52 protein-coding genes (1 of these 52 cut by a window edge) are annotated in these 57,671 nt (G+C 55.5%); 28 read left to right on the top strand and 24 right to left on the bottom strand.

From position 1 onward, the window contains the following. Nucleotides 1-20: 20 nt before the first annotated feature. The 4 genes from J2X72_RS19975 to speB form a co-directional block, all read right to left on the bottom strand. Nucleotides 21-671, bottom strand: a complete 651-nt coding sequence (locus tag J2X72_RS19975) for an amino acid ABC transporter permease (protein WP_210003503.1) — start codon at nucleotides 669-671, stop codon at nucleotides 21-23. After that, nucleotides 668-1,336 (bottom strand): amino acid ABC transporter permease, encoded by a 669-nt coding sequence (locus tag J2X72_RS19970; protein WP_310074826.1) that lies wholly within the window; start codon nucleotides 1,334-1,336, stop codon nucleotides 668-670. Before J2X72_RS19970 ends, J2X72_RS19975 begins: the two co-directional genes overlap by 4 nt. Before the next feature lie 3 nt (nucleotides 1,337-1,339). Then, nucleotides 1,340-2,137: a transporter substrate-binding domain-containing protein gene (locus J2X72_RS19965; protein ID WP_210003501.1), complete on the bottom strand. Its 798-nt coding sequence runs from the start codon at nucleotides 2,135-2,137 to the stop codon at nucleotides 1,340-1,342. 81 nt (nucleotides 2,138-2,218) lie between these two features. Beyond that, a complete protein-coding gene (gene speB, locus J2X72_RS19960) occupies nucleotides 2,219-3,280 on the bottom strand; it encodes an agmatinase (protein ID WP_310074824.1) in 1,062 nt (353 codons plus the stop codon). Between the two features lie 211 nt (nucleotides 3,281-3,491). Here speB and J2X72_RS19955 point away from each other — a divergent pair, with 211 nt between their 5' ends. Both J2X72_RS19955 and J2X72_RS19950 read left to right on the top strand, forming a co-directional pair. After that, nucleotides 3,492-4,541 (top strand): LysR substrate-binding domain-containing protein, encoded by a 1,050-nt coding sequence (locus J2X72_RS19955; protein ID WP_310074822.1) that lies wholly within the window; start codon nucleotides 3,492-3,494, stop codon nucleotides 4,539-4,541. A 10-nt stretch (nucleotides 4,542-4,551) separates the two neighbouring features. Next, a complete protein-coding gene (locus tag J2X72_RS19950) occupies nucleotides 4,552-5,727 on the top strand; it encodes an aminotransferase (protein ID WP_310074820.1) in 1,176 nt (391 codons plus the stop codon). Nucleotides 5,728-5,730: 3 nt separating this feature from the next. Here the strand turns inward: J2X72_RS19950 and ggt are convergent, their stop codons facing one another. Further along, nucleotides 5,731-7,461 (bottom strand): gamma-glutamyltransferase, encoded by a 1,731-nt coding sequence (gene ggt / locus J2X72_RS19945; protein ID WP_310074817.1) that lies wholly within the window; start codon nucleotides 7,459-7,461, stop codon nucleotides 5,731-5,733. A gap of 101 nt (nucleotides 7,462-7,562) precedes the next feature. After that, nucleotides 7,563-8,285, bottom strand: a complete 723-nt coding sequence (locus tag J2X72_RS19940; RefSeq protein WP_310074816.1) for a glutathione S-transferase — start codon at nucleotides 8,283-8,285, stop codon at nucleotides 7,563-7,565. Between the two features lie 236 nt (nucleotides 8,286-8,521). Between J2X72_RS19940 and J2X72_RS19935 the strand changes: the two genes are divergently transcribed. The 5 genes from J2X72_RS19935 (at nucleotide 8,522) to J2X72_RS19915 (ending at nucleotide 13,807) form a co-directional block, all read left to right on the top strand. After that, on the top strand, nucleotides 8,522-9,859 hold the full coding sequence (locus J2X72_RS19935; protein ID WP_310074815.1) for an extracellular solute-binding protein: 1,338 nt from the start codon (nucleotides 8,522-8,524) through the stop codon (nucleotides 9,857-9,859). A gap of 81 nt (nucleotides 9,860-9,940) precedes the next feature. Beyond that, nucleotides 9,941-10,837: a sugar ABC transporter permease gene (locus J2X72_RS19930; protein WP_310074814.1), complete on the top strand. Its 897-nt coding sequence runs from the start codon at nucleotides 9,941-9,943 to the stop codon at nucleotides 10,835-10,837. A 9-nt stretch (nucleotides 10,838-10,846) separates the two neighbouring features. Beyond that, complete coding sequence (locus J2X72_RS19925; protein ID WP_310074813.1) at nucleotides 10,847-11,734, top strand: ABC transporter permease subunit; 888 nt, start codon at nucleotides 10,847-10,849, stop codon at nucleotides 11,732-11,734. 10 nt (nucleotides 11,735-11,744) lie between these two features. Then, nucleotides 11,745-12,866 (top strand): sn-glycerol-3-phosphate import ATP-binding protein UgpC, encoded by a 1,122-nt coding sequence (locus J2X72_RS19920; RefSeq protein ID WP_310074812.1) that lies wholly within the window; start codon nucleotides 11,745-11,747, stop codon nucleotides 12,864-12,866. 20 nt (nucleotides 12,867-12,886) lie between these two features. Beyond that, complete coding sequence (locus tag J2X72_RS19915) at nucleotides 12,887-13,807, top strand: sugar phosphate isomerase/epimerase (RefSeq protein WP_310074811.1); 921 nt, start codon at nucleotides 12,887-12,889, stop codon at nucleotides 13,805-13,807. A 40-nt stretch (nucleotides 13,808-13,847) separates the two neighbouring features. On the opposite strand, the gene J2X72_RS19910 is transcribed toward J2X72_RS19915, so the two are convergent. From J2X72_RS19910 to J2X72_RS19875, 8 genes are all read right to left on the bottom strand, one after another. Next, nucleotides 13,848-14,834, bottom strand: a complete 987-nt coding sequence (locus tag J2X72_RS19910; protein ID WP_310074810.1) for an aldo/keto reductase — start codon at nucleotides 14,832-14,834, stop codon at nucleotides 13,848-13,850. 24 nt (nucleotides 14,835-14,858) lie between these two features. Beyond that, on the bottom strand, nucleotides 14,859-17,180 hold the full coding sequence (locus J2X72_RS19905; protein ID WP_310074809.1) for a Tex family protein: 2,322 nt from the start codon (nucleotides 17,178-17,180) through the stop codon (nucleotides 14,859-14,861). A 79-nt stretch (nucleotides 17,181-17,259) separates the two neighbouring features. Next, nucleotides 17,260-18,402 (bottom strand): Gfo/Idh/MocA family oxidoreductase, encoded by a 1,143-nt coding sequence (locus tag J2X72_RS19900; RefSeq protein ID WP_310074807.1) that lies wholly within the window; start codon nucleotides 18,400-18,402, stop codon nucleotides 17,260-17,262. 11 nt (nucleotides 18,403-18,413) lie between these two features. After that, nucleotides 18,414-19,160: a sugar phosphate isomerase/epimerase gene (locus J2X72_RS19895; protein ID WP_310074805.1), complete on the bottom strand. Its 747-nt coding sequence runs from the start codon at nucleotides 19,158-19,160 to the stop codon at nucleotides 18,414-18,416. A 27-nt stretch (nucleotides 19,161-19,187) separates the two neighbouring features. Continuing rightward, complete coding sequence (locus J2X72_RS19890) at nucleotides 19,188-20,285, bottom strand: ABC transporter ATP-binding protein (RefSeq protein WP_310074802.1); 1,098 nt, start codon at nucleotides 20,283-20,285, stop codon at nucleotides 19,188-19,190. Next, nucleotides 20,282-21,181 carry a carbohydrate ABC transporter permease gene (locus J2X72_RS19885; RefSeq protein WP_310074800.1) on the bottom strand — a complete coding sequence of 300 codons (900 nt, stop codon included), beginning with the start codon at nucleotides 21,179-21,181 and terminating at the stop codon, nucleotides 20,282-20,284. The genes J2X72_RS19890 and J2X72_RS19885 overlap by 4 nt, the downstream gene beginning before the upstream one ends. Next, a complete protein-coding gene (locus J2X72_RS19880; protein WP_310074798.1) occupies nucleotides 21,178-22,086 on the bottom strand; it encodes a sugar ABC transporter permease in 909 nt (302 codons plus the stop codon). Before J2X72_RS19880 ends, J2X72_RS19885 begins: the two co-directional genes overlap by 4 nt. A gap of 71 nt (nucleotides 22,087-22,157) precedes the next feature. Further along, on the bottom strand, nucleotides 22,158-23,402 hold the full coding sequence (locus tag J2X72_RS19875; RefSeq protein WP_310074796.1) for an ABC transporter substrate-binding protein: 1,245 nt from the start codon (nucleotides 23,400-23,402) through the stop codon (nucleotides 22,158-22,160). Between the two features lie 287 nt (nucleotides 23,403-23,689). Between J2X72_RS19875 and J2X72_RS19870 the strand changes: the two genes are divergently transcribed. Continuing rightward, on the top strand, nucleotides 23,690-24,748 hold the full coding sequence (locus J2X72_RS19870) for a LacI family transcriptional regulator (RefSeq protein ID WP_310074794.1): 1,059 nt from the start codon (nucleotides 23,690-23,692) through the stop codon (nucleotides 24,746-24,748). Nucleotides 24,749-24,763: 15 nt separating this feature from the next. Here J2X72_RS19870 and J2X72_RS19865 read toward each other — a convergent pair whose 3' ends face one another. Beyond that, complete coding sequence (locus J2X72_RS19865; protein ID WP_310074791.1) at nucleotides 24,764-25,516, bottom strand: PCC domain-containing protein; 753 nt, start codon at nucleotides 25,514-25,516, stop codon at nucleotides 24,764-24,766. 244 nt (nucleotides 25,517-25,760) lie between these two features. Here J2X72_RS19865 and J2X72_RS19860 point away from each other — a divergent pair, with 244 nt between their 5' ends. Together J2X72_RS19860 and J2X72_RS19855 are read left to right on the top strand one after the other, a co-directional pair. Then, the gene (locus tag J2X72_RS19860; RefSeq protein ID WP_310074789.1) at nucleotides 25,761-26,603 is read left to right on the top strand and encodes an IclR family transcriptional regulator; all 843 of its coding nucleotides are present in this window, start codon (nucleotides 25,761-25,763) and stop codon (nucleotides 26,601-26,603) included. Then, on the top strand, nucleotides 26,600-28,219 hold the full coding sequence (locus J2X72_RS19855) for an acyl-CoA synthetase (RefSeq protein ID WP_310074786.1): 1,620 nt from the start codon (nucleotides 26,600-26,602) through the stop codon (nucleotides 28,217-28,219). Before J2X72_RS19860 ends, J2X72_RS19855 begins: the two co-directional genes overlap by 4 nt. 367 nt (nucleotides 28,220-28,586) lie before the next feature. Here the strand turns inward: J2X72_RS19855 and J2X72_RS19850 are convergent, their stop codons facing one another. Beyond that, nucleotides 28,587-31,088, bottom strand: coding sequence for a DNA translocase FtsK (locus J2X72_RS19850; RefSeq protein WP_310074784.1), 2,502 nt, complete (start codon nucleotides 31,086-31,088; stop codon nucleotides 28,587-28,589). A gap of 922 nt (nucleotides 31,089-32,010) precedes the next feature. Here J2X72_RS19850 and repA point away from each other — a divergent pair. From repA to J2X72_RS19830, 4 genes are all read left to right on the top strand, one after another. Further along, nucleotides 32,011-33,243 (top strand): plasmid partitioning protein RepA, encoded by a 1,233-nt coding sequence (gene repA / locus J2X72_RS19845; protein WP_310074993.1) that lies wholly within the window; start codon nucleotides 32,011-32,013, stop codon nucleotides 33,241-33,243. 10 nt (nucleotides 33,244-33,253) lie between these two features. Beyond that, nucleotides 33,254-34,324 carry a plasmid partitioning protein RepB gene (gene repB, locus J2X72_RS19840; RefSeq protein ID WP_310074782.1) on the top strand — a complete coding sequence of 357 codons (1,071 nt, stop codon included), beginning with the start codon at nucleotides 33,254-33,256 and terminating at the stop codon, nucleotides 34,322-34,324. Between the two features lie 248 nt (nucleotides 34,325-34,572). Then, nucleotides 34,573-35,886, top strand: coding sequence for a plasmid replication protein RepC (gene repC / locus J2X72_RS19835; protein ID WP_310074780.1), 1,314 nt, complete (start codon nucleotides 34,573-34,575; stop codon nucleotides 35,884-35,886). Between the two features lie 316 nt (nucleotides 35,887-36,202). Beyond that, complete coding sequence (locus tag J2X72_RS19830; RefSeq protein WP_310074778.1) at nucleotides 36,203-38,707, top strand: EAL domain-containing protein; 2,505 nt, start codon at nucleotides 36,203-36,205, stop codon at nucleotides 38,705-38,707. A gap of 27 nt (nucleotides 38,708-38,734) precedes the next feature. On the opposite strand, the gene J2X72_RS19825 is transcribed toward J2X72_RS19830, so the two are convergent. Continuing rightward, on the bottom strand, nucleotides 38,735-39,793 hold the full coding sequence (locus J2X72_RS19825) for a D-TA family PLP-dependent enzyme (RefSeq protein ID WP_310074775.1): 1,059 nt from the start codon (nucleotides 39,791-39,793) through the stop codon (nucleotides 38,735-38,737). Nucleotide 39,794: 1 nt separating this feature from the next. Then, nucleotides 39,795-40,580 carry an SDR family oxidoreductase gene (locus tag J2X72_RS19820; RefSeq protein ID WP_310074773.1) on the bottom strand — a complete coding sequence of 262 codons (786 nt, stop codon included), beginning with the start codon at nucleotides 40,578-40,580 and terminating at the stop codon, nucleotides 39,795-39,797. A 208-nt stretch (nucleotides 40,581-40,788) separates the two neighbouring features. On the opposite strand from J2X72_RS19820, the gene J2X72_RS19815 reads away from it, so the two are divergent. From J2X72_RS19815 to J2X72_RS19755, 13 genes are all read left to right on the top strand, one after another. Beyond that, nucleotides 40,789-41,154 (top strand): RidA family protein, encoded by a 366-nt coding sequence (locus J2X72_RS19815; protein WP_310074771.1) that lies wholly within the window; start codon nucleotides 40,789-40,791, stop codon nucleotides 41,152-41,154. A 10-nt stretch (nucleotides 41,155-41,164) separates the two neighbouring features. After that, nucleotides 41,165-42,634 (top strand): M81 family metallopeptidase, encoded by a 1,470-nt coding sequence (locus J2X72_RS19810; protein ID WP_310074770.1) that lies wholly within the window; start codon nucleotides 41,165-41,167, stop codon nucleotides 42,632-42,634. 356 nt (nucleotides 42,635-42,990) lie between these two features. Further along, complete coding sequence (locus tag J2X72_RS19805; protein ID WP_310074769.1) at nucleotides 42,991-43,584, top strand: TetR family transcriptional regulator C-terminal domain-containing protein; 594 nt, start codon at nucleotides 42,991-42,993, stop codon at nucleotides 43,582-43,584. Between the two features lie 11 nt (nucleotides 43,585-43,595). Then, the gene (locus J2X72_RS19800; protein ID WP_310074767.1) at nucleotides 43,596-43,850 is read left to right on the top strand and encodes a DUF1127 domain-containing protein; all 255 of its coding nucleotides are present in this window, start codon (nucleotides 43,596-43,598) and stop codon (nucleotides 43,848-43,850) included. A gap of 182 nt (nucleotides 43,851-44,032) precedes the next feature. Then, on the top strand, nucleotides 44,033-44,821 hold the full coding sequence (locus tag J2X72_RS19795; protein WP_405044746.1) for a FadR/GntR family transcriptional regulator: 789 nt from the start codon (nucleotides 44,033-44,035) through the stop codon (nucleotides 44,819-44,821). Next, nucleotides 44,818-46,005: a PLP-dependent transferase gene (locus J2X72_RS19790; protein WP_310074765.1), complete on the top strand. Its 1,188-nt coding sequence runs from the start codon at nucleotides 44,818-44,820 to the stop codon at nucleotides 46,003-46,005. The genes J2X72_RS19795 and J2X72_RS19790 overlap by 4 nt, the downstream gene beginning before the upstream one ends. Before the next feature lie 34 nt (nucleotides 46,006-46,039). Further along, entirely contained in the window at nucleotides 46,040-47,311 is a 1,272-nt protein-coding gene (locus J2X72_RS19785; RefSeq protein ID WP_210003596.1) for a sugar ABC transporter substrate-binding protein, read from the top strand. A gap of 110 nt (nucleotides 47,312-47,421) precedes the next feature. Further along, nucleotides 47,422-48,351 (top strand): sugar ABC transporter permease, encoded by a 930-nt coding sequence (locus tag J2X72_RS19780; protein ID WP_310074763.1) that lies wholly within the window; start codon nucleotides 47,422-47,424, stop codon nucleotides 48,349-48,351. Continuing rightward, the gene (locus J2X72_RS19775; protein ID WP_210003463.1) at nucleotides 48,348-49,196 is read left to right on the top strand and encodes a carbohydrate ABC transporter permease; all 849 of its coding nucleotides are present in this window, start codon (nucleotides 48,348-48,350) and stop codon (nucleotides 49,194-49,196) included. Before J2X72_RS19780 ends, J2X72_RS19775 begins: the two co-directional genes overlap by 4 nt. Nucleotides 49,197-49,203: 7 nt before the next feature. Continuing rightward, a complete protein-coding gene (locus J2X72_RS19770) occupies nucleotides 49,204-50,271 on the top strand; it encodes an ABC transporter ATP-binding protein (protein WP_210003462.1) in 1,068 nt (355 codons plus the stop codon). A gap of 178 nt (nucleotides 50,272-50,449) precedes the next feature. Beyond that, nucleotides 50,450-51,220 (top strand): amino acid ABC transporter substrate-binding protein, encoded by a 771-nt coding sequence (locus J2X72_RS19765; protein WP_310074761.1) that lies wholly within the window; start codon nucleotides 50,450-50,452, stop codon nucleotides 51,218-51,220. 81 nt (nucleotides 51,221-51,301) lie between these two features. Next, on the top strand, nucleotides 51,302-51,982 hold the full coding sequence (locus J2X72_RS19760; RefSeq protein WP_210003460.1) for an amino acid ABC transporter permease: 681 nt from the start codon (nucleotides 51,302-51,304) through the stop codon (nucleotides 51,980-51,982). Continuing rightward, entirely contained in the window at nucleotides 51,982-52,752 is a 771-nt protein-coding gene (locus J2X72_RS19755) for an amino acid ABC transporter ATP-binding protein (protein ID WP_310074988.1), read from the top strand. The genes J2X72_RS19760 and J2X72_RS19755 overlap by 1 nt, the downstream gene beginning before the upstream one ends. A 48-nt stretch (nucleotides 52,753-52,800) precedes the next feature. Here the strand turns inward: J2X72_RS19755 and J2X72_RS19750 are convergent, their stop codons facing one another. The 5 genes from J2X72_RS19750 to J2X72_RS19730 all read right to left on the bottom strand — a co-directional run bounded on the left by J2X72_RS19750 (nucleotide 52,801) and on the right by J2X72_RS19730 (nucleotide 56,894). Further along, entirely contained in the window at nucleotides 52,801-54,336 is a 1,536-nt protein-coding gene (locus J2X72_RS19750; protein WP_310074759.1) for a hypothetical protein, read from the bottom strand. Next, nucleotides 54,305-54,760, bottom strand: coding sequence for a GtrA family protein (locus J2X72_RS19745; protein ID WP_310074757.1), 456 nt, complete (start codon nucleotides 54,758-54,760; stop codon nucleotides 54,305-54,307). The genes J2X72_RS19750 and J2X72_RS19745 overlap by 32 nt, the downstream gene beginning before the upstream one ends. Further along, nucleotides 54,732-55,433, bottom strand: coding sequence for a class I SAM-dependent methyltransferase (locus J2X72_RS19740; RefSeq protein ID WP_310074755.1), 702 nt, complete (start codon nucleotides 55,431-55,433; stop codon nucleotides 54,732-54,734). The genes J2X72_RS19745 and J2X72_RS19740 overlap by 29 nt, the downstream gene beginning before the upstream one ends. Then, nucleotides 55,420-56,454 (bottom strand): glycosyltransferase, encoded by a 1,035-nt coding sequence (locus J2X72_RS19735; protein WP_310074753.1) that lies wholly within the window; start codon nucleotides 56,452-56,454, stop codon nucleotides 55,420-55,422. The genes J2X72_RS19740 and J2X72_RS19735 overlap by 14 nt, the downstream gene beginning before the upstream one ends. Nucleotides 56,455-56,714: 260 nt before the next feature. Then, complete coding sequence (locus J2X72_RS19730) at nucleotides 56,715-56,894, bottom strand: Flp family type IVb pilin (RefSeq protein WP_112531618.1); 180 nt, start codon at nucleotides 56,892-56,894, stop codon at nucleotides 56,715-56,717. A 384-nt stretch (nucleotides 56,895-57,278) separates the two neighbouring features. On the opposite strand from J2X72_RS19730, the gene J2X72_RS19725 reads away from it, so the two are divergent. Further along, nucleotides 57,279-57,434 (top strand): Flp family type IVb pilin, encoded by a 156-nt coding sequence (locus tag J2X72_RS19725; RefSeq protein ID WP_310074750.1) that lies wholly within the window; start codon nucleotides 57,279-57,281, stop codon nucleotides 57,432-57,434. Nucleotide 57,435: 1 nt separating this feature from the next. On the opposite strand, the gene J2X72_RS19720 is transcribed toward J2X72_RS19725, so the two are convergent. Next, nucleotides 57,436-57,671 carry the final stretch of a class II aldolase/adducin family protein gene (locus tag J2X72_RS19720; protein ID WP_310074748.1) on the bottom strand. The gene runs 448 nt beyond the window's last position, so only the last 236 of its 684 coding nucleotides appear in the window; its start codon lies off the right edge, out of view; it ends in the stop codon at nucleotides 57,436-57,438.

The raw sequence follows: 57,671 nt of genomic DNA, 5'->3' as shown, positions 1-57,671 counted from the left end.
GTCTAATATCCGATGACTGTTCAATGCTGACGGGCGGTCCGGAGCTCCAATATCTTTGTATAGCGCGTCAGCGGGTAGCACAGAACAAAATAGATGAGCGCGACCAGCCCATAGACCGTAAAGGGCTCGAATGTTGCATTGTTGATGGCGTTCGAGGTTCGAACCAACTCCTCAAAACCAATGATCGACGTTAGCGCCGTGCTCTTGATCAACTGCACCAGAAAGCCGACCGTCGGTGCCCGTGTAATCGCGAACGCTTGCGGCAGGATGATGAGCCGCAGCTGCGCTATGTAGTGCAAGCCGAGGCTGCTGCCCGCATCCCACTGTCCGTTCGGCAATGATTGCACACCGCCTCGCCAGATCTCGGCAAGGTAGGCGCTTGCGCAGAGCGTCAGCCCTAGAACTGCAGCCGTCCATGCTTCAATACGAAAGCCCAGCAATGGCAAGCCGAAGAACAGGAGGAAGAGCTGCATCAGCAGAGGCGTGCCCTGAAAGAGGCCGATGTAGTATTCCGCCGCTTGCCGGAGCCAGCGCCGCTTGGAAATTCGCATGAGGAGGATCGCCACGCCTGCCATGGCACCGCCCGCGAAGGCGACGATGGAGAGCAAGACCGTCCAGCGGGCGGCCAGCAGCAGATTGCGTACGATGTCCCAGAATGTGAACTCGATCATGCCATGCCTCCGGCTATCCCACGCCGTCCCGCTGCAAACAACAGTCTGCGCAGTCCAATGCTCATTCCGAGATAGACAATAGTCACTACAAAATAGGTCTCGAAGGCGCGGAAGGTTCGTGCCTGCAGCATGTCCGCCTCGTAGGTGAGTTCGCGCACTGCGATCTGCGAAACTACCGACGACTCCAGCATCATGATGATGATTTGACTGGTCAGCGCAGGGAAAATGACTTTCAGCGCCTGCGGCAGGACGATCTTGACGAAAACGAGCCACGCCGGCAATCCCAACGCCTCCGCCGCTTCCCTCTGACCTTGCGGCACGGCATCGAGCCCAGCGCCGACGATCTCGGTGGTATAGGCAGTCATATTCAACGTCATCGCCAGCATGGCGGCAACGACGGGATCAAGGCGAATACCGAACCGCGGAAGCCCGAAGAAGATGAAGAAGAGCTGCACCAGAAATGGCGTATTGCGGATGAGCTCGACATAAGCCGCGATGGCCTTGCGCAAGATGGGGTAGCGGCTGCGCTTGGCTGCAGCCCCGAATATGCTCAGGATGACGCCAGCGACCGTGGTGACAGCGATCAAGAAGATCGTCATCGCCGCGCCGCTGGCGATCATGCCGATCGCGCCATTCAGCCAGCCAAAGTCGAGCGCGTAGCCCACAGATCAATCCTTGAGGTTTTCAGGATTGAGCGGTGTCTTCAACCAGGCTTCCGAGCTCTTGTTAAGGCTGCCATCGCTCAGCATCTTGGCCACCGTGTCGTTGATCGCCTGCTTGAGGCGATCCTCTTTCTTGTTAAGGGCAATGTGTGACGGCGATGTCAGCAGCTGGAATTTCTGCTCGGGAGCCAGAGCTTCCTGGCGGGCCAGAACCTGAGCACCGACGTCATTGCCAACTACCATCAATTGAGTTTGGCCGGAAATGAAAGCCTGGATCACTGAGTTATAGTTATCGAAGCGCTTCACGTCGGCAGAAGCCGGAACGACCTCGGTGAGCGAAGTGTCTTCCAAGGTGCCACGATTGACGGCAATGCTCTTGCCGGCAAGGTCATCCTTACCCTTCACTTCAAGGGCCTTCGGGCCAATGACTGCGATGTAATAGGGTGCATAGGCGGCTGCGAAATCGATGACCTGTTCGCGCTCCTTGCTGTAACCGACACTCATCAGAAGATCGACGCGATGTTCCGTGAGATAAGGAATGCGGTTCTGACCAGTAACCGAAACCGGATTGAGCTTTACTTTCAACGCATCGGCTAGTGCCTGGGCCACATCCATATCATAGCCTTTGAGCGTCATGTCGGCGCTGGCGGATGAGAAAGGCGGGAAGTCGGCAAAGACCCCGACATTGAGGACGCCCGCCTTGGTGATGTCATCGATCGCATCGGCATTGGCCACTCCTGCGCTCGCGCCGCTGATCAACAGCAGGGCGGCAAAGGATGATCGCAGAGTCTTGTAGATTGTCATTTTATTCCCCTTCATTGTTATTGTAATTGATGAAGACAATTCGGCTTACGCCTTTATCGCCTCATCACGGTTCCGGATGCCTCAGCGTTTGCCCTGAACGAACGGGCTGAATACCATCAGGCTGAGGATTTCGAACAGCACCTGAGCACCCGCGTGGGCTGTATTCGTCGTCGCATCATACTGCGGTGCGACTTCCACCACGTCACCGCCCACGAGATTGATACCCTTGAGGCCGCGGATGAGCTCGAGTACTTCGCGCGTCGTCAGGCCGCCGACTTCCGGAGTACCCGTGCCCGGCGCAAAGCTCGGGTCGAGGCTGTCCACATCGAAGGAAAGGTAGGTAGGACCGTCGCCGACAATTTTTCTCGCCTTTTCGATAATGGCGGGTATGCCCAGACCGGTTACTTCCTCCGCATGAATGACGGTCATTCCGGATTCGTAGGAGAATTCCCAGAGATATTCTGCTGATCCGCGAATGCCGATCTGGATTGTACGGCTCGGATCGAGCACGCCGTCGAGGACCGCATTGCGGAAGGGACCGCCATGATGGAATTTAGTCTGATCGAAGGCGCCTCCCGTATCGCAATGCGCATCGATATGGATCATGCCCACCGGGCGCTTCTTGCCGACAGCCTTCATGATAGGATGGGTAATCGAATGATCGCCGCCTACCGAAAGCGGTACAACGCCGGCATCGACGATCTGGTTGATACGACGTTCGATGTCATCATGGCTCTGCTCGAGCCTGTAACGGCTCGCAAAAGGCACGTCGCCAATATCCGCAACGCGCAGGTCAAACACCGGCGCGCATTCAAGTACATGATTGTACGGGCCTATACGCTCGATGGTCCGGAGCGCTCGAGGGCCGAAGCGTGAGCCAGTGCGATTGGTTACGCCGAGGTCCATCGGCACGCCAACCATGGCGACCTGGAGATTTCCGAAATCAGGATTGCTGGAATCGACCGGCATGTGAGGGGCGGCCAGAAAGGTCGGCATGCCAGAATAAGGTGCAAGGCGTGTACCGCTTTTTGAAAAGATCTTGTCTGCGACCTTGCGGAATGTCGGATCAAACAACTCGCCACCATGGCTCTCACCATATTTCGCGCGCAGTTCGTTCAGCTTTTTCTCATCCCAAGATGCCATGACACATATCCCAATACAGTAAGTGCGCGGGGATAAACGGATTCGGCGTGTGTTGCAGGTAGATATCCGTGGTTGGCAGTTCCCCGGGCATTTTGCCTCGTTGGGCGTATTATCATTGCAAAAGACACAGAAAAGCAATTGACATTGTTATAGCTTATTGTGTGAATAATTCTCACATGACTTTTTGGCAATTGACAGCTAGTGGAATTCCATGACGCAAGGTCGCCTCCCCCCGATGAACCCGCTGCGCGCTTTTGAAGCGACGGCACGACATGGCTCCGTGACTGCCGCAGCGCGAGAACTCAATGTTACACACGGCGCAATCAGCCATCAGATTAAGGCGCTGGAGGCCACTCTTGATGTCCAGCTGTTCGAACGTGGCGCCCAACGTCTCAAGCTCACGCCGCAAGGAGCTCTCCTCTTGCCGACGGTATCAAAAGCATTCGAGGATATCGCTGCCACAACTGCGCTGATCAAGCGCCCGACGACAAGCGGCGAACTCACGGTGACGTGCGTGCCGGCGCTGCTTTCACTGTGGCTGATTCCTCGGATGAACCAGTTTACCGAGCAGTATCCAGATATCAGACTGACGCTGATTGCTTCGAATGAGTCGGATCATCTGCACTCTTCGGATGTTGACGTTTGCGTGCTTTATGGTCACGGCAATTGGGCCGACTGTTGGATAAGGCTTTGGACGACACTGAAGCTGTTTCCTGTCGCAAGTCCGACGCTACTCAATATGCGGCCTCTGCGTTCCGTCCGCGATCTGCGCAATCACGTGCTCCTGCATGGCGATGATGGACGGGAGTGGAACACCTGGCTGGCGGCAGCCGACGCAACGGAGCATGCCCGTGGGGCGCAGCATTTCATGAGTGATGCGCGCCTTTCGACGGAAGCGGCAGTTTACAGCCAAGGCGTCGCGCTGGGCGATACAATTACCGCCAGCCATCTCATTGCCAAAGGTGAACTGATCGTCCCATTTGACCTGACCGTGCCGGCAAACAACGCTTTCTACGTCGCCTGCCGCAATGAGGTGCGGAACGCACCCATCGTCAAGGTTTTTATCGACTGGCTGTTTGCCTCGCTGGAGGCAGATACGATCACCGAACCGCAAACGTCAGCGCGCCGTATCATCCGCCCGCGCAATGGAAAGGTCAGTGCGCAAGAACGTCTGGCCACCCCTCCATCCATCCCGACGACACGCCCTAAACGGCTGGATCGCGCCGCCCTGAAACGCCGCGCAAAATTCGATATTCGATAGGACAATTCCGATGACTGTTGCTTTGCTCAACCCGCTTGTCACCCGCTTGTCGCCTCCGCCCATACCGGCTGTCCAGGCATGGGGCAAATCCTATGATGGCAGTCTTGGCCCGTTGATCGACCTGTCTCAGGCCGTCCCCGGCTATCCACCGCATCCGGATATGCTGCGCTGGCTGGGCGAAGCCGCCTCATCGCTGGCCTACACCAATTATGGTGCGATCGAGGGTGAAACAGCTTTGCGCGAGGCCTACGCCGCACATGTGTCCGAGCTCTACGGCGCAGAGATTGCCGCTGGCAACATCCACATCACATCTGGCTGCAATCAGGCGTTTATATGCGCAGTGATGGCCGTTGCCGCTGCGGGTGATACGGTGCTGATGAGTGATCCGTTCTATTTCAATCATGAGACGACGTTGTCGATGTTGGGGATCAAAACCGGCTTCGTAGAGTGCGAATCTGCCAATGGTTTCGTTCCCGCGGTGGAGGCCATTGAACGTATGCTGACACCTGGCGTTCGGGCCATTGCCCTCGTGACACCTAACAATCCGACGGGTGCGGTTTATCCGCCAGCACAGTTGAAAGCTATTTTCGACGTCTGCCGGAAGAATGGACTTTGGCTGATTCTGGACGAAACTTACCGCGATTTCCTACCCAACGACTTCGGTGCTCCGCACGGTCTCTTGAATGAGAAGGGGTGGCAGGACAATTTGATTCAGCTCTACAGCTTTTCGAAGTCCTTCTGCATTCCGGGGCATCGGCTGGGCGCGCTGACCGCAAGCGAAAACGTCGTCGAAGAGATCGCGAAGATCATGGACAATTTGCAAATCTGCGCGCCACGTGCCGCGCAGGGCGCCGTGGCACGGGCCTTGCCGGCCCTCGCCGAATGGCGGGCCGGCAACCGGTTGGAAATCGAAGCGCGCGCCACGGCACTGGCCGAAGTGATGACAGGTCTGGACGGCTGGAAGCTCGAAGCAATGGGCGCTTATTTTGCCTTTATCCGCCATCCTTTCGAAAACCGGTCATCCACCGAGGTCGCAGAGCATCTCGCCAAGAGGGCCGGAATTCTCAGCATTCCCGGGGAGTATTTCGGCGCGAAGCAGTCTCAATTCCTGCGCTTTGCATTCGCCAATGCCGATGCCGAGATCATTCGGCAACTGCGCGGGCGAATGCTGGATTTCCAGGTTTGACGATCAATAACCCAGCGCTTGTCCCGATCCGGAGCGACTGTCGATAGCGCCGTTGTAGCGAGCGCCTTTGCCTTCTTCGATGTCGGTGAGGCTCTCGCCGCCAACGAGAATACCGGCAGCCTGCCCCCAGATCGTCCAGTCCTTGTCGATCTCGACGTCATGGCCCATCTCCGACAGAATTTTGCGGGTATCTGCGGAAAGCGCGTAGGGTTCCATGTAAACCTTGTCCGGTAGCCACTGGTGATGGATACGCGGCGCGTCGATGGCTTCCTGGATATTCATGCCGTGATCTATGACATTGATGATGGCTTCGAGCGTGATCGTGATGATACGCGCTCCCCCCGGGCTACCAATGACCATGAACGGCTTGCCATCCTTGGAAATGATCGTCGGGCTCATAGAGGAAAGCGGCGTCTTCTTCGGCTGGATGGCATTGGCCTCTCCCTGCACAAGCCCATAGAGATTGGGGGCACCAGGCTTGGCCGTGAAATCGTCCATCTCATTGTTAAGCAGTACGCCTGTTCCGGAAGCAACGACACCTGCGCCGAAGGAGCCATTGAGCGTGTAAGTCACAGCCACCGCGTTTCCCTCGTCGTCGACGATGGAATAGTGCGTTGTCTCTTTGCTTTCGCCAAAGCCCTTTGGCATGAGTTCTTGTGAAACGCCGGCCTTGAATGGACTGATCTTCTCGCGGATTTCCTTGGCGTATTGCTTGTCGAGCAACTTCCTTACCGGATTGTCGACGAAATCCGGATCACCAAGCGATGTGTTACGATCGACATAGGCATGACGCATCGCTTCGACCATGGCGTGCACGGATTCGGCCGAACCGTATCCCAGATAGCCCAGTGGATAACCTTCAAGAATATTGAGTATCTCGCAGATGATCACGCCACCCGAGCTAGGTGGCGGCGACGAAACGATGTCATAACCGCGATAGTTGCATTTGACAGGCTCAAGTTCGCGCACGGAGTATTGCTCGAAATCGGCCTTTGCCAGAATGCCGCCTGTCGCCGCGCTGGCTTTCACGATGGCATCTGCAGTTGCGCCTTTGTAGAAGGCATCGGGGCCTTTCTCCGAGATGCTGGATAAAGTTGCGGCCAAATCGGACTGGACCAGTGTTTCTCCGATTGCGTAGGTTTTGCCGTCCGGCTTCAAGAAGATCTCAGCGGAGGCTTTATCCTTGGCAAGTTTCTTGGCGCCGCCCTGGAGCGAGGTAATGTCGCCCTGATCAAGTACAAAGCCGTCTCGCGCGAAGCGGATCGCGGGGCCCATAAGTTCTTCCCGCGACTTGCTGCCATATTTGGCTCGGGCAGTTTCAAAACCGAGGACGGAACCAGGCACTCCGACGGCTAGATAACCATCTGTGCTCAAACCCTTGACCATATTGCCCTTGTCGTCAAGGTACATTGTCTTCGTCGAGGCCATCGGAGCGCGTTCGCGGAAATCAAGGAAAGTGGTCTTGCCGTCTTTGAGACGGATGGTCATGAAACCGCCGCCGCCAATATTGCCCGCCGTGGGATAAACGACAGCCAGCGCATAGCCGACAGCAACGGCAGCATCCACCGCATTGCCGCCGGATTTCAGTACATCCACGCCAACCTGGGATGCGAGATGCTGCGCGGTAACCACCATGCCATGCTCGGCCTTCACTGGTTCCGGCGACGCAGAAAATCCTGTCGTAGCCGACAGGAGGCTGATGCTGAATGTTGAAGCAAATACAGCGGCTCTCATAGATACGCACTCCATGATTCTCTCTCCTCGTGGACTAACAGGACCCTACAGTGGAACTCTTCCTGTGTGCATGTCCAGCGAAACGAAGCGGAACGGATGGCTCAAGCATCCTGATCAAGCTTGGGATAGTGGCGGAAAATTCCAGATTCATTGAAGTCGAGGCGGCGATCCGAGGCGAGATATTTCTGGATGTTCGGTCGTTTTTCAACGGTATCGTGTACGGCAACAATTTTCGGATACTGCTTACTGAAATTTTTGGTGCCTCGCGGGAAGGCATAGCGTAGACCTTCGATGACCTGGAACAAGGAAAGATCGACGTAGCTGAGTGTTGCACCAACCGCGTGTGTACTGCCTTCCGGGTTTTGTTCGAGAACGCGTTCGAAATAGGACATGAATTTCGGGATGCGATTTTCGATGAAGTCGGCCGAGCGCTGTTTCGCGGCCTCTTTTTGATCTTCGTAATATTTGGTTGTGGCGATTGGATGGTGTGTGTCGTGCACCTCAGCCACGAAGTCAGTGATCGTCAACTGCAAGCCGTTGGCGTTGAAGCGCAATGCTTTGTCCTCTGGTGCAAGGTCCAGCTTGGGTCCGAGGTAAAACAGGATATTGGCGACATGTGACACGATCAGATCACCATCCTTCAAGAACGGCGGCGCAAAGGGAATGTATGGTGCGGATTTGCTTTTGAGCAGCTTCATCATTGCTGCGGTTCCATCAGATCGGCGCGCAACGTCGATGTAATGAGCCCCAGCTTCTTCCAGGGCTAGTCGCACGAATTCGCCGCGCCCCTGCAATCCGTCCCAGTAGTAGAGTTCATAGGGCATGAAATCCTCCTTCAAGCGTGTCGGGACTATCGAAACATGGGAATGTGGCGGAGACCAGCGCTAAAGCACGCGGATTTTGAAGAACGTGACGCAGCTGTGCATTGTCACAATAGTTTCGCATCAGTTCGATCAAACTTTTACATTGCAACCCTAGACATAGTCCCGGTTGCGACAGCTTTGCATCGTTCAATTTGCTGTCTGAGCACTCATTTACAATTTCGGAACGGGGACTTCAGATGAAACATTTTGGTGTCAAATTCGCGGCAATGGCCTTGGCAGTTGGCCTTGGCGCCACGCCGGCGCTTGCTGAAAAAGTCAAATTCGAGTTCTGGCATGGCCTGAGCGGCGACCTTGGCGAGCGCGTGAAGGAAACCTGCGACAAATTCAATGCTTCGCAGTCAGATTATGAGATCGTCTGCACTAGTCAGAATGGGTATCCGGAGACCATCCAGAACGCTATCGCTGCCTATCGTGCCAAGAAAAACCCGGCCATCGTGCAGGTTTTCGACGTCGGTACGCTCGATCTGATGCTTTCCGGCGCATATATTCCGGCGAAGAAGCTGATGGAAGACAACGGCTACAAGATTGATTGGGGCAACTATTTCGGCGGCATCGCGCGTTACTATGCCGACTCCAAGGGAGTGCTGAATTCGTTCCCGTTCAATTCCTCGACGGCAATGTTCTATTACAACATCGACGCCTTTACCAAGGCGGGCATCGATGGTGCACCGCAGACATGGGAAGACGTGGAAGCTGATGCGCGCAAGCTGAAATCGGCAGGTTTTGATTGTCCTTTCGGATTCAGTTTCGACAGCTGGGCGACGGTAGAGCAGTTTTCGGCAATTCACAATCAGCCGATTGCTACCAAGAACAATGGCTATGACGGTCTCGACACTGAGCTTGTTTTCAACAAGACCAAAGTTGTGGACCAGCTGACATTCTTCAAGAAAATGACGGATGAAGGCCTGTTTCAGGTCAAGACTGCCCAGCTCGGCATGGATGTTGTGCCGGCCTTCGCATCGCAAACCTGCCAGATGATTCAGTCTTCGATCGCCGATCACGGCACAATCGGCAAAACCATCAAGCCAGGCACCAAGTGGGCCGTGACGATGCTTCCGGTCTGGAAAGGCACCGAGCGCAAGAACTCTCTCGTGGGCGGCGCGTCTCTCTGGGTTCTGAAGAACCGTCCTGAAGCTGAATATAAAGGCGCAGCAGCTTTCCTCAACTTCATCGCCCAGCCGGACATGGTGGAATGGTGGTCGACAGTCACAGGATATATCCCCGTCACCAAGACCGGTTTCGACGCGATGAAGGCCAACGGCTTTTATGAGAAGCCGCAGTTTGCAGGCCGCGAGAAAGCTATTGAGAGCCTGACCTATACGCCGGCTGGCGATCTTACCCGTGGCATCCGCGTCGGTGGCTTCCCGCAGATACGTAAGGAAATCTCGAATGCGATGGAAGGCATCTTCTTCGGCAAGATGACAGTCCAGGCCGGTCTCGACCAGGCGGTCGAGCGTGGCAACGCCATTATCCGCCGCTTCGAAAAGACCTATGCCGGCCAGACGCTGAACTAGTCCACTTACTCATGGCCTGGAGCGTTCCGCGTCCGGGCCATTCGCTTTGCAAACTGACAAGATACGGAACCGGTCGAGCCTATGAACAAACGTGCTGTTTTCAAAAGCCGGTGGTTGCCCATCTTGTTCGCGTTGCCGCAGCTGTTATTGATCTTCTTTTTCTTCTATTGGCCGGCAACGTCGGTTCTCACCTGGGCGTTTTCCCTGGAACCGGCGTTCGGCGGGGCAGGCGATCGCCTCTTTGTCGGCTGGGACAATTTCCGTGAAGTCTTCGCCGACCGCGAATATTGGCAATCGGTTACGCTCAGTCTTGTCTTTGCCTTTACCGCAACCGCACTTTCGATGTTCATTGCTTTCGTGCTCGCGATCTGTGTCGATCGCCAGCTGAAAGGCTCGGGCCTATTCAGGTTTTTCTATATTTGGCCCTATGCCATTGCTGCCCCTGCCGTCGGACTTGCATTTCGTTTCATCTTCGCTCCGGAAAGCGGCTTGATCGCCATCGTCAACACATGGTCGCCGGACTTGTGGAACCCGGCCAAGTTTGGCAGCCATGCAATGATCCTGGTTATCATCTGTTTTGCGTGGAAATGGATCGGCTATAATTTCATCTTCATGACCGCGGGTCTTCAATCTATCCCGCGCAGTTTGATTGAAGCATCGTCGATGGACGGCTCGGGTCCGCTGCGTAGAGCCATCGATGTGCAGATTCCGCTGCTTGCGCCAACACTTTTCTTCTTGCTGGTGCTCAATCTTACCGAAAGCTTCGTCGGTCCCGACACGTATGGTATTGTCGATCTGACGACTGAAGGCGGCCCGAACGGGGCGACGAATGTCATGGTGTATCGCATCGTCAGCGAAGCATTCCAGGGCCTCAACTATTCTGGCGCCGCCTCTCAAAGCCTGATCCTCATTGGCCTGATCATGGTCTTCACTTTCATTCAGTTCCGCTTCGTTGAGCGGCGCGTGCATTACAAATAGGTCCGCCCCATGATTGAACGCACGCCTATTCTCAATATGCTGACCTATTTCATCATGATCGTTGGATTGCTCCTGATCCTTGGTCCGTTCTGGATGATTTTTACGGCATCGACCCAATCGTTGGCGCAGGTCAACGCGGTTCCATTCAACCTTCTGCCTGGCGCTGATTTCCTGCACAATCTTCAAGCGGCATGGCATAGGGCGAACCTTGGTCCAGCCATGCTCAACAGCCTGATCATGGCGCTGTTGGTCATGGCGGGTAAAATAGTCCTGGCCTCAATCAGCGCCTTCGCCATCGTATATTTCAGAAGTCCGTTGCGGCATGTCTTCTTCTGGCTGGTTTTCATGACCTTGATGCTTCCGCTCGAGGTGCGCGTCGTTCCGACATACAATATCGCCGCCGACGTTTTTGAGCCGGTACGCTGGCTGATCCAGGCGCTTACCGGCATCGAGTTCTCGCTGCAATGGAACTTGCTGAACTCCTATTCAGGATTGGTCCTTCCGGTGATTGCAACGGCCACGGGTACGTTCCTCTACAGGCAGTTCTATATGACGCTCCCGGACGAGCTTACTGAAGCCGCCAAAATGGATGGTGCCCGGCCGCTTCGCTTCTTCATCGATATCCTGCTGCCGTTGTCACGTACCAACATGCTGGCGCTGGCGACGATTATGTTCGTCTACGCCTGGAATCAGTATTTGTGGCCGAAGCTGATGACAACTGAGGCCGATTACCAGACAGCGATGGTAGCGATGACCACGCTCGTTCCCAATATCAACAGCCTGCCAGAATGGAATGTTTCCATGGCCGGTGCACTCATTATCATGCTGCCGCCTCTGATCATTGTCGCTGTTTTGCAGCGCTGGTTCGTTCGTGGTCTGGTCTCGACAGAGAAATAAAGGAAAGCTCATGGCCGAAATCAACATCCGCAACGTTCGCAAGTCTTACGGCCGGACGCAAATCCTCCATGGGGTCGATCTTGACTTCAAGTCTGGCGAATTCGTAGTGATCCTTGGCCCCTCCGGCTGTGGCAAGTCCACGCTGCTGCGCATGATTGCCGGGCTCGAGGAGATTTCTTCAGGCGAGATTTCGATTGACGGCACAGTCGTCAATAATCTCGAGCCGCGTGATCGTGGCTGTTCGATGGTATTTCAGAACTACGCGCTTTATCCACATATGAACGTGGCTGCCAATATAGGGTATGCATTGAAGGTTGCAGGTGTTCCGCGTGCCGAGCGAGACCGGCGTATCACTGAGACCGCGCGCATAGTCGGGCTTGAGGACATGCTGGATCGTAAGCCGGCACAGCTTTCTGGTGGCCAGCGTCAACGCGTAGCCATGGGGCGAGCGATCATCCGCGAGCCGAAGGTCTTTTTGTTCGATGAGCCCCTTTCCAATCTCGATGCCAAGCTGCGGGTGCAGATGCGAGTAGAAATCCGCCGCTTGCACAAGCGACTTTCTGCGACGTCGGTATTTGTGACCCACGATCAGGTCGAGGCGATGACACTTGCCGACAAGCTGATCGTCATGAACAAGGGCCATGTCGAGCAGGTCGGCACGCCCTTGGAGATCTACCACCGGCCACGAACGCGCTTTGTCGGGACATTCATCGGTTCGCCGGCCATGAACTTCTTTGACAGCGCTATCGCGCCAGGCGGCAATTTTGTTTTGCTTGACGGAATCCAGATCGCGATCGACGCGGTACTTGGCCGCGACAATGCAGAGACCCCCGTATCGGTCGGGATACGTCCGGAACACTGCCGTCTGGTAAAAGCAGGCACGGCAAACAGCGTGCCTGCAACCGTCGATTTTGTGGAAGAGCTTGGCTCTGGACGCAATGTGCACGTGGACATTGATGGGGCGATCTTTGCCGTCAGTGAAGATGAGGGTCAACTCTTCGAGACTGGTGCGACGGTCGGTCTGCAATTGCCGTCCGAACACATTCACTTGTTCTCCAGGGACACGGGATTGCGTCTCGACGACGCGCCTCTATTGAAACACAATACCAGTCAATCGACCGTGGCAGCCTAGCTGAACTGAAAGGAATAAGAATGAATACGGAGTCCATCATTTCGGCCGTCGGCTTCTGCACCTATACGGGCGACGGCAATTTCAGCGTGCTTGAAGATTCTTTGCGGACGATCAGCGACCTTGGTGCGAGCGCAGCTGAATTGTCACTCTATGGCGAAGAGCTCATATCCGGTGGCCGCATCATCACAAGCCGGTTGCAACGCCTGCTGGAAATCACCCGTCAATTCGACCTTCGTTATAGTGTACATGGCCAGATCATTTCCAACTTCATGGACAAGGAACATCTGGCCCTGCAGAAGGCTGTGGTGCGCGCCATGCTTGAATTGTGTAATCGTGTGGAGGCAGGCATTCTCGTCCACCATTGCGGACAGGCCAAGATGCCGGCACTGACGCGTATTGGCGATCTCGACCAGATGGAACGTGATGCGTTGGCAGAACTCGGCGAAGTCGCGAAGGGTTATGGCGTGCGGATCGCATTGGAAAATATCTTCGCACTCAACGACGCGGAGTATCGGCAGACGCCCGCAAAGGTCGGTGAAACCGTCAGCGCAGTCAACAGTCCGAATGTCTGTGGATTGATCGACTTCAGCCATGCCTATATCGAATGCACGCGACTAGGCCTCGATTGGCGCGAACAGATCAAGGCAATGGCTCCGGTCACCGGACACCTGCATGTTCATGACAGCTTTGGCCGGCCATACAGCATGGCGAAGTTCTACCATCCGGCGGAGGCGACTGCACTTGGCATCGGCGACCTGCATTTGCCGATTGGCTGGGGCGACATTCCCTGGGAAGAGATATTCTCGGAACTTACATTCCTGCCGGATACGACGTTGATCATGGAAATTACGGAAAACCGTTTCGCCACCGAGCAGGCGGACAGTCTTGCGCGCGCGCTAAAGCTTGTGGATCTGGTCAATAGCCGTCGAATAGCAGCATAAATTCGTCCCGTTGTGGCGGTGCAACCGCCACAACGGGCCCTCATCGAATTGTAAACGGTTCGACTGCGGCGTAGACCGAGTCCGGCACATCTACCTTCAGCAATTCCATGTTCCGGGTAAGGCTCGAGGGCTTGGCTGTGCCGATCAGAACGTTAGCGACGACGGGCTCGCGCAACGGGAATTGCATCGCCGCGGCGGCAAGTGGGATCGAATTGGCTTCTGCGATCTTCTGCATGGAACGAACGCGACCGAGAATATCATCTGAGGCAGGACCATAGTCGAAATTTGCACCCGGAACCGGCCCCGTTGCCAGAATGCCGGAATTAAAGACCCCGCCGATTACTAGTGAAATCTTTCGTTCACGACAGACTTCGAGCAATCCGCGCTCGGCCGCGCGATCCAAAAGTGAATAACGGCCTGCAAGCAGGATGCAGTCAATCGGGCTCCGGGCAATCACGTCGAGGCAGACTTCCACCTCATTGACACCGAGACCATAAGCGGAGATTGCTCCGGACGTCTTTAGTTCGTCCAATGCGCGCATGCCGCTGTCCAGCAGCTGACGTTGATAGACGGTATTTTTCTCCACGCCATGCGTATAGACGCCAATATCGTGAACATAGAGTATGTCGATCTTGTTCAGTCCAAGCCGTGCATAACTGAACTCGAAAGCACGCATGATCCCGTCATAACTGTAGTCGTAGTCAACCGTGAAGGGCAGCGGATTGACATAAGAGTAGTCCGGAACCTGATTTTCCGGTACGGGCCGCAACAAGCGGCCGACCTTAGTAGAAAGCACATAGGTCTCCCGCGGCTTACTGCGCAGAAAATCGCCCGTCCGCCGTTCGGATAGACCGAAGCCGTAGAAGGGCGCGGTGTCAAAATAACGCATTCCCGCATCCCACGCCGTCTGCAACGTCTCCATCGCGGCTTCCTGAGTACATTCCCGGTACAATCCGCCGATCGCCGCGCCACCAAATCCGAATTGCGTTACTGCGAGTGGCGTCTTGCCTATTGTGCGGATATCCACGGTTATTCTCCTATAGTTGTCCGGCTATTTCTTGCGCAGTGCATCTGCCAGAGCTGCGCCGAAAGCGCCCTGTGCCGAAGGTTGTGGCTTCTGGCCCCCTGACGCAGGAGCAGCGGTGCGCGGTGGCTTGTCGACGGGACGGGAACTGCGTGACGTCTCATTTGCCCCACCATCCTTTCGCATCGTTAGACCAATACGGTTGCGCTTGGGATCGACATCGACAACGCGTACTTTGACGACATCCCCAGCCTTGACTACCTCGTGTGCGTCTTTGACAAAGCGATCCGCCAATTGCGACAAGTGAACAAGACCGTCCTGGTGCACGCCGATATCGACGAACGCACCGAAAGCGGCAACGTTGGTAACCGTTCCCTCCAAGAGCATTCCGGGCTTCAGATCCTTTATGTTGTCGATGCCGTCGGCAAACGACGCCGTTTTGAATTCCGGACGGGGATCTCGGCCAGGCTTTTCGAGTTCAGCAATGATATCCCGCACTGTCGGCAGGCCAAAACGTTCATCGACGAAGACGCGAGGATCGAGCGCCTTCAATGCGCTGCTGTCGTTCATCAGTGACCTGACATCGCGACCGCAAGCGCTCACGATTTTCTTGGCAACGCCGTAGGCTTCGGGATGGACGGCAGAGGCATCGAGCGGCTCGGTACCATCTGGAATGCGCAGGAAGCCGGCGCATTGTTCAAAGGCGCGGGGCCCGAGGCGAGCGACTTTCAGGAGGTCGCGGCGGGTTTTGAATGGGCCAACCTCGTCGCGATAGGCGATAATCGCTTCAGCAAGTGACGTACCGAGGCCGGAAATGCGCGCGAGCAAAGAAGCCGAAGCGGTGTTGAGATCAACGCCGACGGCATTCACCGCATCCTCGACGACGCCTTCGAGCGACCGCGCAAGACGGTACTGGTCGACATCGTGCTGGTATTGGCCTACGCCGATGGATTTTGGCTCAATCTTGACGAGTTCCGCCAGCGGATCCTGCAAGCGACGGGCAATGGAGACGGCACCGCGAAGCGACACGTCCAGTCCGGGGAATTCCGCAGCCGCAGTGGCCGATGCGGAATAGACCGAAGCTCCGGCTTCACTGACGATCACTTTCAGCGGTTTGGGCGGTGGCATGTCTGCCAACAGATCGGCGACGAGACGTTCGGTCTCGCGACTCCCGGTGCCGTTGCCAATCGCGATAAGTTCGATCTTGTGCCTGACAATGAGCTTTGCCAGCTCGGCCTGTGTTCCGCGCACATCATTGCGCGGCGGGAAGGGGTACACGGTCGTGGTGTCGAGAAGTTTGCCAGTGCCGTCGATGACAGCAACCTTCACGCCTGTACGAATGCCTGGATCGAGACCCATCGTTGCGCGCGAGCCTGCGGGTGCGGCCAACAGCAAATCCTTCAGATTGCGGGCGAAGACGTGGATGGCTTCTTCCTCGGCGCGTTCACGCAATGCAGTCATAAGATCGACGGAGAGATTGAGTGACAGGCGAATGCGCCATGTCCAGCGTACCACCTCCATCAACCAGTTGTCAGCCGCAGTGCCGTTGGCGTGGACTGAATAGGCGTCGGCGATCATTCGCTCGACTGGTTTAATCGCGGCAGTATCTTCAGCGTCGACTTCAAGTTCGAGCGACAGCACCTCTTCGTTGCGGCCGCGCAGCATGGCAAGTGCGCGATGGCTGGGGACCGTTGCCCATCGCTCAGAATGACTGAAGTAGTCCGAAAACTTCGCTCCTACCTCCTGCTTGCCGTCTACTACCTTGGCGCGGAGAACCGCACGATCTTGCATGTACTTGCGCAAACGACCGACGAGTTCGGCATTCTCCGAAAAGGTCTCGACAAGAATATCCCGGGCCCCGTCGAGCGCAGCCTTCACATCGGGAACGTCGTCGTTCAGGAAACGCGTGGCTAGCTCGGAAGGAATGCTGCGCCGGTCTGACAAGATTGTTTCCGCCAGGGGGCCAAGCCCGCGTTCGCGGGCAATCTCGGCCTTTGTTCGCCGCTTGGGCTTGTAGGGCAGATAAATATCCTCCAGCTCCGCCTTGGTGACTGCGCCGGCTATCTTGCCTTCAAGATCATCGGTGAGCTTGCCCTGGCTGCGGATCGATTCGATGATCGTGTCACGGCGCGCATCGAGTTCGCGCAGATAGATGAGCCGTTCGTCCAGCGTGCGCAGCTGCGTATCGTCGAGCCCGCCCGTAACTTCCTTGCGATAGCGCGCTATGAAGGGGACCGTTGCGCCGCCATCAAGAAGTTCGATCGCCGCATTGGCCTGTTCGGGTCGTGCGTGTATCTCGGCGGCGATAAGACGAGCGATACGGGCGGTGTTGGCAGCACTGGCAGTCACGAGGCATTCCCATAAATCATGATCGGGCGGCGACCATAGGACCGCCCGAGCATGACCGCAATCGCTTCGAGGCCGAGAGCTACGTCTTTTTCAACAGCGATTTGGCTTCTGTGACGCCGAGTGCCTGGGGCCGTGAGCAACTTGTCTTGATGTCGATGAACTTCTTCTCCTCACCGGAGCGGAGAATGGAGACCATCACATCCACCCCGTGCAAGGCGCGCTCCAGCGAACAGCGTATGTCGTCGCGCCCCTGCAGGATTGCGGCGGTCATGTCGGCAAGACCTGCGGTGCGGTAGTTGGCCATCATGCCGGTGGGGTCCTTCTGGTTGGGCGTACCGAAAGGATGCGCCCATGGCTTGACCGCTTTTGCCTTCTTTCCTGGTTTTGCCAACTTGACCTCACCGCCGAAGAAGTTCGGATCGGGCAGGAAGATCGAGCCGTCAGTACCGTAGAGTTCCATATTGGGATGGTGATGAGCCCATACGTCCCAACTTGCAGACAGGGTAACCGATGCGCCACTTTCGAATTCGAGCAACGCTTGGATGGTTGTTGGCGTAGTCACCTTTATTGTCTCGCCCTTGCGTGGTTCGCTGGAGATGGTGCGGGTAGGCGTAGCCATAGATGTCAGTGCTGCGACGCGCTTTATTGGGCCGATGAGGTTGATCAGATTGGCAATGTAGTACGGTCCGAGATCGAGGATGGGGCCACCACCCGGACGGAAGAAAAAGTCAGGATTGGGATGCCAGTGCTCCATGCCGTGGCTCATAACGTGTGCCGTGCCCGAAGTGATGGTGCCGACCTGTCCATCATCGACCAGTTTGCGTGCCAATTGATGCGCGCCGCCGAGAAAAGTGTCGGGCGCGCAACCCGCCTTCAGGTTTTTCTTTGCGGCGAGCTTTTGCAATTCCAGCCCGTCCTTCAGCGAGAGCGTTAGCGGCTTTTCCGAATAAAGATGTTTGCCGGCGGAGAGGATTTGCTTCGAGACGTCAAAGTGGGCATCCGGTACGGTCAGGTTGACCACGAGATCGATATCGTCGCTGGAAAGCAGGCCATCAATAGTGCGCGCCTCGGTTCCGTATTCGGCAGCGCGAGCCGTGGCTGCGGTGTTGTTGATGTCGGCGATGGCGCGGATTTCGATGCCCTTGAAGAGTGACGCTAATCGCAGATACGTCGCCGAGATATTGCCGGCACCGATAATGCCGATGCCAAGTGTTCTAGCCATGACCATGTTCCTTAGAATGTCATTGCGGTAGCGATCGAGCGGCGTGCGAACCGCTCATCATCCGATGGATTGTCATGTTCCATGATAAAGTACTGTACCGGTGTGTCTTTGAGTGTTGATGTCAGCGCCTTCCAGTCGACAGTTCCATACCCGACGTCAGCCCAGCCATCCTCACTGGTATTCTGACCCGCAGCAGCGATATCCTTGACATGTACCGCACTGATGCGCGAGCCGTAGCTTTCGATCCACTGGAACGGATCGGCGCCGCCACGGATGATCCAGGCAATGTCGGCTTCCCACGAAATGCTGGGGGCTGCGTCGAAGATCAGCTTTTGCGGAATAGAGCCGTCAGGCAGCGCCTCAAACTCGAAGTCGTGATTGTGCCAGCCGAAAACATATCCCGCTTTGCTGTAGGTGGAATATGCCGCTTCGAGCCGCTCGCCGAAGGCTGACCAGCCCGCCGCATCGGTTGGACGAAGGTCCAGGGCGAGGTGCGGACAATAGATAGCCTTCATACCAAGCGTGTCAGCGATTTCGAGGACCTTTTGCTGCTCTTTTTCCAGAAGGTCGATGCTGAAATGGCCCGATGGCATTGTCAGCCCGTTGGCATCAAGTGCGGCTCTCGTTGCCTTGGGGTCGGCATAAACGCCACCATAGCCTTCGACCTGCGCATAACCATTGCGCTTCAACATTTCGAGCGTCTGGTCGAGTGGCGGAAAATTACGGGAGCTGTAGAGTTGATAGGAAAAGTCGGTCACTTCATTTCTCCATGATGCTTGGGAAGTTCAAAGGCGATTTTCTGTTCCGGCATCGAAAAGCGAGGCCATGGCGGGATTGAATGTCAGGAATACCCTTTCACCGGGCTGGTAGCGCCTGCCGGAATCGACGCGAACCGAGATGGCTTTTCCCGCAACCTTTAGCCAAACAAGGCTGTCGGCGCCCATTGGCTCATCGAGATCCACGACTGCCTCGCAGGAGCGGCCGGCGGGACCTGGTTGGTCACTGATAGCGATGTGTTCCGGTCGGAAGCCGAAGGTGACTGAATGGCCGGGCGCCAAAGGGTTTTGCGCTTCATATCCTGCAAGCGAAATATCAAGATCGGCGACCCGGAAGACAACGGAGTCGTTGGTTCCTGCGATCTCGCCTTTGAGGAAGTTCATGGCGGGTGAGCCAATGAAACTTGCGACAAAGAGGTTGCGCGGCTTGTTATAGATCGTCAGCGGATCATCAAGCTGCTGGATCAGGCCGCCCTTCATGACCGCAATACGATCCGCCAAGGTCAAGGCCTCGATCTGGTCATGTGTGACGTAGATCATGGTATTGGCGAGTTTGTGGTGCAGCCGCTTGATCTCGACGCGGAGTTCGGAGCGCAACTTCGCATCGAGATTGGAAAGAGGCTCATCGAAAAGGAACACGTCGACGTCGCGAACCAAGGCGCGGCCGATGGCAACGCGCTGGCGCTGGCCGCCGGACAATTCGGCAGGTTTACGTTGCAGCAGTGAGCCGATCTGCAAGATTTCGGCCGCTTGCGCGATGCGCTTCTGGATATCCGCAGCGGGCAATCCAGCCACCCGCAACCCGAATGAAAGGTTCTTCTCGACAGTCATTTGCGGGTAAAGCGCATAGGACTGGAAGACCATGCCGATGCCGCGATCCTTGGGCTCCTCCCAAGTCACATTCTTGCCCTTGATGAAAATTTGTCCGTCGGAAATTTCGAGCAGTCCGGCGATGCAATTGAGCAGGGTGGATTTTCCGCAACCGGACGGCCCGAGGAGCACGAGGAATTCGCCGTCTGCAACCTCGATATTGAGGTTTTTCAAAACGTCGATCGAGCCGAAATTGAGCGAGAGATTCTTGATTGAAACACTGTGCACTGAGGTCACCCTTTTACGGCGCCAGCGGCGATGCCTCTGACGAAATACTTACCTGAAAAGAAATAAACGAGGAGTGGCACCGCACCGGTGAGAATAGTCGCCGCCATGTTGACGTTGTATTCCTTCACCCCTTGCGTCGAATTGACGATGTTATTGAGTTGCACGGTCATCGGGAAATTCTTGGTGCCGGCAAAGATCACGCCGAAGAGGAAGTCATTCCAGATGCCGGTCACCTGGAGGATCACTGCGACGACGAAAATCGGTAGGGACATCGGCAGCATGATCTGCAGGAAGATGCGCCAGAACCCGGCTCCGTCCACGCGTGCTGCTTTGAAAAGCTCCGGGGGTAGCGAGACGAAGTAATTGCGGAAAAGGAGAGTAAGAATCGGCATGCCGAAGATGGTGTGGATGACGATGACACCCGTCAGAGTTCCGAAGATGCCGAGTTGTCGCGTGATGATGACGAGGGGGTAGAGCATCACCTGATAGGGGATAAAGGCGCCGAAAATCAACGCCGTGAAGAAAAGCTCCGAGCCTTTGAAGCGCCAGTTGGAGAGGGCATAGCCATTCACTGAAGCGATGATGATCGAGAAGATCACACTTGGGACCAGGATCTTCATGGAGTTGAAGAAGCCGACCTTGATACCTTCGCAGTAAAGACCCGTGCAGGCACTGTTCCAGGCCGTCGCCCAGGGTTGGAAGGTAACCTCGACCGGCGGAGAGAAAATGTTTCCCAGTCGAATCTCGGGCATACCCTTCAGTGAAGTCATGACCATCACATAGAGGGGAATGAGGTAGTAAATGGCCGCAATCAATAGCGCTGAATAAATCATGATCGATGCGGGCGACAGGAAACGCTTGGGGCGACTTCCTTGCGGTTCTGCGCTGGAGAGGGACGAGTTCATTTCGAGACTTCTCCCTTTCGATATCGGGGTCGGAATTCCATCAGTGCCCAAGGCACGAGGATAATCAGAACTGTCGTGAGCATGATCGTCGAGGCGGCGAGGCCCTGACCCAGATTGCCGCGCGAGAACATGAGATCGTAAACGTATTTGGCGGGAACCTCGGAGGAGATGCCTGGCCCGCCATTCGTCAGCGCGACGACGAGATCATAGACCTTGACGATCGCCGCCGAAATGATGACGAGCGTGGTGATGAAGACAGGTCGCATCATCGGAATGACAATGAAAAGGTAGGTTTTCCACGCCGGTATCCCGTCAACGCGCGCGGCTTTCCAGATTTCACCGTCAACGCCGCGAAGACCCGCGAGCATCAGTGCCATGACAAGGCCCGTGCCCTGCCACAGACCCGCAATCACAATGGCATAGATGGCAAAACGGCCATCAGTCAGGATAGGGAAATTGAAGGTTTCAAAACCGAGGTCGCGAACGACCTTTTGCACGCCATAGGCCGGGGTGAGTATCCACTGCCAGACAAGGCCGGTAACGATGAACGATAGAGCGTGCGGGTAGAGAAATATGGTGCGGAAGGTATTTTCGAAGCGGATTTTCTGATCCATCAGTGCGGCGAGGATAAATCCTAGAACCAGCGAAAAGCTCAAAGACAAAACACCGAAGATGGCGAGATTCTTCAGGGAAATGGTCCAGCGCGACGTCCGGAAAAGCCGCACATATTGATCCATCCCGACGAAATCCAGCGTTGGCAGGGAACGCGAGGATGTGAAGGAATAAACGACGGTCCACAATGTGCAGCCGATGAACACAACAAGCACCGTGACGATCATCGGTACCGCCGCGATTTTGGCATTCAGATTGCGTAAGGGGGCAAACGGGCGCCGGCTCCCAGCCATCGAAGTCTCCATTCCTGTCACTGGATGCCGGACCCAGCAGGCCGGCATCGCTGCTACGGTAATCGTTCGGATTATTTTGCTTCGCCGATGATCTCGACATAGCGGGCCTGAGCATCCTCGACCGTCATGTTTTTGTCGGCGAAGAACTCCGTCGTCAGATCTTCGATCTGACCCTGCGTGTCGGAGGAGAAAGCCTGTTCGTATGAAGGCAGCACATTGTTGCTGTCCGCCAATATCTTTATGCCCTTTTGCATGCATGCATTGGCAGTCTGCATGTCAACGTCGCCACGGATCGGCAGCGAACCCTTGGCGAGGTTAAATGCAACCTGCGTCTCCTTGGAGACAAGCATGCTGGCAAGCTTCAGTTGTGCTTTTGTGATCTCGGGGTTTGCGTTTTTCGGAAAATAGAAGGCGTCGCCTCCTGTGTCGAGGACGGGATGAACACCCAGGCCCGGCAGGCAGTCATAATCTGTGCCGGCGACCTTTCCGGCCACGCCGAATTCACCCTGTGCCCAATCGCCCATGATTTGCCCTGCAGCTTTTCCGGTTAGAACGAGGGACGTCGCTTCATTCCACTGCCGTCCGACGTAGCCGGGGTCAGCAAGGTCTCGCGCATCGGCAAAAGCTTGCCAAACGGCCTTCATTTCGGGACCGCCAGCGGCTTCGACACTCTTTTCATCCATGATCTTGAGATAAAGGTCCTTGCCGCCAAGGTTGGCCAGCATGACGCGGAACACGCCGTCGATCTGCCACGCATCACCGCTCGCAAGCGGAATGACGCCTTTTTCTTTTAGCTTAGGTGCTGCAGCGACGAATTCGTTCCAGTTTGTGGGCACCGCCGCACCGGCTTCTTTAAATACATTGGGATTGATCCACATCCATTGCCAGGAGTGGATATTGACCGGAACGCAATAAATCTTGCCCTCATATTTGCAGGCATCGAGCAGCTTTGCGGGGCGGATGAAATCGGCCCAGCCTTCTTTGGTAGCAAGCTCGGTCAGGTCCGTCATCAAGCCGGCCTTGACCAGATCTTCGGCATCGCGGCCCGTATTCAATTGGGTGGCACCCATTGGATTTCCACCAAGAATGCGGCTGACGATGATTGGACGAGCTGTGCTGCCGCTGCCGGCGATCGCGCCGTCCACCCATTTGTCGCCGCCCAATTTGTCGTAAGATTCGGCGAGAACCTTGGCAGCTGCCGCTTCACCGCCGGATGTCCACCAGTGCGTGACCTCAAGGTCAGCGGCGCGAGCCGGGTTGGCTGCGAAAAGGAACGTCGACGTGGCAAGAGCGGTCAAGACAGAACGGTAACGCATCGTATCCTCCCAAAATCTGAAACGTTACAGGTAGGCTAATGTAAAGCGCCGCCAAGTGCAATCGCCGAAAGCCGATTTTTTCGGAATCGACGTGAAGGATTTATTTCTTAACCAAATAAGCCTGCAAATTCAGGGTAATAAACAATTGTGACTACGCTGTGCGATTGCCAAGTAGCGTCAATATCGTCTAGGATCACCTTGTGCCACCAGCCAAAAAATTCGGATTGCAGTATTTTTGTAAAACGATACAGATACCATCAAAGGAAGGCTTGAACAGCCGATTGAATATGAAGACGACAGAAGGCGATCAGAAACCGGTAATCGGTGCTGCCGAACCCGTTGAAGGCGAGAGGCCGACGTTGAAGACGATCGCCTTCATGGCCGGCCTTGGTGTCACCACTGTTTCGCGCGCGCTCAAGGATGCGCCGGAAATTGGCCAGGCGACCAAGAATCGGGTTCAGCTGATCGCCAAGCAGATTGGATACCGGCCCAACCGTGCCGGTGTGCGTCTTCGCACCGGCAAGACCAATGTCATCAGCCTCGTGCTCAATGCCCAGTCGGAGATCATGGGACTTACCTCCAACATGGTCTATGGAATTTCCGAAGTGCTGTCGGAGACGCCCTACCATCTGACCGTGACGCCTTATTCGGTGAAAAATGACCCGATGCAGCCGATACGCTACATCGTCGAAACGGGCTCGGCCGACGGGATCATCATGTCACGTACGGAGCCGAATGACGCGCGCGTCCGCTACCTTACCGAACACGGCATTCCGTTCGCGACGCATGGCCGGACAGAGATGGGCATTGAGCATCCGTTCCACGATTTCGACAACGAGGCCTTTGCCTATCTCTCGGTGAAAAGCTTGCTAACAAAGGGACGTCGCAGGATCGCCTTGCTTGCCGGCCCGTCGCCTTCGGTCACTTATTACCGGCATCTCCATCGGGGTTTCTCGCGTGCGGTGGAAGAGGGAGGCGCGAATACGGTTGCTGTGTCCGATATTGATGTCGATACCTCGCTGGGCCGTATCAGGAACCGGATGGAGGAGATCATGTCGGCCTCAAACCGCCCCGACGGCATTGTCTGCTGCAGTGGCAGCGCGGCCATCGCTCTGGTTGCAGGTATTGAAGCCGCCGGGCTGAAGATTGGCGGGGATGTCGACCTTGTCTCAAAGCAGTCGACCGATGTGCTGCAATGGTTCCGCCCGCAAATCATCGTGTTCAATGAGGATGTCCGCCATGCCGGGCGTGAACTGGCGCGAGCAGTATTGCGAAGGATAGCCGGGGTCGATGCTCGGGAACTACAGAGTCTCAGTTACCCTGATGAACACGATCTGCGCTCGTGAAGTGTCACGGATCGTTCAGAGTTCCTCCAAGCATAGCTCGAATGTGATGCAGACGGGGTTTTCACCACGAAGCAGCTCCCCGCGTGTGACATTGCCCTGGGTGTCGACCATGACGATTTCGACACGTGTTCCGGTTGAGTGGCACGTGACGAAGCCTCGGGTAACGAAGACTTCGGTTGCGATATCGTCTACTTTGGAACCATCCCCATAGCGTGCGCCGATCAGGCTGCCTATGCCGCCGCGCAATTTTGCTGCGGCGAAGTCATGTTTCCGGCAGATCGCCTCTAGCGCAAGGATGATGTCCTCATTTGGGCAAACACGTGCGATCACCGTGCGCGGACCACCATTCTGGGCGCTGATTGTCCTATTTGACGGTACGGGATGAAAAAGCGTGAAGGCGGTTTCTTCATCAGGCTCCGAAACCATCCGCACTTCTTCTACACCCCAGGCGATCGCATGAATGGGCCGACTGACAATCGTTTCCTGCGCAAGCACATGCCCGGCAGCAAGCTTGCCGCTGTGCTCGTTCCAGATGGCATGGCAATGGATAAAGGCGGCGCCGTCACGCTCGCCAAAGGTAACATTCCCGTTTTCAAGTCGCGTTTCGCCAACCGGCGAGAATATGTCGCTGTACCAGGCAGCGTGATGCTCGTCGGTCGCAAGAGCCGGCATAAGATAGTGGAATGGATTGAAAGCTCCGCCGGTAAGAACAAGAGAAGCGGCTGTAACTCCGGCGGCCTGTAGCGGCTGGGCAATGGCGTCGTTCATGCTTTGGCCAGACTCGAGAGTGAATTCCAGCCGTCGACCGATGCCCACAAAACTCTCGAAGCGGGGAAATTTCGGAGGCCCAGGTTGCCGTAGAGATCGTTCAGACATCGATCACCGCCGAAAGCCGTCGCAAGATGAGCAGCATATTTTAAGTTCCAAATTCCGTTCACAGGCCGCCAAGTTGTGGCATAGTTCCACAAACGAATGAAATGATCCACAATATGGATCAATACGAGGAATTGGGATGGAGCAAGAGGTCAGACCGGTAGCAGGTCTCAATGGTTCGCAAAGCGTCGACAGGGCGCTTGGCCTCTTGAGCCTTGTCAGCTATTCCGGCGATGACGGCAGCACCTTGACTGATATCGTGGAACAAAGCGGCCTCAACAAACCCACTGCGCGTCGTTTGCTTCTGGCGCTCATACGCTCTGGCCTGCTGGAACAGGACACTTTGACCCGACGATACTATCTCGGTCAGGAAGCTTACGTACTTGGCACCCTTGCGACACGGCGCTATGGCCTTCTACAAATCTCCCGCGACAGCCTTGGTTTTCTGTCGGCGAAGACACAGGACACCAGCTTCCTTTCTATCCACCGCGATAGCTACGCCGTTTGTCTGCATCGCGAGGAAGGCACCTATCCGATTCGCACCCATGCATTGCAGGCTGGCTATCGCCATCCCTTGGGCGTGGGCGCCGGGTCACTGGCGATCCTGGCTGCGATGCAGGATGACGAGGTTGAAGTCATTTTAGCCGTGAATGAAGCTGCCCTCCTGACCGAGTATCCAAATCTTTATCCCGACCGCATTCGCGCTGACGTTGCAGCGGCGCGGGAAAACGGCTTTGCCCTCAACCCTGGGCTTATCCTTACCAATTCCTGGGGCATCGGTCTCGCCATTCGCTATCCGGATGGTCGGCCAGCCGGCGCCCTTAGTATTGCAGCCATCGACAGCCGCATGCAGCCTTCACGTCAAGCGGAACTCGCTGCTTTGATGCAAGGTGAGACCAGAAAAATCGAAGCGCGGCTCGCCCATCTTCAACCTCCCAATGACCGGTCAAGACGAGTGCCGGCTTCGAAGGCAGCGACATGACTGCGAAACATGGATTGATAATCGAACCCATGTCCAGGCGGGTGATGAACTTATATGGCCTTCTCGCCCAATCGGCCCGCCGCTTTCCGAAGGAGATTGCACTTGTCTGGGGCGAAAAAACATGGACATGGGCGCAACTGCAGCGCCGTGTCAACGCCATGGCCGCGGCGTTGCAAAGGGAGTTCGGCGTGGTCAAGGGTGACCGGATTCTCGTTCAATCGCAGAATTGCAACCAGATGTTCGAATCCATGTTCGCCTGTTTCCAACTTGGAGCGGTGTGGGTTCCGACTAACTTCAGGCAGACATCTGACGAAGTGGCCTATTTGGCGGCAGCAAGCGGCGCCAAGGGCATGATCTGCGGGCATTCATTTCCAGTGCATGTCGAAGCCTGCCGGCAAACGTGTGCAGAGATGAAATTTGTCATTGCGATCGGAAAAGCCGATTTTGCTGATGATTACGACGATATTGTGGATCGTTTCGATAGCGAAACGGTGATGACTGCCCCTGTGGATCATGATGATCCGTGCTGGTTCTTTTTCACCTCTGGCACGACTGGGCGGCCAAAGGCTGCTGTATTGACCCACGGTCAGATGGGATTCGTAGTGACCAATCACCTGTGCGACTTGATGCCGGGCACGACGCACGACGATGCCTCGCTCGTAGTCGCACCCTTATCGCACGGCGCCGGGATTCATCAGCTGACGCAGGTCGCTAGAGGTGCAAAAACCATTCTGCTGCCAACAGAGAAGCTTGATGTTGCCGAAGCCTGGCGGCTTGTCGAAAAATGGCGCGTGAGCAACATGTTTACCGTGCCGACGATCCTTAAAATGCTGACCGAACATCCCGCCGTACAGGAGCGGGATCATTCGTCATTGCGTTATGCAATCTATGCCGGCGCACCCATGTACCGGACCGATCAGATCAATGCCCTAAAGACGCTGGGGCGGGTGATCGTGCAGTATTTTGGATTGGGAGAGGTGACCGGTAATATTACTGTGTTACCTGCCGCCGAGCATCATCTGGAAAACAGCGAAGATGCGCGTCCGGGCACCTGCGGTTATGCGCGCACCGCGATGCAAATCTCGATCCAGGATGATAGCGGAAACGAGGTTTCGCCGGGCGTAACCGGCGAGATCTGCGTGATCGGTCCAGCCGTTTTCGCCGGCTACTACAATAATCCGGAGGCCAATGCGAAAGCCTTTCGCAATGGCTGGTTCCGCACCGGCGATCTCGGACACATGGATGAGACGGGATTTCTCTTCATCACAGGACGGTTCTCAGACATGTATATTTCTGGCGGCTCCAACATTTATCCGCGGGAGATCGAGGAGAAAATGTTGACGCATCCGGACATCAGCGAAGTGGCTTTACTGGGTATTCCGGATCCGGTATGGGGCGAGGTCGGTCTTGCGGTCTGTGTTGCGCGCCCTGGTACTGCGCCAGAAGCCGAAGAGATAATTGCCTGGCTTGGCGACAAGATAGCTCGCTACAAAATACCGAAGCGGCTTGTGTTCTGGCCAGAGATGCCGAAATCCGCCTATGGCAAGGTCGCCAAGAAACTGATCCGGGAAGAACTCATCAAGCGCCGCGAGCTCGATGAACCCGCGGGACACTAACAGAGCATTCCTTTCTTACTATCAATTTTTTTGCATTGCAGCAAATTGGTTGCATTGCAGCAAAACTTGCGTACTCTTGCAGGAATCGGGAGGAGCCACTGTTTGCAAAGGATGCCAGCATGCTCCAGGTTGTAATTCTCATATGCTCAACAAGTCTGTCGCCGATGGATTGCCAATCGAACACGGCGCTGGATGTGATTTACGGGCCACAGACCAGCAACGTCATGATGTGCGGGATGCAGGGACAGGCTTTCGTGGCACGCACAGCTATTGTCGGACGTTCGCCTAACGAGTTCATCAAAATCAGATGCTCACCGTTGAAGCCCATCAAGGCTGCTCTGCGACAGTAACGCTCGGCGCGCGTGCCTCAGCCGGTGTCCCTGTTGACGTTGAGGATTTCGCGCTTGCCGACATGATTGGAAGGGCCGACCAGCCCTTCCTTTTCCATCCGCTCCACCAGGGAAGCGGCGCGATTGTAGCCAATCTGCAGCCGTCTCTGGATGTATGAGGTCGAGCATTTTTTGTCACGCAGCATGACCTTGACCGCCTGATCATAGAGCTCGTTACCGTCTTCTGCGGCCAAGGCGCCCTTGTCGAAAACTGCACTATCGTCAGTATCCGCGTCGTCTTCCTCGCTTTCGTCTGCCGTGACGGTATCGAGATAGTCAGGCTGCCCTTGAGTCTTCAGATGCGCAACGACCTTTTCGACTTCTTCGTCCGAAACGAAGGGCCCATGGACGCGCGAAATACGGCCGCCACCGATCATATGCAACATGTCGCCCTGGCCAAGCAGCTGCTCAGCACCTTGCTCGCCGAGAATTGTGCGACTGTCGATCTTGGATGTGACCTGAAACGAGATGCGCGTCGGGAAGTTCGCCTTTATGGTACCGGTGATCACATCGACCGACGGACGTTGAGTCGCCATGATGAGATGGATGCCGGCGGCACGCGCCATCTGGGCGAGGCGCTGGATCGCGCCCTCGATATCCTTGCCGGCCACCATCATCAGGTCGGCCATTTCATCGACAATGATGACGATATACGGCATCGGCGTGAGGTCCATAGCCTCCTGTTGATATTGAGCTTCGCCGGTTCCCTTGTCGAAGCCGGTTTGCACGGTGCACATCACCGTTTCGCCCTTTTCCTTGGCGCTGACAACCCGGGTGTTGAAGCCATCGATATTACGCACGCCAAGCTTTGACATTTTTCTATAGCGGTCTTCCATCTCGCGCACAGCCCATTTGAGAGCCATGACTGCCTTCTTTGGATCGGTGACGACCGGGGTAAGAAGATGCGGGATACCGTCATAAATGGACAGCTCAAGCATTTTTGGGTCAACCATGATCAAGCGGCATTCGTCCGGTGTGAGCCGGTACAGCAGCGATAGAATCATCGTGTTGATGGCGACTGATTTCCCAGAGCCGGTCGTACCGGCTACGAGCAGATGCGGCATCTTGGCGAGTTCGGCAATTACAGGCTCACCGCCGATGGTCTTGCCAAGGCAAAGTGCGAGTTTGAACCTGGTCTTGTCGAAATTCTCGGATCCCACCATCTCGCGAAGGTAGACTGTCTCTCGCGTCGTATTGGGTAATTCGATCCCGATAACGTTGCGTCCGGGAACAACAGCCACACGAGCGGACAGCGCCGACATGGAGCGGGCGATGTCGTCGGCAAGACCGATGACACGCGAGGATTTCACACCCGGCGCCGGTTCGAACTCATAGAGCGTGACGACGGGGCCGGGCCGCACATGGATGATCTCGCCGCGAATGCCGAAATCTTCCAGTACGCTTTCAAGCAATCCGGCGTTCTGCTCGAGCGTTTCCTGCGAAATGGTGACGACATCCTGCGTGAGTGCTTCTTGTAGCAGGGTTACCGGAGGCTTTTCGTAAGTAGCGCGGGGGGCTGGAACATTCCGTGGTTTAACGGGATCCGCTATCGCAATCTGCCGCGGAGGGAGCGGGGCTTGGACAGGTGCAATCTCTCGGCGTCTGGCAATGGTGCGCTCGGGAGTGACAGCGGGGACAGCTTCAGGAATTGCGTTCAAACCCGCATCGACGGTATCGCTCTCCCCCGGCTGCTGTTCAGGCATCGGCGCCGCATGGTGGTCCACCCGCACTGAGTCGAGTGGTGGCGACATGAGCGGCGCTTTTTGTGTCACAAAGGGCTCAACGACGCGGAAGTTGGCGGTGATTTGGTCGGGGCTGAATTTGGGCATTGGTTTGACGGGGGAAGCAGCCGCAACCAATGCAATCCCTCCTATAAAGTCAGCGGATTCGAAGAAAGCGTAGTCCGATACATAAGCCAACGGCGAGCGTGCTGGCGCCGGCGTTCTACCTGTCGTGTGGGCCTCGGCAACAGCCGGCCTCTGCGGCACGACAACCGCGAGAGATTGAACCGGAATTGGTTGGCTGAAGAGGAGGGACCCTCCCGACTCAACGTCGGGAACATGAGGGGGTACGACGATTGCTTCCAGGTTCCTTGCCGGTTTTGCAGTAGCCGGACGTTTCGCATCCGCCTTCGGTGCCATAGTATGTTCTGTCGGCGCCGGGCCCTTGTTTTTCAGGAGTTCGCTGTCCGGTGTTCGGGTAAAACGGACATTTTCGGATAGTGAAAACATGCGCTTTGAAATCGGCGCAAACGATGTGCCTGCATCAAATCCGCCTGTCGGTACTGGTACTGGCCTCGGTGTCGCGTTAGCGATCGCCCGTTTGACCGTAACGCTTTCATAAAGGGTGGGTGAATCTGCGTTGGCAAGGTCTACCGGACGCGACGGTGGAACCGGCACGTGGACCACCACTTCACCGCCGCTGTTTTCAAACCCATATTCATCTGCTTTGACTGGAAAATTTGTTCTTGGGATACGCATGATGCCTGCAGCGGAACGATGTGAGATTACCGAAGGGGTGCCCATCTGAATAGAAAACCAAGGTTAACAACTTGCTACTTTTGACGGCAGCGGTCCCGATTTCATGCGCGAATTATCTAGGTCGTGAACTCATGAATCTGGTAGAAATGGCGCCTGAAACGGCAAGAAGATGCGAGGAGAAGCGTGAAGGGCGGGGTCTTTCCCCGGCCGAGCGGTTCGACACTGCAGCTTGCAGCCCGATCAGTGTCCGCAGGATAAGGTCCATCTTCCCGGCAACATCGTCGCAAAGGCGCGCAAATGAACCACATTTCCTTGGCCTTTGCTCCTTGTATCCGAAAAGATCGCCTCATACCATTTCCATCAGATTTATGAGTTCACGACCTTGCTTCCATGCTAAGGACTACATTCTGTAGGCACGCAAATCTCACATCAGAAAGCAGTTTGTAATGGCGATCAAATTCGCATTGAAAGAAACCACTTCGAAGTCCCCTGCCGAGACAAAATCAACATCATCAAAATCAACTGAAATGCAGGCATCGGATACCAAGGACGCACCTGACAGCGATCTATTCGAGCCCAAGCCGGCCGATCAAAAACGCAAGAAGAAGAAGTGGTAAAATTGTGCAGTTGCCACGGTAAATTGGTTAAATTGCGTTAACTATAAAGTGCTTGACGCGACTCGGTCCTTCCCTCAGTTTGGTTACGGTTTTTGAGGGTAACAGGCTAAATAGGCGTTACACAGATTTTGCGGTGTTAGTATCGAGCTGCAGCGTTAAATTGTTGTCCAGCGTTACCCTTTTGGTTTTTCTGTCGAATCGGCGCATCATTCCAGCGCACGGTCGGCAGTCTATTAACGGGCGTACAGGATCAACACGTGACTTTATTGAATACAGCACAGACAAACCGGACTGTAGATGCCCAGCTGCATGGCGCTGCATCCCTGTCTGTCGCCTTGCCGGCTGATCGCGCGATCGCGGCGGATGCCGAGATGCTCTCAGCGCAGTTACAGGCGATGCGCAACCGCCTGTTTCCGCCGACGGCGCAGAAGACGTTGCGCAAGTTCACCAGTGGCGAGGCTGCAAAGCTGATTGGTGTATCCGACGGTTATCTGCGGCAGCTTTCGATCGCGGGCGAGGGGCCGCAACCGGAAACTGGAAGCGGCGGTCGCCGACTCTATACGCTTGCCGAGATCAATGCGCTGCGCCGGCACCTCGCCGAGGCTGGCGGTGCCAAGGCGAAAACCTACCTTCCGCATCGCGACCCCAGCGCCAACGAGCATATGCAGGTAATCGCGGTCACCAATTTCAAGGGCGGCTCTGGCAAGACAACGACAAGTGCACATCTTGCGCAACATCTGGCCATGGCCGGGTTCCGGGTGCTGGCTGTTGATCTTGATCCACAGGCATCGATGTCCGCCCTTTTCGGTTACCAACCGGAACTCGACCTCACCGGCAATGATACCCTCTATGGCGCAATTCGTTATGATGGCGAACGCAGGCTGTTGCGCGATATCATCTGCAAGACCTATTTCGATGGTCTCGATCTTATCCCTGGCAATCTCGAACTGCAGGAGTTCGAACACACGACACCGCAAATGCTGGCGGATCGGCAACATGGCACGCAGAGTGTCGAGCAGCAATTATTCTTCGCGCGTGTTCAGGCCGCGCTGGATACGGTGTCGGACGACTATGATGTCGTCGTCATCGATTGTCCTCCGCAGCTCGGGTTCCTGACGCTTTCGGCGCTTTGTGCAGCTACTTCTGTGCTGGTAACCGTTCATCCGCAGATGCTCGATGTTGCCTCCATGAGCCAGTTCCTGTTCATGACGGCAGACCTTCTCGCCGTCGTGCGCGAAGCGGGCGGCGACCTTAACTTCGATTTTATGCGCTATCTCATTACGCGCTTTGAGCCCAATGATGCGCCTCAGCAACAAATCGCTGGTTTCCTGCGCTCCTTGTTCGGCGAGCGCGTTCTGACGAACTCGGTGGTTAAGTCGACGGCTTTCTCCGATGCCGGCCTGACCAAGCAGACGCTTTACGAGGTGTCTCGCGACAGCTTCACCCGTGCTACCTATGACCGCGCGTTTGAATCACTGACTTCCGTCAACTCTGAGATCCAGGGCCTGATCTTCAAGGCTTGGAACAGGCCAGGGTGAGGGTGCGATAATGGTGGACAAAAATCGCAGGGATCAACTCAAGGCGCTGTTCGAGACGGTAGACACTAATTCGGCGCCCGAGCAGAAGCCGGTCGAGCTGGCCCCAATGCAGCAAAGCGCTTCGGTCGAGCCGTTAAAACCGCGGACAGCGTCAGGTGCGATCAAAGCCATGGGCCTGTCTCTTGGTGGAATATCAAAGGAGATCGAGGATGCGCGGCGACTGAAAGAAAGCTTCGAAGGCAGCGAGCGGGTCGTCGAGCTCGATCCGGCGCTGGTCGAAAGCTCATTTATCGAAGATCGACTCAGCCACGATTCCGGATCGGATGACAGCTTCGAGGAACTGGTCGAAAGTATCCGGCAGAATGGACAGCAGGTTCCCATCCTTGTTCGGCCGCATCCGGAAAGGCAGGGCTACTACCAGACAGCTTATGGCCATCGCCGCCTGCGCGCTGCTCTACGCGTCGCTAAGCCCGTGCAGGCTATCGTCCGCAATCTCACCGATGTGCAGCTTGTCCTGGCACAGGGCAAGGAAAACACCGAGCGGCGCGATCTATCTTTCATTGAACGTGCTTTCTTTGCCCGCAATCTTGTCGAGCGGGGCTTCGAGCGCAGTCTTGTGCAGGATGCATTATCCCTGGATAAGGCAGAGATGACGCGGTTTCTTCAGGTCGCGGCAGCGGTACCTGCGCAGGTGGTTCGCGCTATCGGACCCGCGCCAAAGATCGGCCGGCCCCGGTGGATACGGTTTGCTGAATTGCTCAAATCCGCTGACGCGCAAGCGGCCGCATTGAACGAGATCACGCTCGAGTCATTCAGCGCTGCTGACACCAATGCGCGCTTTAACCGCATCTTTGAGCGGCTCCTGAAAAGCGTCGAGCCTGTCGCATTGGCGCCGCGCGATAGACCACCGGCCGTTGGCAATAAACCCTCAGGCACCGGCGCAATCGCGCGGTTGAATTCAGAAAAGGGAAGACAGGTTCTGACCTTTGCCGAGCATATTCCGCAAGATTTTGCGTTATTCGTAACGGGGGAGCTCGAGACATTGCTTGCCCGCTACAATAGCCGGTCGAGTGACAAGTAGCGTTACGACTTCAGTCGCTAAGGCCGGCTGGTCGAGTAAGCATTAAGCCAAAACCGGTCCCGGTTCTGGGCAGTTTAAAAGGACGAGAGAGAAGGAAACAACGGCAAGAAAAAAGGCCCCCAGAACGTTACCGCTCCGGAAGCCCTCTTCAATGTAGCAATTTTAGAGAATCACTTCCACCCAGACTTGTCAAGAGTCGGACGCGTTTCGGCATGCCTTTTCATTGCCTCAACTTGAGGTAAAGAACCATGACTGATCGTTTTGCAACGACGCCGTTTGGCGGTCGTTCGTTGTCGCATGCCATGTTTGCCGTGCAAGAAAAGACAGCACGGGCTCGCGAAAAACTGGCGGGTACGGACAGGAATTACCCGGAGAAGTGGGCGCTGTTGCGGTCATTGACCGAGGCTCGTGCGGCATTTTTTCTTTCGGACCGCACAATTGCGGTTTTGGAAGCATTGCTGAGTTTCTATCCCGAGACATTGCTAAACGGCAGTGCGCCGCTGATTGTCTTTCCGTCCAATGCGGAGCTTTCCCTGCGCACCCGCGGCATGTCGTCCGCGACAATTCGCAGGCACCTTTCAGCGCTTGTCGAGACGGGCCTGATCATTCGTCGTGACAGTCCCAATGGTAAACGTTATGCGCGGCGTGGCGAAACTGGTGAGATCGAGAATGCATTTGGCTTCGACCTCTCACCATTGGCGCTACGGGCGGATGAAATCGAGGCCCATGCGGTTCAAGCAAGGGATTTGGCGCGAGCCATTCATCGCGTGCGCAGCGAGATCACCATCCACCTGCGAGATGTATCCAAGACGATCGATGCCGGGCTCAGCGAGGCACGCGCGGGTGACTGGGAAACATTCGCTGACGAGCTGGCAGCTCTTTCGGGACGAGTAAGCAGGCATTTGCCACTAGAGACGCTCCGGGTTCGATGCGATGCCCTTACAAGCTTGAGGGAGAGAGTGGAGAAAGCCTACCTCGCGTCTCTTTCAGACAAAGAAATGAGCGCCAGTGACTCTTCTTTTGAGCACCATATTCAGAATTCAAATATAGACCACAAATTTGAAAGAGCCCAAGAAAACGGGCAGAAGCAATCAGCTGAGCTACACCCAGACAGCAACGAACCGGGGCGAATAGTTGCGCTGAGCAAAATGCGAAATCGCTTGGACGCGGCCCGGCGAAATAAAAACCGTGGCAAAGCCGATGCAACCGGTGATTGGCAGGCCCTTGAAACAAAATCGGTCCCGATGCCGCTGGCGGCCGTGTTAAGTGCTTGCCCGCAGATTATCGATTATTCCCGCGACGGGATCGCGGAATGGCGAGACCTGATGCAGACGGCAGGACTGGTGCGCTCGATGCTCGGTATATCACCTGATGCATGGCAACGGGCGCGCGAGATCATGGGCGATATCAATGCATCGATCACGGTCGCGGCCATTCTTGAGCGTGTCGGTGATATCCGTTCACCCGGAGGCTATCTCAGGGCGTTGACCGACCGCGCCGAAATCGGCCAATATTCGGTCCTTCCCGTCATCAAGGCGTTGGATGGTTTGCGGTGTCCTTGACTTCGCGAGCACCTGCCCGAGTCCTAGCGCCGCTGATGAAGATATTGCAATTCCGCGTTGCAAAGAGTAGGCATTGGAAACGGGTATGTCAGTTTTGCCGCTTCGAATGGCTCTATTCTGAGTTGATTTGCGTGCTGGATTTGGGTCCCTACGATTTTTGTAGTCGCATAGGGCTATGAACATTAGGGTGACAACGATTGATATCGTCCCATGAGGGCGTGGCCTTGCCTTCATAGTTTTAATTATAGTTACTACCGGTTTCCTGCTCTTTCGCTGAATTCGACTCGATACTTTAGGCATTTTTAGGAAGCGTTCCATGGATGTTGTGGGCCCGAAAATATCTGAGCAGCTTGGTCCGGATGGAAAAAAACTCGGCATTCCGGTTATCGTAATCATCGGTTTTCCGCTTTTGGTTCTGCTGATCGTACTTTTTTTGGGATTTGGCTTTGCCTTGCAGCACCAGCAGGTAGACTTGACCAAAACCTATTCCGAACGCACCGCCGAGTTTCTCGCCCGGGATTTGGCCGATCAAGTGGGACAATTGCTGACACCGGCCGCAGAGTATACCGACACGTTGGCCGAGACGATCGAGCGGGCCAAGTGCAGCAACGCCGATTGCGCATTCTCTGTTATCCGGGCGCAACGAGACGTTGCCAGCACCATCCCGGCCCAGATAGCCTATCTGCTTTTTGGCGGCACAAACGGTCAGCTTTACAGTGTCTACAAGCGGGATCAGAGTGATTCAGGTTTTCTTGGAACTGTTGAATCTCCAAAAGGCGACTCAAGCCAGCTCATTATATCGGAACCAGGCAAGGCAGCCCGGACCATGCCTTATGATTACTATCAAGCCGGTTGGTACCAAGCTGGGATGGTGAGAGCCGAGCCTATCTGGAGTGCGCCTTATCGAGGCAAAATTACCAATATATGCAAGCTGGGAGAGGGCGACTCCTGGAACCTCCAAAGGGTTGTTCGCGTCAATGGTATCGAGGGGAAGCCACTTGGGGTTTTGGCCGTCAATGTCTGTTTGACCCGCGCCAGTTTGTTTTTGCAGAGCATGATTGGCAAAACCGTAGAAAAGATCACGATCCATACCCGCTCGGGTGAGAGCTTACTGGTTGGAAAGGGTCAGCTTACGATCGTACCGAATAATGCTCCGGTAAAGTCTGCAGATGTCGATCAGCTGGTTTACAAAGAGGTTTCTTTGACAGACCCAAGTCTCAAGGGCTGGCGGCTGGCCGTGACACTGGGCCCTGAATTGTCGCAGCAAGCGATCTGGGACTGGAAACATACGCTCGGTCTGCTTGCTGGGTTACTGTCCAGCATCGCGCTTGCCGCAGTCGCGGCAGCCTACGTTGTCGATCCGGTCAAGCGGTTGTCGCGTGCGGTCGTTGGCGTTGGCGCTCTTCAACTCGATACTCCGATAGCCGTGACCACGCGTGTCAGAGAACTTGCATTTCTCGCGAGCGTCATTGAGAAGATGCGTGGTGTCTTGCATGGGAACCAGACCCGATTGGAATTTTTGGCCTATCACAATCCGGCTAATGGCTTCCTCAACCATGCCGGTCTGACAAGAGCATATGTTGAGCTGACTACCAAACCGGGCCATATCGATCTGGTTTTGATCAAGATCCGCAATTATCACCATATTGGCGGGATCATAGGCGATGTTGCCTTGGCCCGGATCATGGCACGCAATATTGCCATTGTGGAAAAGGAACTTGAAGGCAGTGTTGTCGGTTGCATCAACGACAACGAGATCGCCTGCCTCTATCCCAGCGAAGATGGCATCGATAGCCAGCATATACGGCAGGTTCTCGAATGGATGCGCGCGCCGCACGACGACGATGGCATAAACGTTTCCGCAGATATATGTGCTTCGGTCAGTACCAAGCAGAATGAGAGCGACAGGTTTGATATGTTGCTGCGCCGGGCGAACGCGGCTCTTTATCATGCTGAAGAATCGCGTAGCGAAGATGCCGTCTGGTACAATCCCGAAGTTATCCAGGATTTGCGCGAAGCGCTGGAATTTCGTGGCGACATCGCGCGATCTATTGCGAACGGGGAGTTCGTTTTAGAGTTCCAACCCATTGTCATGCTAAAGACGGGAACAATCGAAGGGGTCCAGGCATCAGCCGTCTGGCAGCATCCTCAGTTAGGCCCCATCAAGCAGAATAAATTTTTTTCCGTGTTTGAGAAAAACGGATACATCCGGGATGTCGGTCTCTTCGCCATTTCGCGATCGTTCGAGTTTTTGCATCGTTTCAAAATGCGTCATCCCGGGCGCAAATTGCCGGTCTGCATCATTCTTTCGCTGGTCCAGCTGATTGATCCGCTTTTTATCGAACGGGTAACGGAACTGCAAAGAGAATGGTCAATCAAGGGTGGTGAGGTTGTTTTCGTCATATTGAAAAATGCGGCTGCACTTGACGATCCCCAGATTATGCGAGCGCTCGGAGCGTTGCGGGAACTGGGTTTCCGCCTGGCAGTTGACTATGCGGTCGATAGCGCCGGTCTGAGTAGATTGTCTTCTGTCAGATCCGAAACATTGGTTATCCGGCCGGCTCTACAGCGAAATATCGAGCATCCTGGACCAGAGCGAACCATATTGCGCTCTGTTTGCAGACTTGCCGCCGAGCTGGAGATGTCCAGCCTTGCGGTGGGTATCGAACGTCATGCGGTTCTTGCGCCGATTATCGACTGCGGCTGTACTTATGGAATGGGACCATGGTTCGGGAATGCGGTTTCGGAGCAAGCGTTTCTGAATGCCTACTCGGAAGACTCTGCGCTGCCGGCCGTACCCGGCAATGGGTTGAGGGCCTGAACAAACCCATCCCCGCGGCACGAGCTCTTAATCGACGCGGCCCCGTGCGGCGACCGGTGCAATCTCAACCACTTCGTTGCCGGTAATCAGCATGACCTCATCGAATAGATTCGAGACGACGCAAACGTGATTGGGAATGATACGAAGCCGATCTCCGATCTCCGGCTTTTCCTCACAGGCTGACAAATCGATCGCGCCATGTTCCTCGCTAAGCGAGGTAATCACTGCGTCCGGATAGCCAACAATATACCCGAACCCGTCCATGCCAAATGTGTCGCTGGTAAGGGCTTTAGAACCGGCATCGATGATTGCCCGATTTGCCGTCGGGCGGCTGACCACTGTTGTGAGTACTGTGAGCGCGCAATCATCCCATGTGCCGACCCCTTTCGCGACTTGAAAGCGGTCCATATAGATATACGTACCAGGCCGATGTTCTGTAGCGCTCGTGACTTCATGTGCTCGCCACATATCCGGAGAACCACCATTGGAAATGATGCGCGGGTCAAGTCCAGCAGCGATGGCCTTTTCCTTGGCGGCAGACAGGAAAGCCTCGTTTTGGACAAGGGCGCCGGTCTTTGGATAAGTCATGAAGCCTCCGAAACGAAGGCCCCCGGCGCCATCGATCAATTTTGCCAGCGCAACAGCTTCGTCGGGCGATTGTACACCGCAACGTCCCATGCCGGTGTCGCATTCCACCAGTACGGTGAGTGGCTTTGCCGCGTCGTTGAACGCTTCGGAAAGACCGTGGATGGTAACGTCACTGTCAGCGGTGACAGCAAGTGTGACACGTTCATTCAAGGCTACCAACCTGTCGAGTTTAGCTTTGCCAATGATGTTGTAGGGCAGAAAAATATCGGTCAATCCTGCATCGGCCATGACTTCGGCCTCACCAAGTTTCTGGCAGGTTATGCCGACCGCACCCAACTCGACCTGCCGCTTGGCAAAACGAGGCAGTTTATGCGTCTTGATGTGTGGACGGACCACCAATTTGTGTTTGTCAGCATAGGCTTGGAAGCGCTGCATGTTCGCTTCGGCGCGATCGACATCAATGAGGACGGCCGGCGTATCGATTTCGGACAGTTTCATTTCAATCTCCAAGCACGTCGTTGATGAAACGCAGATTTCCGGCGGTTAGTCCGCCGTCGACGTTAAGGGTAGCACCTGTGATACCCGATGCGGCATTTGAGCTGAGGAATACTGCTGCCTGCACCACTTCCGCCGGTGTTACCATTCGCCCAAGCGGATAGTGCGGCAGAACTTTTGCCAGTAGCTCGGGCTGCGTTTGCAGCCGGTGGTCCCATGCCGGTGTTCTTACGGAACCTGGACAGACTGCATTGGCTCGTATGCCAAAGCGCCCATGCTCGACAGCAAGCGCTTTCATATAGGAGATCAATCCCGCCTTGGCCGCCGAATACGCCGGATTGCCGTAGTGACCGAGCGCATTGACCGAGGAGATAAATACAATATTGCCGCTACCTCGCTTGCTCATGCCCTCGGCGATGGGAGCCGTGACGTGGAAAACGCCGTTCAGATTGGTAGCGATCTCTCGCTCCCACACGTCGCCATCGACCTGATCGAGCATTTCGCCGCGCGTGAAACCGGCATTGTTGATCAGTACATCCGGAACGCCCCGGTCCGCAATGAAATCATCGATCGCTTTGGATGTGGCCGCTTTGTCATTGAGATCGAAAATTAGACGGTTTGCCAGAGGAAGGCTTTCAATCAGACCTCGTTGCTGATCGGCGCCGGACACAATAGCGCCCAAGCCATTGTAAGCTTCGACAAGTGTCTGCCCGATACCCCCACCGGCGCCAGTAATGAGCACGCGTTTGCCTTCGAGGCCAGGTTCACCATGCGATGTTGGAGAATTCATGCACGCATCCAATTGATTTTTTGCTCATTAATGACTCCAGATGGAAAAAAGCAATATCGAGTTTCACCATTGTAACCAGGACAACGACCCGCGTCCTTTCGTTTGCGGGCAGGTGCTATACCGTGGATTGGCACTATGGTATGGCCAAGACTGCGCCGTATTTCGAGTCTGGCTACGGCGAGCTGCAGACAGGATAGGATGAGCGACCATGACCAAACAACATTTCGGCCATGCACATGTGCCGTTGTCGCCGGCGGTGCGCGCCGGGGATTTCATCTATATTTCAGGGCAGGTACCGGTGGGCGACGACGGCGCCGTCGTTGTGGGCGGTATTGAAGCCCAGACACGACAGGTGATGGAGAACGTCAAATCCGCTTTGGCACTGGCGGGCGCAGACCTTTCCGATGTGGTCAAGACGTTCGTCATTCTCGAAGACGCCCGCGAATTCGGGGCATTCAACAAGATTTACGCCACATATTTTCCCGCGAATCCGCCTGCTCGCACCACTATCGAATCCCGGCTGATGATCGATATCAAGATCGAGATCGAAGCCATCGCTTATAAGCCTCTCTGAGAGCACATTCATGCGCATTTTTACCGCCTCGCTGGCGACGGAAACCAACACTTTCTCTCCCGTGCCAACAGATCGTGCCAGCTTTGAAATGGCGTTCTATGCTGGTCCGGGCGAGCATCCTGAGACGCCGACATTGTGCTCGGCGCCAATGGTGGTCTTACGGCGCAGGGCGTGGGAGGAAGGGTTCACCCTGATCGAAGGCACCGCGACCTGGGCCGAGCCCGGGGGATTGTTGCAGCGGCAGGCCTATGAGGGTCTGCGTGACGAAATCCTCGACCAGCTCAAGGCGGCGCTGCCCGTCGATGGGGTTATTCTTGGCTTGCACGGTGCCATGGTGGCGCAGGGCTATGATGATTGCGAGGGCGATCTTCTCGAGCAAATTCGCGATCTCGTGGGGCCGGATGTCCTTATCGCATCTGAGCTCGATCCGCACAGCCACCTCACGAAGAAGCGCGTTGACAATGCAAATATACTTGCCGCCTTCCTGGAGTTTCCGCACACGGATTTCTACGAACGCGGCGAGCATGTAGTCGACCTTGCCCTTCGAGCGCTACGCGGCGAGATCAAGCCGGTCATTTCTACCTTCGATTGCCGTATGATCGGCGTTTATCCGACCAGCCGCGAGCCGATGCGTTCTTATGTCGATCGTCTGAATGCCCTGCAGGGCCGGGATCGTGTGCTGTCAGTCTCGCTCATTCACGGCTTTATGGCTGGAGATGTCCCCGAGCTTGGCACGCAGCTTTTGGTTGTCACCGACAATGAGCCGGCAAAGGGTGCGGCGCTCGCGAAGAAGTTGGGAATGGAGCTGTTCGCGATGCGCGGAACGACGGCAATGCCGATGCTCGACACGGAAGCAGGTCTGAACGAGGCTGTTGCATTCGTTGCACAGAAGTCTGGCAAGCCGGTGGTCATTGCCGATGTCTGGGATAATCCAGGTGGAGGTGTTGCCGGAGATGGAACGCTAATCCTGCGAAGAATCATCGAACGCGGTATTGGCGGCGTCGCAGTGGCGACGATCTGGGATCCGATCGCAGTGAACTTCTGTCTGGCTGCAGGGGAGGGGGCGCATATCCAGTTGCGTTTTGGTGGCAAGGCCGGGCCGGATGGCGGAGCTCCAATCGACGCGCGTGTCGAAGTGCTCAAGGCAGTGCGCGAAGGCTGGCAGAGTTTCGGTAAGAGCCGGGTTACGCTTGGACCTGCAGCGGTGATTCGTCTCGGGGGAACTGATATCGAGATCATCCTCAACACCAACCGCACGCAAACCTTTGAGCCCGACATTTTCTCCAATCTCGGCATCGATCCCGGCTCGAAGGACATTCTGCTCGTCAAGTCGACGAATCATTTTCACGCGGGTTTCGAGCCTGTGGCCGCGGAAATTATCTATATCGATGCGGGCGCCCCCTATCCCTCCAATCCGAGAAAGACCGACTACCGCAAACTTTCGCGTGAAATCTGGCCACGGGTGGAAATGCCGTTCTGAATTGTCAATCAACCGGGGTGATCTACCTTGCCACGCCCTCCGCTCCGCTTGGGAGGTCTCGGCACCGGGAACCCGCCCGTCATAGTACCGGCGGAGGATCCCTTGGACTCCCGGACAGCGGGTCCGTTACCGCGATGGGGCAGCGCCGATTCATTCCCTCTTCGAACGGCATCGGAAGCAATTTTTCGTGGAGAGGCTGGGAACAGGGTAAGCGATGTCTCAAGGGTATGCATAAATAGCCACCATCATTCTTTGGAACGATTGTTCGTGCGCTGTCGCCAGCCAATACAACGCCGTTTGTCCATATCCGTAGTGTCGGCTTGCATTTGCTAGACGACTGGTCTATTATTACAACTATGAGTAAATCGGATACACGAGCAGTTTTGATCGACGAGGGGATGAAGGCGCTTCTTTCCCACGGTTACGAAGGGGCGGGGATCGGCCCGATCCTCAAGTCGGCGGGCGTGCCGAAGGGGTCGTTCTATCACTTCTTCACAAGCAAGGAAGAGTTCGCTTCCGCGGTACTTGCTTCCTATTGTAACAACAACCAGAAGGTGCGAACGCAACTTCTGCTGGACGACAAGACGCGATCGCCGCTGCGGCGTCTACGCGATTATTTCGAATATTATGAAAAGGAATACGGCTCAGGCGACCCTACCTGTGGTTGCCTTTTGGGCAATCTATCCCAATCCATTGCGGCACATAGTGAAGTGCTGCAGCGTGAGTTACATCGCTCATTTACCGCTTGGCAGAGCGATTTCAGGGCCGTACTGCGCGAAGCGCGTGATGCCGGGGAGTTGCCCGCGTACCTTGATCCGGATGAAACCGCAGCCTTTTTGATCGACGCCTATGAGGGCGCGCTGGTCAGGATGAAGGCGGAGGGAAGCATCAAACCCCTCCAACGGTTCAGAACCATGACGCTTGACGTCCTGCTAGCACAGAAATCATAGGAGCTATTATTATGACTTATTCAGAGACGACTGGTCTACTAGAAATCTACCGCAATCGGCAAGGCCGGAGCTTTTCTGCCAGAGAAGTTGGCACGCCACCCGATCTATTGGCGCGCTTGCTTGGCCGTGTTCGCAAGGTCTTTTCTTCTGGCCTAGACGCCGAACCGGTGGGTGACCCGCTGACAAAGTTGAGTGATCGCATGCTTCAGGATATCGGGCTGACACGAGCCGAGGCAATTGAACTTGATAAGAGGCGGCAAGCGTAAAATCCGGCCGCAGGCGCTGTGGTGTTCGCAAAGTTGACGTCCGTCCCAATTAGCCGAGGCCATCTTTTACGGCAATGAGGGTCCTGCGAATGCAAGGAAGAACTGCCATGCGGATCTCTAGGGACCTGCAACCAGAGTAATTTCGAAAAGACCCCGGGAGCATTTGACTCCTCCCTCCATTCATGCTGAATTGGCACAATGGTCCAACCAATTCAGGTGGTGCTTCGGTGATCAGTCCGATCCTTTCTCCGGTTCACACCGCATCTCGCGATGACGCGGTGTTGCATGCGCTGGTGGATTTCGTGACGGGAGAGGGATTGAAGCCGGGAGACCGTTTGCCGACCGAGCGTCTGCTTGCTGAACACCTGAGAGTTAGCCGTACGACCGTGCGTGAGGCGCTGACGCGCTGGCAGGAGCTCGGCCTTGTCGAGAGACGCCAGGGTAGTGGCACCTATCTGAAGGCTGCCGTTACGCGCACTATGCTGCATATGCCGCTGACGCTGCCCTCCGGCAATGATTTCAATAGTCTGATGCACACACTGGAAATTCGCCGCGGTCTCGAGGCAGAAGCCGCCGTTCTTTGTGCGGAGCGCGCCACCCATGCCGATATTGCCCTGATAGAGCAGAAGCTCATCATCATGGAAGAGGCGTTTCACGTGCGCCACGGCATGTCTGCGGATGAAGACTGGGACTTTCATCTTGCTGTGTTCCGCACCTCGGGAAATCCGCTGTTCGAACAGATCATTGCAGCCATGTACGAGATGTTTCACCGGTTCTGGGAGCATCCGCTGGGCGTGCGGGATTTTGGCCACGCGAGCTTCCCCTACCATCGGACCCTTTTCAATGCGATCGCCGCGCGCGATCCGACTGCCGCGCGCGGCGAGGCATTGAAGCTGATTGCCACCGTCGAAGACGATCTCAAGCGCGGGGCGGCAAACCTGAAAAAGCAGAACAAGAAGAGCCAAGCATGAGCGACAACCCGTATTTTCACGATCAGGACATGATGGCGCAGGCTGCAACATTGCTTGCGCATGACGAGCCTTTCCCAGGCGGTTCCGTCGTTCCTCCGATCTACCAGACGTCGCTTTTCACCTTCGATAATTATGCTGCGATGGCCGATGCATTCGCGGGACGCAAGCGCCAGCCGATGTATTCACGCGGCGACAATCCGACGGTCATGGAGTTTGAGGCGAAGATCGCTGCACTTGAGGGGGCGGAGGCTGCACGTGCTTTTTCGAGCGGCATGGGTGCCATCAGCGCCATGGTGCTGGCCTTTGTCGGCGCAGGCGATCGTATCGTTGCCGTGCGCAACTGCTATGGCGATGCTTACCGCCTGTTTGAACGGCTTCTGCCGCATCTTGGCATCAAGGTGGATTATGTGGACGGCTCCGATCCCGACGCGGTAGCGGCCGCTTTGCCGGGCGCAAAGATGCTCTACCTCGAAAGCCCGAGCTCAATGATGTTCGAGCTGCAGGACATCGCGCATTATGCGAAGCTTGCCAAGCAGCACGGCGCTGTGACCACAATCGACAATTCCTGGGCGACGCCGTTGTTCCAGCAGCCCATTGCCCACGGCATCGACCTGGTCATGCATTCTGCTTCGAAATATCTCGGTGGGCATAGTGACACTGTTGCCGGTGTCGTCGCGGGATCGCGCGAAATGATCGAGCGGATCAATGGCCGCACCTATTCTTACCTCGGCGCCAAACTGTCGCCGTTTGAAGCATGGCTGCTGTTGCGCGGCCTGCGCACGCTGACCCTCCGCTTGCCGCATCACATGAAAAGCGGACTGACCATCGCCGAACGCCTCAAGGACCACGGCGATGTCGAGCGCGTGATGCATCCGGTCTATTCCAATCATCCGGGTAAAGCGACGCTCACCGGCTATTCGGGCCTGTTTTCCTTCGAAGTTACGGAGGAGATCGATGTGCCCACCTTTGTCGATGCGCTGAAACTGTTCCGCATCGGCGTCAGCTGGGGCGGTCACGAAAGTCTCGTTGTACCGGCACTGGCCTCGCTGCAGCAGACGCCCGACGCAAATTCGATCGGGCGCTTCGGTGTCAGCCCCCGGACGATCCGCCTTCACGTGGGACTCGAAAGTGTAGAGGAGCTTTGGGCGGACCTCGTGAACGCACTGACAAAAGCCAAACGCTGAACTTAAAAATGGGAGCTTTATAATGCAAAAACGAATGGGAACATTTCTCGCGGGCGCTATTGCCGTCCTGTCGATGACCGTTTCGGCGGCTTTCGCCGACACGACCATCAAGATGGTGGAGGTGATCACCAGTCCGCCGCGCACGGAACTGCTCAAGAAGCAGATCGCCAGTTTCGAACAGGCCAATCCCGGTACCAAGGTCGAGCTTGTCTCGCTACCCTGGGGACAGGCTTTCGAGAAATTCCTGACCATGGTGCAGGCAGGCGACACGCCAGACATCGTCGAGATGCCAGAGCGCTGGATGGGTCTCTATGCAACCAATGGCCAGCTTGAGGACCTCGGGCCGTATATGGCCAAGTGGAAGGACGCCGGAACACTCGGCGACCGGGCAAAGCAGTTCGGCTCGGTGGTCGACAACAAGCAATATATGATCCCTTATGGCTATTATATTCGGGCCATGTTCTGGAACAAGAAGCTCTTCGCCGAAGCCGGTTTGAAAGAAGCGCCGAAGACTCTCGACGAGTTCATGGAAGCCAACAAGAAAATCTCGGCGATCCAGGGCAAGTATGGCTATTGCCTTCGCGGCGGTCCCGGCGGCTTCAACGGCGTGCAGATGTTCATGAACATCGCCAATGGCAAGGGCGGCTATTTCAATGCAGATGGCACTGCGACCTTGAACGAGCCGGGCGCAGTCAAGGGTCTCGAGATGCTGGCCGATATCTACAAAAACGGTTATGCGCCGAAGGACAGTGTCAGCTGGGGTTTCAACGAGGTCGTGACCGGATTTTATTCCGGCACCTGCGCCATGCTTGATCAGGATCCGGATGCGTTGATTGGCATTGCCGAGAAAATGAAAGCTGAAGACTTTGGCGTTGCGCCGCTGCCGACCGGACCGAACGGCAAATCCTATCCGACGTTGGGCTATGCCGGCTGGGCGATGTTTGCCAATTCTAAGGTCAAGGACGACGCCTTTAAGCTGATGGGCACATTATTGTCACCGGAAGACAATCTCGAATTCGCCAAGAATGTCGGTGTTATCCCTATCCACAACGGCGCCGACAAGGATCCATATTTTGGCGCTGACAGCTTCAAGGGCTGGTTCGAAGAAATGAATGACCCGAAGACATTCGAGTTCGTCACCCCTCCGACCTATCTCGAGAACCTCGGCAATTTCTACGACTCGGTTTCAGTCAAGAATTTCCAGGAAGTGCTGCTGGGCCAAAAGACCCCGAAAGCCGTCGCCGACGAGTGGGCTGCGTTCCTCACCGAACAGCAGCAGGCCTGGATGGCCAAGAACAAGAAATAACAGGCAGCGATATCGTGCTCCGGTGCCTATGTGCCGGAGCATGTTCTTTTTGCGCGGACCGTTATGTGCCGGGTGAGCGTAAGGGAGCCGACTAATGAGGGCCGATAGACATGGTGATGCAATCGACAACGGCGGGGCTGCCGCACAACAGGGAAAAGGCTGGCAAGCGTGGCTTTGCCACGGCCTTCGAACCATGGCTTTATTTGAGTCCTGCCATGGTTTTGCTCATGCTGGTGCTGGTGGTACCGCTGATTTTCGGCATCAGCTATTCCTTCCGTAAATTCTCGGCTTTCAAATCCGAATATGTCGGACTCGCGCAATATCAGGCCTTGCTGCACGATCCCAATCTCGGACAGGCGCTGATGAATACCCTGTGGTGGACAGTCGCCAGCCTGTTTTTTCAATTCTTTCTTGGCCTAGGACTTGCTCTGCTTCTCGACAGGGAATTCGCAGGCAAGAAAATCGTGCAGGCGCTCGTCTTTCTCCCCTGGGCCGTGCCGTCCTTTCTTTCGGGCCTGACATGGGCATGGCTGTTCAACCCTATCGTCGGACCTTTGCCGCACTGGCTCTACGCCCTCGGCATCCAGTCTGCCCCAACCAACATTCTCTCCAATCCCGCCACCGCGATGTGGGGACCTATCATCGCCAATGTCTGGTTCGGCGTGCCTTTCTTCGCGATCACGCTGCTAGCGGCACTCAAATCCATCCCGGGAGAACTTCATGAGGCAGCGGCGATCGACGGCGCCAATCCATGGCAACGCTTCACCAGGGTTACGCTCCCGTTCCTCGCACCGACCATTGCGATCACCGTGATGCTTCGGACGATCTGGATCGCGACATTTGCCGACCTGATCTACGTGATGACCGAGGGCGGTCCCGCCGGCGCTACCAACACGGTCGCCACCTATATCTATGTCAGCGCATTCAAAACGCTCGACAAGGGCTATGCCTCCGCCGTTGCGGTGCTGCTGCTGGTGCTCCTCATACTATACGCCATCGTTTTGATCCGCATCCGCAAGTCGCTTGTGGGGGCATCATGATCGCAGGACGCTCACGCAACGCCCGTATTCTCGGTGGAATCGGTCTCTACACCGCAGTCGGTGCCTACGTCATTTTTGCACTGTTTCCACTGTTCTGGACACTGAAGATTTCGGTGACGCCGCAGTCACTGCTCTATTCAGAGGGCATTACCTTGTGGCCTTCCATCTCGACATGGGAGAACTACAAGACCGTGTTGCGCGCCACGGACTTCCCGCGTTATTTCATGAACAGCGTGATTGTTTCGGTGGTGACGGCCGTCCTTGTCACAGTGGTCGCTTCGGCGGCGGGCTATGCCATGTCCCGGTTTTCCTTCCGGGGCAAAACCACTGTCGCGGTAACGCTGCTTTTAACGCAGACCTTTCCGTTGGTCATGGTGATTCCGCCGATCTATCGCATCATGGGTCAGCTCGGGCTTACCAATAGCCTGACCGGCCTCATCATCATCTACATCGCTTTCAACATCGCCTTTGCGACCTTCCTGATGCAATCGTTTTTTGACGGCATTCCGAAGGACCTGGAAGAGGCGGCCATGATCGATGGTTGCAGCCGGTCACAGGCTCTACGCAAAGTCATCATCCCGCTGACATTGCCGGGCATGGGCGCGACCCTCGGCTTCGTCTTCACTGCCGCGTGGAGCGAGCTTTTGTTCGCGTTGATGCTCATCAGCAGCGACAGCCAGAAAACCTTCGCCGTCGGCCTTTTGACCTTCATCGGCAAATTTGCGGTGGACTGGGGCCAGATGATGGCAGCTTCGGTGCTGGCCCTCATTCCCGCATGCCTGTTCTTCGCCTTCCTGCAACGCTACCTCGTCACCGGTCTGACCGCTGGCGCAGTCAAGGGATAACAAATCGATGGCTTCCGTCACAATCTCCAATGTCCAGAAAAACTATGGCGCCATGAATGTGCTTTCGGCAGTGGATCTCTCGATCGCCGATGGCGAATTTGTCGTCCTCGTCGGACCTTCGGGCTGTGGCAAGTCCACGCTTTTGCGGATGATCGCCGGGCTTGAGGAAATTTCGGCGGGGGAGATCAAAATCGGCGAACGCGTAGTCAATGACGTGGCACCAAAGGATCGGGATATCGCAATGGTGTTCCAATCCTATGCGCTTTACCCACATATGGATGTGGCTTCGAACATGGGCTTCAGCCTGCTGCTGCGCAAGACGGCAAAGGAACTCGTCATGAACCGCGTCGGCAGTGCAGCCAAACGTCTGGGACTTGACGTATTGCTGCAGCGCCTTCCCCGTCAGCTTTCCGGTGGCCAGCGCCAGCGCGTTGCCATGGGTCGTGCCATCGTGCGCGATCCGAAGGTGTTCCTGTTCGACGAGCCGCTGTCAAACCTCGATGCCAAGCTGCGCGTGCATATGCGGACGGAAATCAAGGCCCTGCATCAGCAACTGAAGACCACATCGGTCTACGTCACGCACGATCAGGTGGAGGCCATGACGATGGCCGATCGCATCGTCGTCATGCATGACGGCGTCATCCAGCAGGTTGGAACGCCACTCGAACTCTATGATCGTCCGGCCAACCTGTTTGTAGCCGGATTCATAGGTTCGCCGGGTATGAACTTTCTTCCCGCTGTTGTCAGCCGTGAGGGGAAGAAGGTCGCGGCAGAGCTCACCGACGGCCAGATGATCGCATTGCTCCCTGAACTCAAGGTGGAGGATGGCGACCGGGTGATCGTTGGTATACGCCCGGAAAATATCGAAGTGGGCGGTGAGGGGTTGCAGGCGAAGATCGAGGTGATAGAGCCACTCGGTCTCTCAACGCAGTTTTATACCAAACTCGCCGACAAGCAGGTCTGCATCTTCGCCATGGGCCGAACGGATCGTGGCCCTGGGGACGCAATCGGGCTTGGTGTCAAGGCGGCAGACGTGCATCTCTTCCACGGTGTGACGGGTTTGCGGATCGCATAGACGAAACCGGATAATTATGCGCAATCTCGGGCGGAATAAAATTCCTGCATTCAACCGAAATCTGGTATAAATTTTGCCGGTCTGCTCGTGGCAGCGGCGTCCAATGCCTATACAGCGCCACGGCAAAATGACACTTTCCGATCACGCCCAAAGCAGATCACAAACGGATGGAAACAAAATGAACTGGTTGAAATCACTTCTCGTCGTCAGTGCCCTCGCAATCGTGCCTGTCCAGGCACAGGCCGCGTCCAATCTTGAGCAGATCAAGGCGGCAGGCGTTCTCAAGATCGGCACGGAAGGTACCTACGCGCCGTTCACCTATCATGATGCCTCAGGCAAGCTCGTCGGCTTCGACGTCGAGATCGGCGAGGCGATCGCCAAGAATCTTGGCGTCAAGCCCGAGTTTCTCGAGGGCAAGTGGGATGGCCTGATCGCTGGTCTCGACGCCAACCGCTATGACACGGTTATCAATCAGGTCGGCATCACCGAGGCGCGGAAGGCAAAGTATGATTTCTCCGAGCCTTACATCGCTTCAAAGGCCGTATTGATCGTCAAGAGCGACAATGACGAGATCAAGAGCTTTGCTGATTTGAAGGGCAAGAAATCTGCGCAATCGCTCTCCAGCAATTTCGGCAAGATCGCCCAGGAGGCCGGTGCAGAGCTGGTTGGCACGGACGGTTTCGACCAGTCGATCCAGTTGGTCCTCAATGGCCGTGCCGACGCGACGATCAACGACAGTCTATCTTTCCTCGACTTCAAGAAACATAAGCCTGACGCCAATGTGAAGATTGCCGCGCAGCAGGAGAATGCCGATTTTTCCGGCATCATCATCCGCAAGGGTGAACCGGATCTGCTTGCTGCCATCAACAAGGCACTCGAGACGATCAAGGCGGACGGTACGTATCAGAAGATCGCCGATAAGTATTTCGGACAGGACGTTTCGAAGTAACAACCGTTTACGATCGGGATTATTTGCGCTCTAAGAGGGCAGGGGGTTCGCTCCCTGCCTTTATTGTTGGGGAGAACGATTTTGACACATTGGTTGTCACTGATGCTTGAATCGCTTCCGTCGCTATTGTGGGCGGGCTTGATTTTTACGATTCCGCTGACGTTGTTGTCTTTCGGCCTGGGACTGACTGTCGGTCTGATAGCTGCGCTTGTTCGGCTTTTCGCACCAACTCCGCTGGCTGCGATCGTCAAGTTCTACGTGTGGATCATTCGGGGCACGCCGCTGCTGGTGCAGCTGTTCCTGATATTCTACGGCTTGCCGAGCGTCGGTATTGTGCTTGACGCGTTCACCGCGGCGCTTATCGGCTTTACGCTGAATATCGGCGCCTATACGTCGGAGATCTTGCGCGCGGTTATATCTTCGGTGCCAAAGGGCCAGTGGGAGGCCGCTTACTCGATCGGCATGAATTGGCGCCAGGCAATGCAGCGGACTATTTTGCCCCAAGCAGCACGCGTGGCTGTTCCACCGCTGTCGAACACCTTTATTTCTCTCGTCAAAGACACGTCACTTGCGGCGGCCATCACCGTGCCGGAGCTCTTCCAAGCGGCGCAGCGCATTGTTGCTACCACGTATGAACCGCTCATTCTGTATGTTGAAGCGGCACTGATTTATCTCGCCTTGAGTTCGGTCCTCTCGTCGCTGCAAGCGCGGCTTGAGACGCGCCTCAATCGCTACGGTGGCTTCCTGGAGGCAGGGTCATGATGGTCGAACTAAAAAATATCGAGAAGCGGTTTGGGGACCACACAGTGCTTAATAATGTTTCCTTGAGCGTGGCCGAAGGCTCGGTCATGGCGCTGGTCGGCCCTTCCGGCGGTGGCAAGAGCACGCTTCTGCGCTGCATAAACCTTCTGGAGATACCGACATCTGGATCGGTTGAAATCGCTGGCGACCGGCTGGAGTTTCGGCCCGGCGTCCGAATGGGCATAAAGCAGATTCAATTGCTGCGCCGTCATACCGGGATGGTGTTTCAAAACTTCCAGCTGTTTCCGCATCGTACGGTTATCGAGAACGTCACGGAAGGGCTGACCACAGTCCTCAAATGGCCAAAGGACCGAGCGAGGGCGCGGGCAATGGCCTTGCTCGAGAAGGTTGGCCTCGCGCATAAAGCGGAGGTCTGGCCATCGACGCTCTCCGGCGGACAGCAGCAGCGTGTGGCGATTGCCCGGGCGCTGGCCCCTTCACCTAAAGTTCTTCTGTGTGATGAGCCGACGTCAGCGCTGGATCCTGAACTCTCAGGGGAGGTGGTCGATGTGCTTGCGCAATTGGCGCGAGAAGGTACGACCATGATCATGGCAACACACGATCTTCGATTGGCATCCAGGATTGCCAATGAGGTGATCGTGCTGGATGGTGGCGTGATCGTTGAAACGGGTTCCTCGAGGGATATCTTCACCACGCCGAAACAGGAGCGCACCAAACGCTTCATCGCTACCCTGACACATGAAGGCCACACGCACGGCGCGGGAATTTGAAGGTTGGATGGACCGCCATGTTATTGCGCGCGAATGACAGGGGGCTCGTCATTCCCGGATAAAGATGACGGCGTTTTCATCGGAATATGCACGTCGCCAACCGGTGAGTTCGTTGAAGAAAGGGATGCGGCTGTCGCCAGTTGCCAGCAAAGCCCAGCGGACTGCATAGGTCTTCATCTGCTCTTCTAAAATCGGTTTTCCACCACTGTTGCCCGCCGACATAGTTTTCTTCATGAAGCCATTCAGGAAGAGCTGATCGGTTCGGCCATCGATGAATGTCTTGATTCCATGGAAAATCAGCGTGCCGCCAAAATTGTAGGAATTTAAGACGTTCCCGGAGAGATTGTGCTGTTGCGCAAACGCGAGCGCCTCTTTCGCAGATGTCTTCGGGCTTGGTTCGACCCCTGAAACCGACGAGAATATTGCAGCCGCAGACACAATCAATATGCCGATAGCCGCTGAAATCGAGTGAAAATGCCCGGCAAGAAATTGCTCCAGGCGGTCGAGGTGCCCCTTGGCCCATTTGTGGGCCGAGACCCAGGAGAATTGTTCACTGATTTCTGCCGCGAGAACGAGCGGAACCAGCATGACAAACAGATAGGCAAAGCGCTGATGTGTGAGGAGAAGATGCAGATTGAAGAGGAGAAACAGTGCCTTCGGCCATCCGATTTGTACTCGTGAGACGAGCAACCCGAAAAGAGCTAATAGAAGGAACGCCTCCATAAGATAAGAATCGGAAGCGTTGAAGGGCTGCCATTCGTCGATATAGGCCACCGCCTCGTTGCCGTAGGCAACTGAAAAGGTCGCGAGGATGGCCTTGATACCGTAAGGGTTGAGCAAGGTCACCAGCGGGCAAAGTATCCCAAAGACAATCCATTTGCCAAGAACATTTGGCCTTGTCAGGCGTGTCCGCGCCAGAAAATCAAGACCCGCGAATGCCGCGATAATGAATCCGAATGTGAATGTTGCGTGCAGATTTGCCCAAAGGCATATGAGCGGCAGCAACCACAATGGTGGTGCTTGCTCCCTGCGTGAAGCCTGGAAAAGCTCGGCAGTCCAGATGATGATGATGGGAAGTGTGAAGACAAGTGGACGTGCTGTCAGGATCGGATTGATGAGGAGCGAGAGGAGGAATGTCAGGCCGAACGCAACCGTCGGTTTTAAGGAGGCGCTGAGATACCATGCCAGGAGGAAAACCGTCAACGTGATCATGGCGAGGGTCAATAATGTGACCCCGTTCCAGCCATTCAGTGAATAGGCAAGCGCAAACAATATCTGCCCAAGCCATTCTTTTGCTATCCAGGGACTGCCGGCAAAAGTATAGGAATAAGTGTCGACCGTGGGAAACGTGCCGCTTGACAGCATGTCCAAACCGACCCGCACGTGCCACCAATTATCAGGATCCTGCAAAAGCCCGCCCGCGGCGTAAATCAGAGTTGCCGCTTTGAAAATTGCAACAACGAAACAGAAGAGCAGCCTGACACGCTGGTTGTCGCCGATAGAGAAGCCTGAAACGGCTGGCGCCTGGGTGTTGTAGGTGTCGTCGACCATACTATCGGGGCTCTCTTCTTCCGTTGATTGCATGCCGACTGTTAATCGAAAATGGTGTGTTTTCTGCAAACACGAAATAGACCGATCCCAGATAGAAAAGGATTGTATAGACACAAATGCCCAGCAGATGAATCATTGGACCGTCTATCAGACCCATTGAACGCGCCGCCAGAACAATTCCAAGATTGACCGCATAGGCCACCAGAAACGTTGCAATGTATCTTGCGATGATGTTTGGCGACACATTTTGTTTGCTCCCGAAAGTCCACCGATTGTTCAGGCCAAAGCTCAAGACGAGACCGGCGGCGTAGCCGATCAAGTTCGACACGACGTCACCGTTCCCAAGCCAAAGGGCAAACAGAATGACAGTGTATCCGAACGCTGTGTTAAGGACGCCAACGGATGCGAAGCGCACGATTTGCAGATAGTCAAATGGACGATTTGACCGCGTGGACATAATACTGCGCTCCGATCGGAATTTTGGCGAAATAGCGCTCGAGAGACCGCAGCTTGGCCAGCAGACGCGGAAAAAAGATGCGGTAGACGATACGGGATCTGGACAGGCCGGCGTCAGCGATCTCCGCGCGCATATCTTTCGCCTTGATAAGAACTGCGTTCTCGTCGAACGGACAATTGCGCACAGCATGCAATGTGAGCGGGTTCCACGGATTGTGCTCGAAGAGAAAGAAGTTTCCGCCCGTTGTCAGAACCCTGCTGATTTCCTGGAGAAGGCCCAAATGGAGATCGCCAGGGATATGATGAAAAACGCATGCAACAAACACGAGGTCGAATTGTCCGTCATCATATGGGATCGTTTTGCCATCGAAATGCTGGAAGTGCGCCTGGCCGGGAAATCGCTTCTGGGCGATGTCGAGGGATTGCGAAGAGGGGTCGAGCAAGACGATTTCGCTGTCGGGAAACGCAGCCCTGAGATAGCCGAGCGAATTGCCCACGCCCCCGCCGAAATCGAGTATGCGCCGTGGTTTCACATCCGCGGCTGCGAGTGCGGCAGCAACGTCGTCAATCTTGTACTTGGCAAAGAAATCCGGAGTTTCACCGCTCAGACGAATGCTGGCGGCGTGTTGCTGGTGATATTCCGACGCGAACTGGTCAAATTCAGCCTCGAGCATGCACGACCTCCTTCACACGTTCCTGAAGCCGGTGAACGGGTAGATCCTGGCGAGCGCTAACCGCGTCGTAAGAGACGATCTCATTGACGAGGTAGAGAGGACGACGCTTCGTTTCCATGTACATCCGCCCGAGATACTCGCCAAAAATACCGAGCACGAGAAGCTGAACGCTGCCAAGTATGAGGACTATCGCCGCCAGACTGGTCCAGCCAGGCAAAACGTTCCCGGCAATCCAGGAACAGAAAGTGTAACCCAAGGCAAAAAGTCCAAGCATCCCGAAAATCATACCGAGGTGAGACGCGAAACGGAGCGGAGCGATGGAAAAGCTCGTCATTGCGTCCATCGCCAACAAGAGCATCTTCTTGAAAGGATAATGCGTGGTGCCTGCAAAGCGCCGGCACCTTTCATAGGGGAATGCGACCTGCTTCAAGCCAATCCAGCTCACCATCCCGCGAATGAAACGGTAGCGCTCCGGCATCGAATTCAGATGATTAAGTGTCCTGCGGTTCATCAGGCGAAAATCGCCGGTGTCGGGAGCAATATCCACGTCGACCATCTTACGCAACAACCGATAAAACATCGCCGCCGAAGCGAGTTTAAACCAGCTTTCTCCATCGCGTTTCAGGCGTTGGCCATAGACGACATCATAGCCCTCATCCATCCTGGCCATCATTTGGCCGACAAGCTCCGGAGGATCCTGCAGGTCTGCGTCGAGAATAAGAATTCTTTGGCCACGACAAATATCCAGGCCTGCGCTGAGCGCAATTTGATGGCCATAGTTGCGGGCAAGATCGACAGCGACGAGGTGAGGGTCTGTTGCGGCCAGACTGAATATCGCCTGGCGGGTGCCGTCTGTCGCACCATCGATGACGAGGACGATCTCGTAGGACTCGCCAACTTGTTGCTGACACGCCGAGGTTACGCGTCGATAGAGCTCATCGATGCCGTGCACTTCATTGTAGCAAGGGATGACGGCAGAGAGCGCAACGTTCTGTGGTTGATTGAACTTTGTCTTTGGCAACGACCTTACCCCAAATTTCACGATATTCAGACTGGTTCGGGTAGAGATTAAGTATCTGACTTCGGTGCCTGATTGCCCGCACCCAAAGGTCGTACGCCAGGGTTCTTGGCAACAGAAGGTTACCAGTCTAGCCGATCAAACGGTTTTCTGGATTGCCGCGAACATCGATGCTCGGGACAAGGCAAACTCGCGTAAACCCGGTTACAAAGATGCGGTTTTTGGTGGAGCTGCCCATGATCGGGCAGCTCCACCAAGTAAACTTAGTTAACTACAACACCGTTCATCTTGGTGCCGAGCTTGTTGAATACGCTGTTGAGGCCGTTGCCTAGCGTGCCTGCACCGGCAATGATACCGACGGAGATAAGGGCAGCAATCAGGCCATATTCGATGGCAGTTGCGCCGGATTCGTCTTTGAGGAAGCGTGCGAAGAGAGTGTTCATTTGATTGCCTATCCTGTTGTTGTGCATGGTTTCGTTGAACCGTCATCAACATAGATTTCCAGCAATTTCGGTTTCCCTAACATAGATGGTTACCGAAAAGTGACTGAATTTGTTGCTTAAATTAGTTTTACAGAAGTTGATTAAATTCGGTTAAATAATTAGGTACTTATAATTCCAACTATATCCGAGACGTTTGCTGCTCGTGGACATTCCAAAATATCAAATCAGTTCTGAATTGGATCGAAATATATTCATTTTATACAAGTTTTAGTTAAATTTGGCTGTTCGCGGAAAGTAAAAATTAACCAATAACGACAGTCTCTTTTGCCAAATTACTCAATGAGGAGGACGATTCAACGAGACTTTGAACAGGAGAGGCGAACAATGGCAAAGCTCTTCGCGCGCTTCCTCAAGGACGAAACCGGCGCAAGTGCCGTTGAATACGCACTGATTGTTGCCCTAATAGCAGTTGCGATCATCGGCGCTACAAGCAAGCTTGGCACCAGCATTAAAGATATGTTCGAGAAGCCCAGCCCGTAGGTCAGACAGGGCCCAATTTACCCGCGTGATAGTCCCAGACCTTTTGCAAAAGGTTGGGCTTCCAGAGATTGCCTGCGATCGTAGCGATCTGCTCGGGTGTCAGAACGGTTGGTTCGCCAAGGCTTTTTGCCAAATACTGCCTTTGCGCATTTTCCTCGAGATACACTGCGAGGACGAATGCTTCGACAATGCTGGCCGCTGCGATCACTGACCCATGCGATTTGAGCATTGCGATGC

It is taken from the genome of Phyllobacterium sp. 1468 (genome assembly GCF_031455525.1).
Classification (GTDB): domain Bacteria; phylum Pseudomonadota; class Alphaproteobacteria; order Rhizobiales; family Rhizobiaceae; genus Phyllobacterium.
Note: the sequence above shows the minus strand (reverse complement) of the source record. Positions and strands in the feature narration are given on the sequence as shown.

What these genes read in the sequence shown, in the direction of transcription:
- J2X72_RS19975 (WP_210003503.1), bottom strand. Translation starts at nt 671, where the DNA reads ATGATCGAGTTCACATTCTGGGACATCGTACGCAATCTGCTGCTGGCC.
- J2X72_RS19965 (WP_210003501.1), bottom strand. Translation starts at nt 2,137, where the DNA reads ATGACAATCTACAAGACTCTGCGATCATCCTTTGCCGCCCTGCTGTTG.
- speB (WP_310074824.1), bottom strand. Translation starts at nt 3,280, where the DNA reads ATGGCATCTTGGGATGAGAAAAAGCTGAACGAACTGCGCGCGAAATAT.
- J2X72_RS19955 (WP_310074822.1), top strand. Translation starts at nt 3,492, where the DNA reads ATGACGCAAGGTCGCCTCCCCCCGATGAACCCGCTGCGCGCTTTTGAA.
- J2X72_RS19950 (WP_310074820.1), top strand. Translation starts at nt 4,552, where the DNA reads ATGACTGTTGCTTTGCTCAACCCGCTTGTCACCCGCTTGTCGCCTCCG.
- ggt (WP_310074817.1), bottom strand. Translation starts at nt 7,461, where the DNA reads ATGAGAGCCGCTGTATTTGCTTCAACATTCAGCATCAGCCTCCTGTCG.
- J2X72_RS19940 (WP_310074816.1), bottom strand. Translation starts at nt 8,285, where the DNA reads ATGCCCTATGAACTCTACTACTGGGACGGATTGCAGGGGCGCGGCGAA.
- J2X72_RS19935 (WP_310074815.1), top strand. Translation starts at nt 8,522, where the DNA reads ATGAAACATTTTGGTGTCAAATTCGCGGCAATGGCCTTGGCAGTTGGC.
- J2X72_RS19930 (WP_310074814.1), top strand. Translation starts at nt 9,941, where the DNA reads ATGAACAAACGTGCTGTTTTCAAAAGCCGGTGGTTGCCCATCTTGTTC.
- J2X72_RS19925 (WP_310074813.1), top strand. Translation starts at nt 10,847, where the DNA reads ATGATTGAACGCACGCCTATTCTCAATATGCTGACCTATTTCATCATG.
- J2X72_RS19920 (WP_310074812.1), top strand. Translation starts at nt 11,745, where the DNA reads ATGGCCGAAATCAACATCCGCAACGTTCGCAAGTCTTACGGCCGGACG.
- J2X72_RS19915 (WP_310074811.1), top strand. Translation starts at nt 12,887, where the DNA reads ATGAATACGGAGTCCATCATTTCGGCCGTCGGCTTCTGCACCTATACG.
- J2X72_RS19900 (WP_310074807.1), bottom strand. Translation starts at nt 18,402, where the DNA reads ATGGCTAGAACACTTGGCATCGGCATTATCGGTGCCGGCAATATCTCG.
- J2X72_RS19885 (WP_310074800.1), bottom strand. Translation starts at nt 21,181, where the DNA reads ATGAACTCGTCCCTCTCCAGCGCAGAACCGCAAGGAAGTCGCCCCAAG.
- J2X72_RS19880 (WP_310074798.1), bottom strand. Translation starts at nt 22,086, where the DNA reads ATGGCTGGGAGCCGGCGCCCGTTTGCCCCCTTACGCAATCTGAATGCC.
- J2X72_RS19875 (WP_310074796.1), bottom strand. Translation starts at nt 23,402, where the DNA reads ATGCGTTACCGTTCTGTCTTGACCGCTCTTGCCACGTCGACGTTCCTT.
- J2X72_RS19870 (WP_310074794.1), top strand. Translation starts at nt 23,690, where the DNA reads ATGAAGACGACAGAAGGCGATCAGAAACCGGTAATCGGTGCTGCCGAA.
- J2X72_RS19865 (WP_310074791.1), bottom strand. Translation starts at nt 25,516, where the DNA reads ATGAACGACGCCATTGCCCAGCCGCTACAGGCCGCCGGAGTTACAGCC.
- J2X72_RS19860 (WP_310074789.1), top strand. Translation starts at nt 25,761, where the DNA reads ATGGAGCAAGAGGTCAGACCGGTAGCAGGTCTCAATGGTTCGCAAAGC.
- J2X72_RS19855 (WP_310074786.1), top strand. Translation starts at nt 26,600, where the DNA reads ATGACTGCGAAACATGGATTGATAATCGAACCCATGTCCAGGCGGGTG.
- J2X72_RS19850 (WP_310074784.1), bottom strand. Translation starts at nt 31,088, where the DNA reads ATGCGTATCCCAAGAACAAATTTTCCAGTCAAAGCAGATGAATATGGG.
- repB (WP_310074782.1), top strand. Translation starts at nt 33,254, where the DNA reads ATGGTGGACAAAAATCGCAGGGATCAACTCAAGGCGCTGTTCGAGACG.
- repC (WP_310074780.1), top strand. Translation starts at nt 34,573, where the DNA reads ATGACTGATCGTTTTGCAACGACGCCGTTTGGCGGTCGTTCGTTGTCG.
- J2X72_RS19830 (WP_310074778.1), top strand. Translation starts at nt 36,203, where the DNA reads ATGGATGTTGTGGGCCCGAAAATATCTGAGCAGCTTGGTCCGGATGGA.
- J2X72_RS19825 (WP_310074775.1), bottom strand. Translation starts at nt 39,793, where the DNA reads ATGAAACTGTCCGAAATCGATACGCCGGCCGTCCTCATTGATGTCGAT.
- J2X72_RS19820 (WP_310074773.1), bottom strand. Translation starts at nt 40,580, where the DNA reads ATGAATTCTCCAACATCGCATGGTGAACCTGGCCTCGAAGGCAAACGC.
- J2X72_RS19815 (WP_310074771.1), top strand. Translation starts at nt 40,789, where the DNA reads ATGACCAAACAACATTTCGGCCATGCACATGTGCCGTTGTCGCCGGCG.
- J2X72_RS19810 (WP_310074770.1), top strand. Translation starts at nt 41,165, where the DNA reads ATGCGCATTTTTACCGCCTCGCTGGCGACGGAAACCAACACTTTCTCT.
- J2X72_RS19805 (WP_310074769.1), top strand. Translation starts at nt 42,991, where the DNA reads ATGAGTAAATCGGATACACGAGCAGTTTTGATCGACGAGGGGATGAAG.
- J2X72_RS19800 (WP_310074767.1), top strand. Translation starts at nt 43,596, where the DNA reads ATGACTTATTCAGAGACGACTGGTCTACTAGAAATCTACCGCAATCGG.
- J2X72_RS19795 (WP_405044746.1), top strand. Translation starts at nt 44,033, where the DNA reads ATGCTGAATTGGCACAATGGTCCAACCAATTCAGGTGGTGCTTCGGTG.
- J2X72_RS19790 (WP_310074765.1), top strand. Translation starts at nt 44,818, where the DNA reads ATGAGCGACAACCCGTATTTTCACGATCAGGACATGATGGCGCAGGCT.
- J2X72_RS19785 (WP_210003596.1), top strand. Translation starts at nt 46,040, where the DNA reads ATGGGAACATTTCTCGCGGGCGCTATTGCCGTCCTGTCGATGACCGTT.
- J2X72_RS19780 (WP_310074763.1), top strand. Translation starts at nt 47,422, where the DNA reads ATGGTGATGCAATCGACAACGGCGGGGCTGCCGCACAACAGGGAAAAG.
- J2X72_RS19775 (WP_210003463.1), top strand. Translation starts at nt 48,348, where the DNA reads ATGATCGCAGGACGCTCACGCAACGCCCGTATTCTCGGTGGAATCGGT.
- J2X72_RS19770 (WP_210003462.1), top strand. Translation starts at nt 49,204, where the DNA reads ATGGCTTCCGTCACAATCTCCAATGTCCAGAAAAACTATGGCGCCATG.
- J2X72_RS19765 (WP_310074761.1), top strand. Translation starts at nt 50,450, where the DNA reads ATGAACTGGTTGAAATCACTTCTCGTCGTCAGTGCCCTCGCAATCGTG.
- J2X72_RS19755 (WP_310074988.1), top strand. Translation starts at nt 51,982, where the DNA reads ATGGTCGAACTAAAAAATATCGAGAAGCGGTTTGGGGACCACACAGTG.
- J2X72_RS19750 (WP_310074759.1), bottom strand. Translation starts at nt 54,336, where the DNA reads ATGCAATCAACGGAAGAAGAGAGCCCCGATAGTATGGTCGACGACACC.
- J2X72_RS19745 (WP_310074757.1), bottom strand. Translation starts at nt 54,760, where the DNA reads ATGTCCACGCGGTCAAATCGTCCATTTGACTATCTGCAAATCGTGCGC.
- J2X72_RS19740 (WP_310074755.1), bottom strand. Translation starts at nt 55,433, where the DNA reads ATGCTCGAGGCTGAATTTGACCAGTTCGCGTCGGAATATCACCAGCAA.
- J2X72_RS19730 (WP_112531618.1), bottom strand. Translation starts at nt 56,894, where the DNA reads ATGAACACTCTCTTCGCACGCTTCCTCAAAGACGAATCCGGCGCAACT.
- J2X72_RS19725 (WP_310074750.1), top strand. Translation starts at nt 57,279, where the DNA reads ATGGCAAAGCTCTTCGCGCGCTTCCTCAAGGACGAAACCGGCGCAAGT.